Raw genomic sequence first — 57,671 nt, 5'->3', positions numbered from 1 at the left:
TTCGGTGTATAACTCGTTGGCAACGGCGTTCTTGACTTTGCCGGCTGCTAATTGCGCCGAAAGGTAGCTGTATTCATCAGCAAAGGCCTGAATGTAGTCGGCTGTCGGCACAGAAACGTTGCCCTTGCGGTAGTCGTGGGCCACAATGCGGAAGAAACGCTCGAGTAATTGGCGTACTTCGGCAATGTTTTCCGTGTCTTGATGGGCCTCAAGTTCGCTTTCTAGAGCCTTTGTCAAAAGACGGTCCGCCTCTTTTTGGACGTCGTCATTTAAGGCAAGCATGGCTTGGCGCCCATCCTTCCACTGTGCGACTTTGGCCGCTACCTGTGGATTGCGGGCCATGAGTTCTTGCTGATAACGCAAGCGTTGTCCCTTTGTAAAAGTCCGCGTCTTCAAATGCCATGAGAACTCGTGCTTCCAGTGGTGAAGGCGCTGGTTGATGCGGGCAAGGGGATGTCTGGAGTTAGCCGGTGACAAAAGTCCGCGCTGCAAAAAGCGAATGTAGCGTTCGACCGTATCCTGGTCGTAGCCTTGACTAATCAAGTCGTCGAGGTAAGCTTGCAGTTCGTCCGAGACTTTGGTCAGAAGGGTCAGGGAGGCTTGCTCGTCATGACTCTTTGGGTGGCCAATCGTCAATTTTTGGGTCTGTAGGGCCTGGGCAATGGCGGCCTTCGTATCGTGATCATGAATCCGCTGCTCGGTTTTAACGATGGCGGAATCAATCATGTCTGAACGGGTCTGGTTTAACTCTTCTTCGCTAAAGACCTGCTCTTCCTCTTCCAAAAGTCGTGGCAGGATGAGGGCGGCAACAATCAATGAAATTAAGATGACCAAGGTGGCCACGAGTAAGATCTCATTTAAGAAAGGCAGTGGCTTTCCGTGGACGGTCGTCGGCAAGGACATCGCCAGGGCCAAAGTCACCGCACCGTGCACGCCTGCAACGCCAAAAATCTGCGCCCGCTGCAACCGGTCTTTGGTTTGGTGTTGGCCAAAGAAGCCGGTTAAGCGATCTTGTTTTTGCGCAGAGACCCAGAAGAAACGGGCGCCGTACATGGCCAGATAGATCAAGAAGGCCAGGCCGAAGAGCCCAAGCGACTTTTCAAAGCCAAAGTCCCCGATTAACTTGAGAATTTTTGGCAGGGACAGCCCCAAAATAACAAAGACGACACCGTTTAAGAGAGTCGTTAGCGTTTGCCAAATGGTTGCGGATACGACACGGGATTCGGTTGCGATGAGCTGTAGACGGGATTGCTCGTAATTGTGGACAATGCCGGCAGCGACAACGGCTAAAATGCCAGAGACGCCGAAGTGTTCGGCGAGTAAGTAGATGACAAAGGGTGTCAAAATGTTCAGCGGAATCGTGGTGGCCTGAGCTGAGGAAGCATGGAAGGAGAGGTAGAGGCGGAGTGCTACGATGAGCCCGGATGCCAAGGCACCGATAATCAAGCCGCCAAGGGCCACGATGAGGAAGTGGCTAACCCCTTCCACCAGGTTAAAACTACCTTGCTTGTAGACGGAAAGGGCCAGATCCAGCAAGACAATACCAGTGGCGTCGTTGAAAAGGGACTCGAGTTCCAGTGATTGGTTCAAGCCCTTTGGCATCTTGAGACCCGTGGTCATGGACTTAACCGCCACGGCGTCGGTTGGCACGACAATGGCTGCCAAAGCGATGGCCAAAGTCAATGGCCAAGCCGATTGAATCTTGTCGGTAATGAGGGCCACAACGGCGACGACGAAGAGGGCGAGAATAACCGACAGTTGGAAGATGGCGTTAAAGTGTTTCTTCATCGTTGCAAAGGAGATGCCCTGTCCTTCTTGAAACATCAACGGGGCAATGATCAAAAAGAGGAAGAATTCCGGATCGAGGGCAAAGTCTCGAAAGACAGGGATGAAGGTAAAGAGGCCGCCAACCACGATGAGGACCAGGTCTTCTGGTACACGGGGGATGAACGGCTTAATGATATTGGCCGCAATCACGGCAATGAGTAGGAGGGCAATTAAATAAAGTTGGGCCATTTTCTTTCCTTTACAATAGCGAAAACACTGTCTCGTTCCTTCTATTATATGGTGGAATGCAAAAATGTGTCAAAAGTTTCAAAGCAGCTAGCTTTCTTTTGCCAGGATATCTTTTCTTTTTGGGCAACATTCGCTATAATGAATCTAACGTGAGATTTTATCATAATTCTTTAATAAAAAGGTAGGTATATTGATGGCAAGTATTGAACGTCTCTATGATTTTTTCCAACCAGAACACTATGATCTGTTTATCGACGTCTCCCGCGAGGCCAAGTTGATTCAGGGGAAGACAGTCGTTACGGGGACTGCCAAGCGCCAATCAATTGCTTTACACCAGCACGACTTGACGGTTTCTTCTGTCAAAGTCAACGGACAGGCCGTCGACTTTGTCGTCGATGATCCAACGGATCAAATTCGCTTCCAAGTCGAAGAGGCGGGCCAACAAACGATTGAGTTAGCATACGAAGCACCGTTGACGGATAACATGAACGGTATCTATCCTTCCTATTATTTGGTTGATGGGCAAGACAAGCAGGTTGTTTCCACGCAGTTTGAGACTTACTTTGCACGACAGGCCTTTCCAAGTATTGATGAGCCTGAAGCAAAGGCCACGTTCTCCTTGGCTTTGAAGTTTGACGAACAGCCTGGAGAAGTCGCCATTGCCAACATGCCAGAAGAGCGAGTGGTTGATGGCGTGCATTACTTTGAAAAGACGGTGAAGATGTCGACTTATTTGGTGGCCTTTGCCTTTGGGGACTTCCAATCGGTTGAAACGACCAGTCAGTCCGGTATCAAAGTCGGTGTCTATGCCACGAAGGCCCATCCAAAAAAGGATTTGGCCTTTGCCTTGGATATCGCTAAGCGCTCCATTGACTTTTATGAGGACTTTTACCAGACGCCTTATCCACTGGCCCAGTCCTTGCAAGTCGCCTTGCCGGACTTTTCGGCTGGGGCCATGGAAAACTGGGGAATGGTTACCTACCGGGAAGCCTACTTGCTGGTCGATCCCGATAATACGGAACTGGCCATGAAGCAGGTCGTGGCAACCGTGATTGCCCACGAATTGGCGCACCAGTGGTTTGGTGACTTAGTCACGATGAAGTGGTGGGATGAGCTCTGGTTGAACGAGTCCTTCGCCAACATGATGGAATTTGTCGCCATTGACGCCATTGAGCCAGACTGGCACATTTGGGAAAGCTTTAACGCCAATGATGCACAATCCGCCTTTCGTCGCGATGCCATTCCGGGTGTTCAGCCCGTTCACGTGGCCGTTCATCATCCGGAAGAGATTGATGCGCTCTTTGACCCTGCCATCGTCTACGCCAAGGGGGCGCACTTGCTCGTAATGCTTCGTTCCTTGATTGGCGACGATGCCTTGCGGAAGGGATTGAAGGCTTACTTTGATAAGAAGGCCTATGGCAACGCAACGGGGGATGACCTCTGGGCCGCCTTGGGCGACGCCTCTGGCCAAGACGTTGGGGCCATTATGAAGACCTGGTTGGACCAGCCGGGCTACCCTGTCTTGTCTGTTTCCATCGAAGATGGCCGTGTCAAAGTCAGCCAAAAGCCATTTGTCTTAGGCGAAAAGCCAAAAGATGATCATCGACTTTGGCAAGTGCCGTTGAAGGCATCCGTTGCGGGATTGCCTGAATTGTTGACCGACGAAAGCGCCGATTTGGGCGAGTGGTCTGAATTGCAGGCGGCTTCGGATGGTCCCTTCCGTTTGAACGTCGGCAATGCCGGTCACTACATCGTTTCTTACGATGATCAAATTTTGGCCGAACAAGTTCAACAACTTGCCGCCCTTTCAGCCATTGACCAGGCACAGTTCTTGCAAAACGCTTTGTTGTTGGCACAGGCAAACGAGATTGGCTATGCTGATATCCTCCCTGTTTTGCCAGCACTGGCCGATTCCGATTCTGCTCTGGTGCAAGACTTTGTCTACCAAGCCATTGCCGCTGTCAAAGTCTTTGCCTCTGCTGGCTCTGACTTAGAGAAGAATTTGAAGGCCTCCACGCAGCAACTTTCGGCCAAGAGCTTTGCCCGTCTCGGACTGGACAAGAAAGCAACGGATTCAGTGGCTGACGAGTTGGCTCGTCCAACGGTTGTGGCAGCTGCTTTGTACGGACACAATGACGACTTGTTGGCGAAGGCCCATGCGACATTTGTGAAAGCCGGCTCTGCCCAGGCATTGCCAGCCGATGGTCGAACACAAATTTTGAAGAACGAACTGGTCAACTACAACAGCCAGGAGACTTTTGCCGCCCTTTTGTCCGCCTATCAAACAAGTGCCAATGCCTCTTTGAAGCGTGACTTGTCGGCTGCCCTGGCAGCGACACCGAATGCTTTGCAAATCAAGGAGTTAGTGGCTTCCTTCCAAGATCCAGCCGTGATCAAGCCGCAAGACTTGCGAAACTGGTTTGCTGGCGTTTTGGCCAACCCAGTTGGTCAGGACCAGGCTTGGGATTGGTTGAAGACCAACTGGGGATGGTTGGAAGAACGTCTGGGTGGTGATATGGAGTTCTCTTCATACATCACGGTGATTTCTCGCATCTTCAAGAGCCGTGAAAAGCTCGAAGCCTTCCAAGCCTTCTTTGATGATAAGAAAGACCAACCGGGACTTTCCCGCGAAATTGTTGTTGATACGCAAGTCATTGAGAACCGAGTATCCTTGGTGGAAAAGCAGGAAGCTGCTGTTGCCAAGGCCTTGGCAGGATTGACAAAATAACAAAAAAAGAGCGCATCGGATTGCCCCGCCATATTTTGAGGCCACCATGTTGCGCTCTTTTTGATTGGCTGAATCGCCGTATTTGAAAAATTAGTAAGCAGGTAAAAAAAGCTTCCGACAGGAAGCCTTTTTTAATCTTCACCTGGAATGAAGGTGTCGTTTTTAATGAGTGATTGAAAATCGGCGTGGACGTCGGTGAAAAGATCGTCTGGTCCGTTATCAAGCATTTCTCTTGGGAAGAAGAAGCGTTGGTCCAGCGAGGCACGGCCTTTGATGGCACCAACCAAGGTCGAAAGTTCCGAAAGCTCACGGTGACTGCCGTCAGCTAAGACCAGCTCGATTTGTGTCCGGGGCTTCTTAGCGGCGGGCTTGTAATCGTCGTAAGGTAAGTCATAGGCATCGTTTCGCGCTGTGTAGTAGCGTGGATCGAAGCCGGCTTCTTTTACGATTTTTTCCAAGCTGTCGAGATGCGGTGCTGATTGTTCGTTGATTTGGATGGACTTAAGCGGCTTACGTCCCAAGAAGCGTTGGGACAAATCAGCTAAAATCGTATCGTCCGAATCCTGCCAGCCGTTGATTGCCGTCAAGAAGAGGTTGTCATCGAGTCGCAGGTACTCGTGAACGGTCAGATCATGATCTTCCTGGAAGACTGGTGCTAGCAAGGGGCCAACTAATGATTGGGGCTCCTTTCCAGCGGAGAGCAGCTCTTTGACGCGACCAAGTAAGTGCTCCAAGAGGATTTCCATGCCTCGTGAAACGGGGTGGAAGTAAACTTGAAGATACATTTGGTAGCGCGCTACCAGATAGGATTCGACCGCGTGCATACCGCCAATGTTGACGGCGATGCCACGTTGGCATGGTCGCAGCATCCGCAAAATTCGGGAAAGATCGAATTCGCCGTAAGAAGCGCCCGTATAGTAAGCGTCGCGAAGAAGATAATCCATTCGGTCCACGTCGAGTTGCGAGGAGATCAGTTGCACGACTTGGGGGTTGGGATAGGTCTTGGCGATGACCGAGGCGACTTTGTTAGGAAAGTCAGGGCCTTCCTGCAAGAGCACCTGGTGAATTTCGGTGTCGCCCATGATGATTTGCTGGGTCATGGCCTCATGATCCGTGTGGAAAAGGTGTTCGAAGGTGTGTGAAAAAGCACCGTGACCAACGTCGTGTAAAAGGGCAGCAGCCAGGGTGACCATGCGTTCTTCCGGATTCCAAAAACCGTCGCCTGGCGTCTTGCTTGCAAAATACTGGCCAAAGTAATCAGTTACTCGACGGGCGAGCTCATAAGCGCCGGCGCAGTGACCGAAGCGATCGTGTGTGGCACCGTGGAAAATCGTGTTGGCCACACCGAGTTGCTGAACCCGACGAAGACGTTGAAATTCCTTAGTATTAATCAGGTCTAAAATGAGTTGATCTTGAATGTGGATAAAGTCGTGAATGGGGTCACGAAGGACCTTTTCTTGGGCTAGTTTTTCCAAAAGTTTCACCTTTCCCTTCTTCGATATACCTATTATAATAGAAAGCAGCAAAACTTGCGAAAAATGAGGGAAAAGAATGGCAGGACAAACGGTCAACGTGACCTTTGAATCAAAAATTTATCAGGATGCTGGTGATGAAAGCTACCAGATTCAAAGTCAGGGAAAACTCGTTCAAAAGGGTGCGGCCTGGTATTTAACTTATGACGAAAGCTTAGAAGATCAACCAAGGACAAAGGTCCTCGTTAAAATCGAAGAGGGTCGAGTGGCGATTACCCGAACAAATGTTACTAAGACCCGCTTGGTTTTTGAAAAGGGCTTAGTCGATCAGCAACCCTATCAAACGGCCGCCGGTGTGATGCTTTTGGCCACCAACACCAGCAAATTGGTTCAAGCCATCGATGAGAGTGGAGCTGGTAAAATCCTGCTTGACTATGCCCTATCAGCGAATGGCGAAGTTGTTGGCCAATACCAGGTTTCCTTGCATTTTGTCCGATAATTCAGTATTATTAACTAGTTAGAAGTGCGAAAGGATATCCAGCCATGTCACAAATTGAAAACGGTCAACTAAAAGAAGAAATGGCGCTAGTGGAAATCGCCACAGCCATCCTATCAGAACAAAAGAAGGCCATGGCCTTTTCCGATTTGGTTCAAGCCATTGAAAACTTCCTGGGCGTTGACGACGAGAGCTTCCAGTCTCGTTTGTCTCAGTTCTACACGGACTTGAACACGGATGGTTCATTTATTTCCCTTGGAAACAACGAATGGGCTTTACGTGCTTGGTACCCTGTGGATGCCATTGATGAATCAATTCACGAAATTGATGATGAAGAAGAAAAGCCAAAGAAGAAAAAGAAGACGACGAAGAAGGTTAACGTCTTTGCCGATAACGCCAACGATGATGACGTGATCGACTACAACGATGACGATCCCGAAGACGACGACTTTGACGACGTGCCAGAAGAAGAAAAGACTGACGACGATGATGACGCCGATGATGAAGATTCAAAGGATGAATCAATCGACGAACACTTGACGGAGTTGGCTGGATCTGATGATTTGGACGATCTTTCCGATGGTGACGAAGAGAAGTAATTTTTAGTCAAAGTCCCGGAAAAACGCTTGCTTTTTGAGGGGACCTTCGGTAAACTATATAAATGTGTTAAGGCACAGATTGCTTCCGTAACTCAGTTGGTTAGAGTAGGGGATTTTTAATCCCAAGGTCCTCGGTTCGAATCCGAGCGGAAGCACTGATATTTTTATCAGGAGACCTTGGGAGATTTCCAAAAAAGCGTTTGACAGAAATGTCGGACGCTTTTTGTTTTGCTCCCCTAAAAACCAGTCACAATAATTTTTTCATTTTTTTATCATATTTCTATAAAAATGCTTGCAATGAAAGATAGTATCTTATATGATAGACACAACGTAAAGAGGACGAGTAAGTTAGTTTCGGTATACAGCGACGTCATGGTTGGTGAGAATGGCGGTCGGGCTAAGTGAAGACTACCTCTTTTGAAATGACATACGAGTAGCGCGTGAAAGTATGCCCGGTTTGACCAACCGTTACCTCGGTCAGATTAAGGTTACGTGTGTTAACGTAGCAAATTTGGGTGGTACCACGCGCCGGCGTCCCTAGCTTTTTGGCTAGGGGCGCCTTTTTTGTTAACACAAGAAACGATTGAACTGAAATTTAGGAGTGTCTCTTATGGCAGAAAATAATAAAGAATTAAATCGCTCCCTCTCGTCTTTCCAAATGGAAATGATTGCACTGGGCGGTACAATTGGTGTCGGTCTCTTTATGGGGGCTTCTTCAACCATTGCTTGGACCGGTCCATCGGTTATTTTGGCCTACCTGATTTCAGGTTTGGTCTTGTATATTGTGATGCGCGCCTTGGGTGAAATGTTGTATATCGATCCCGAGGTTGGTTCCTTTGCCAACTATGCCAAGCATTATATTCACCCGGCGGCTGGTTATCTAACGGTCTGGGCCAATGTGATTCAGTGGTTGATGGTCGGAATTTCTGAGACCATTGCCGTTGGGGTTTACCTGGAATATTGGTGGCCAGGGATTCCTTCCTGGGTAACCGGTGTGATTGTCTTAGCCACGCTGACGGCTGCTAACCTGGTTACGGTCAAGGCTTATGGCTCGATGGAAGCGTGGTTCTCCTTGATCAAAGTCCTGACGATTGTCTTCATGATTATCCTGGGCTTCTTGGTTATCTTACTTGGTGTGGGAAACCATGGTCATCCCCTTGGCTTTTCAAACCTTTGGTCACACGGTGCCTTCTTTGCCGGTGGTATTAAGGGCTTCATGTTTGCCCTTTCAATCGTGATGACGTCATACCAGGCCATTGAATTGATTGGAATTACCGCAGGTGAAGCCAAGGACCCAAAGGTAGCGATTGTCAAATCAATTAAGTCAATCGTTGCTCGTATCTTGATTTTCTATGTTGGCTCAATCTTCGTCATTATTACGATTTATCCTTGGAACCAGCTAGACCAAGTTGGTTCACCATTCGTTGAGACTTTTGCCCGTGTTGGGATTACGGCTGCTGCCGGAATCATCAACTTCGTCATGATGACGGCGGCGATTTCCGCTTTGAATTCTGGCCTTTTCTCATCATCACGAATGCTTTATACATTGGCGATGAACAAGGAAATTTCACCAAAGTTCTTGAAGTTGTCGAAGCGCCGTGTGCCGGAAGTTGCCGTTTTGGCGATGTCTGCCGGTATCTTGTTGGGTATTGTGTTGAACGCCTTGTTACCATTAATTTGGCATGATTCATCAAAGATCTTTGTCATGGTTTACTCGGCTTCGACTTTGCCAGGAATGGTTCCTTGGTTTGTGATTCTTTGGTCGCAAATTAAGTTCCGCAAGGAACACCCTGAGTATTTGGAGGGGCACCCCTTCAAATTGCCCTTCTCGCCAATTTCGAACTACTTTGCCATGTTCATGTTGATCATTACCCTGGTCTTCATGACAATGAATCCCGACACGCAAGTACCACTCTTGATTGGTTTTTCATTACTTGCCCTGGTTTTGGTTGTTTACTTTATTAAACATCGTAAGGATGCCAAATAATTATAAAAAAGACGTCTTCGGGCGTCTTTTTTGTTTGAAAAGTCTGGTTGAACATGTTATATTGGGTGAGATATGAAAGAATTCACGGGAGGAATCATGACAAAAAAGGACGTACGCCGACAGATTAAGACGGCAGCGAAAGAGAAGTTAGCAAACAATTGGATTTACTTGGTCTTGGTTACCTTGCCGGCAGTGATCTTTAGCTGGATTGGTGATCGCAGTTTCCAATTGATGGATACAGTGGCCTTGATGCACGGGGAGTTCCCTTGGGTTGACGGCCAAAGTTCTTATCTGTCGATTGGTGATGGATCGGCCATGTCCATCCTGGCTTTCTTTGCTTCCACAGCGGCCATGTTTTCATTGCTGAGCTTTTTCCGAAATGGGGAAAAGCAGCCACACCCATTCTTGCAGTCCATTGAAGTTTATAAGACGAAGGGCCTGTTCTTAGGAACGATTGGGATTGCCATTTTGCAGTTCATTTGGATTTTCTTATGGACATGGCTTCTGATCATTCCTGGAATCATCAAGAGCTTTTCATACTCTCAGGCGCTTTATGTTTATAAGGACGCCAAGGAGAGTGGCGAAAGCATTCGTTTCCGTGATGCCATCACCCGTTCACGTCAATTGATGGATGGACACAAATGGGAGTACTTTGTCTTGCAGTTGTCCTTCCTTGGTTGGTTGATCTTGGCCAACCTCGTGTTGGGACTTGGGATGATTATCTTGCTGCCATATATGTACCTGACATTTGCCGGTTTCTATGACTATTTGAAGAAGGACTTGGCTGAAAAGGCATCGACGAGCGCCGAATAAGCAAAAAAGAGCACTGCCAAGGCAGTGCTCTTTTTATGTCCATTTTTGAGGATTCGTTTGGTAGCGTTGGCCTGCAGTGGTGAGCGCACCTTGGTTAAGGATTCGCGTGTTGTTCACCGTACTCGTTTTTCCCTTCAGCTTTAATTCAACAGAAGGGGCGAAGGTTCGGTCACCGGCAAAGGCGGTAATCACAAATTGGCTTTGCTTTTTCACCTTAGAAGGGACAACGAGATAGGCATAAGTAAAACGATTGGTCTTGCGTTTGGCATTGGAGCCAAGGACCAAGCCCGTTTTGTTCAGCTTTTGGTAGGAACCCTTGAGGCCGTTGGTTGAAACATAGCCGAGTAAGTAATTTTGGTTTAAAAACTGCTTGTTCGAAGAGGCCAGCGACTTGCCTTGGAAGCAAGTAAAGAGGTACCACTTGCCCTCGTATTTGAAGAGGTTAGGCCGCTCGGTGATATCGTTGGCGGCGGAGGAAACCATGAGGGGTTGGTCGACTTTTTTAACGGTGAAATCGTGATTTAATTTCAGTAAGCCAATGGCGGAATTGGCCGTGCCAACCGCACTTTTGAGGCTCACGTTGCTCGTCTGGCTGATGGTGTCTGCGGTTGACTGATCGATTGCAGCGCGATCCTTTTTAAAGAAGGCGAGGGAACCGAAATTGGCCGGGTTTTGAAGCGTTTGGGCTGGTCGACTCGTCGTGTTACCTTCAAAGACCAGGTAGTAATGCCCGTGATCGACAACAAAATGTGGATCACGCATGGCAAAAGAATCGGTCTTTTGGTTGGTCAGCTGGCTTTTTCTTTGATAAATTTTGCCATCACCGGTAAAGAGCGTTTTATGGTCGCTTGCCATTTGGTGGTTGATTGTCAGGCCAGATGCCCAATTCTGACCGTCTTTTGGCTGAATGCTGACTGAAGCGGTTGTCAGGGCTTGTGCTTGGCCGTATTCGGTCATCGCGCCCGTGTAGAACAGTCGAATGTGGTCATCTTCTGACTGCATCTGCACGGCGGAACCAGACCATTCGTTATTTAGGCGTGATAACCATAGGTCGGGTGACTGGGCCCCTTCTGTGAAAGTGTTAAAGAGGGGACCAAGATAGAGCCAAGAATCGAGCCCCTGGTTCTTGCTATTGGCCTTTTGAGCGAGAAGGACCATCTTGACGCCCTTTTTATCCCGCCGCTTATCGATTGCCGAAAGGGCGATGGTCAAGTGGTAGCCGTGGTAGTCAGCTAGATAACCGTTTTGATCCGTCACTGGCCAGGAGTCCCAAAGAACGACTTGGTGACGGTGGCCATCTTGATCCGTGACTTTGGCAGAGGGGATGGTTTGGCCCAATTGATTGGCATCGAAATCCGCCATTTGGTAGCGGGGGCTTTTCATCTGCTGTTGTAGCTGATGAAGATTGGCCCTAGTGAAGTGGACGGCTGATGAATTGGCCGTTTTTCCAGCCTTATCGAGCGTTCCCTGCTGAATGCCTAAGATAATGGCGATGGCGAACAGCGGGCCGAAGAGAAAGAGGGGGAAGAATTTTTGGATGCTTTTCAAATAAGAAGCAAACATGTGCAGGTACACTTTCGATTAATTTAGAATACTTATATTATAGCAAAGCGTTTCGTTAAGAAAAGTCGTGAACTTTCCCAAGGTTGACTAATCAAAGTCAATCCGAACTGACAGCCGGCATTTTCGACGCCTCTTGGCATGCCGACCCTTGGCATTGGAAGGGTTGAAAATTGGTCTAGAGAAATCATCAGACATTCGCTGAGGAACGCTTGACATCATTAGGGGCAATCAGTAATATATATTAGGGCTCACATTTAATGTGAAGACGTTTATAGCTCCCAAGCATTGCTTGGGAGTTTTTCTATTTTATAAATGACGGTTGACCGAAACCCATCGGGATGAGATCGTAAGCAAGGCAGCACTACAGGAGGCAGTATGGCTAAGAAACAAACCAAGTACATCTTCGTGACCGGTGGGGTGGTTTCCTCACTTGGTAAGGGAATTGTGGCGGCATCTTTGGGACGCTTGTTGAAGAACCGCGGACTGAAGTTGGCCATCCAAAAGCTGGATCCATACATCAACGTTGACCCAGGAACGATGTCACCCTACCAACACGGGGAAACATACGTAACGGGTGATGGTTTGGAAACGGATTTGGACATGGGACACTATGAGCGTTTCATGGACATCAATACCAACATGTACTCAAACGTGACGACGGGACGCATCTATTCCGAAGTTTTGGCAAAGGAACGTCGTGGGGATTACAACGGGGCAACCGTACAAGTGATTCCTCACATCACGAACGCCATCAAGGATAAGATTGTCAAAGCCGGCGAATCAACGGATGCCGATGTGGTCATCGTCGAAGTTGGTGGAACGGTTGGTGATATCGAATCATTGCCATTTATCGAAGCCTTGCGTCAGATGAAGTCAGACTTTGGTAACGAAAATGTCTTCTACATTCACACGTCGCTGATTGTTTACCTCCGGGCGGCTGGTGAAGCAAAGACGAAGCCAACCCAGCACTCCGTGACGCAGTTGCGTTCATTGGGTATTCAACCCGACATGCTGGTTTTGCGTACTGAAAAGCCATTGACAGAAGGCTTGATTGATAAGTTGGCAACCTTTACCGACGTCGATCCAAAGGCCGTTGTTGAATCACGAGACGTGGAAACGTTGTACGAAATTCCATTGAACTTGCAAGCTCAACACATGGATGACGTGGTCTTGGATAAGTTGCAAGTGAAGGCACCTGAGGCTGATATGACTGAATGGGCTGCGATGGTTGAACGCATCAAGCACCCAAAGAAGACAATCAACGTTGCGGTTGTTGGAAAGTATACCGACTTGCCAGATGCCTACATTTCCGTTAACGAATCATTGAAGCACGGTGGTTACAGCGAAAACGCCGATGTGCACATCGACCACATTAAGTCTGAAACGGTGACGGCTGAAAACGTTGCTGACAAGCTAAAGAACTATGACGGTATCATGGTGCCTGGTGGCTTTGGCCCTCGTGGAACGGAAGGAAAGATCCAAGCCATCAAGTATGCCCGTGAAAACAATATTCCATTCTTGGGCGTTTGTTTGGGTATGCAGTTGGCCTCCGTTGAATTTGCCCGTGATGTTTTGGGATACAAGGACGCCAACTCCATCGAGTTGAACCCTGAAACCAAGCATCCCGTGATTTCATTGATGAACGAGCAAAACGAAGTGACCGACCTCGGTGGTACACAACGTCTTGGCTTCTACCCAACTTGCTTGTTGGAAGGAACAAAGACGGCTGCCGCCTACGGTAACAAAGAAGAAGTTGAGGAACGTCACCGTCACCGTTACGAATTTAACACGGCTTACCGGAAGCAATTCGAAGAAAACGGCATGCTCTTCTCGGCTACTTCACCTGATAACAAGTTGATGGAAGTCATCGAATATCCAAAGAACGACTTTTTCATTGCCGCTCAGTATCACCCAGAATTCATCTCTCGTCCAAACAAGCCGGAAGGTTTGTACCACAGCTTTATCAAGGCTGCGATTGCACAAGACGAAAAGAAGTAATCAGGGTATTTTGAATAAAATTGTCTAATAAAGACCGCTGTTTTGGCGGTCTTTTTGCTACTAAAAAGGATATAATGGACCTATGTTAGCGAAGACTTCAAAACATATCGAGGATAAATTAACGCTTTTGCCAAGTGAGCCGGGTTCCTACCAGATGAAGGATTACACCGGTAAAATCATCTACGTTGGGAAGGCCAAGAACCTGAAGAACCGGGTGCGCTCCTATTTCAAGCAGGATCACGATGGAAAGACAGCCGAACTGGTGTCAAACATCGTCGACTTTGACTTTATCGTGACGAACTCGGACAAGGAAGCCTTCCTGCTCGAAAACGAGCTGATTAAAAAGTACAAGCCTTACTACAACATCCGGCTGAAGTACGGAACCGGCTATCCCTATATCAAGATTACCCAGGAACGAAACCCACGGCTGGCCCTGGTCTCGGAGGTGAAAAAGGACGGCGCCTTTTACTTTGGGCCTTATCCAAACGTTTATGCTGCCCAGGAGACGCTGCATTTCTTGGAAAAGAACTACCCGCTGCGTCGTTGTAAGGGTCGTCAGGGTCGCCCATGCCTTTATTATTCGATGGGACAGTGCCTGGGGGCCTGCTTTAAAACCGTGCCGATGGCTGAATACGATGCACAGGTCGATCGAATCAAACGTTTTCTTTCGGGCGATACCAAAGTCGTTAAGAAACGATTGGCAAAAGAAATGGCAACGGCCGCTGACAACATGGAATTTGAGCGTGCGGCTGATTTGCGCGATCAACTAAAGTACATTGATGAAACCGTGGAGAGTCAGCGGATGCTCTCCAAGGATTCGACACCGCGAGACCTCTTTAATTTCTACATGGATAAGGGGTGGATGACGGTTTCCGTCTTCTTCTTACGGCAGGCGCGCTTGATTCGTCAGTCGAAGCAGACTTTTGCCGTTGTGTCCGATGGGGTCGATGAATTAACGACCTATATTCAGCAGTTCTACCTGCAAAAAAACATTCAAAAGCCAAAAGAGGTGCTCGTTCCCGACGTCGTGGATACCAACTTGCTTGCGGAAGCTTTGGATTTACCCGTTCGAACGCCGGTGCGTGGTGAGAAAAAAGATTTGCTTGATCTGGCCGAAAAGAACGCTCGAATCTCCTTGGAAGAGAAATTCCGCTTGATGGAATTAAACGAGCAAAAGACGACGCAGGCCATGAAAGAAGTGACGGACGCACTCGGCATTTCAATGGGCCATCGAATCGAAGCTTTCGATCACTCGCATACCCAGGGGGATGAGATTGTATCGGCCATGGTCGTCTTTGAAGACGGGCGGCCTAACAAGGACCTCTACCGGAAGTATAAAATTCGCTCGACCAGTCATGCTGACGAGTGGCTGGAAACGCAGGAAGTGATTCGCCGTCGCTACTCAAGACTTTTAAAGGAGCATGAGGAGCTGCCGGACCTCATCTTGATGGATGGTGGCATTGCTCAGTTGCATGCGGCAAAAGAAGTGCTGGAAGACGAACTCGGCTTGGACATCCCAATTGCCGGCATGGTCAAAAACGATAAGCACAAGACCGCGGACTTGATTTCTGGTAAGACGGAAGAAGTAGTCTTCTTGGATCACCATTCACAGGGCTTTTTCCTCGTCCAGCGAATTCAAGATGAAGTGCACCGCTTTGTCATTACCTTCCACCGTAAATCACGGTCGAAAAAGTCGCTGGCCTCCCGTCTGGACGCCATTTCAGGTGTGGGACCAAAGACCAGGCAAAAGTTGCTGACCAATTTTGGTTCCTTATCCAAAATTGAAGCCGCTTCGCCAGAAGAATTACAAGCACTTGGCCTTTCACAAAAGACAGCCCAGTTAGTGCACTGGTCCTTGTCACAGTCGAAGGTGGAAAAATAACAAGATAAAGAGCCAGCAAGCAGCAGTTTGCTGGCTTTTTTAGTGGCCGAAAATTAGTGGCCGAAAATAAGACGGATTTTTCAAAGTAACCAGCGGGATTTCTAATGTATTTCCTGACTGCGCCAATCGACTTTTTCATTCCAGTAAAAAAGCGTATAATTATTTTTATATCAGCCTTTTAGTGCTAGGAAAGCAGACCGTTCTATGATAAACTTAAATGTCTGTAGCACGATTGGATAAAAAGGAGAGAGACCGGTTCATGGCATTTGTTGATCAAGCACAAGTAGAATTAAAAGCCGGCAAGGGTGGCGATGGTATCGTCTCCTTCCGTCATGAAAAGTTCGTCGCCATGGGCGGTCCCTTTGGTGGGGATGGGGGCCATGGTGGCTCCATCATTTTGAAGGTGGATGAAGGTCTGCGGACCTTGATGGACTTTCGTTATAACCGCCACTTCAAGGCCCAGTCTGGTGGAAAAGGTGGTACCAAGGGAATGACCGGCGCTTCGGCCGAAGACCGCGTCATCAAAGTCCCACAGGGAACCATCATCACCGACGTCGATACGGGGGAAGTCCTTGGCGACATGGTGCACGAGGGGCAAACATTGATCGTTGCCCGCGGTGGCCGTGGTGGCCGTGGTAACATCCACTTTGCCACCCCAGCGAACCCTGCACCTGAATTATCCGAAAACGGTGAGCCGGGCCAAGTCCGCAACATTAAGTTGGAACTGCGTGTTCTGGCTGATGTTGGCTTGGTTGGCTTTCCATCAGCCGGTAAGTCCACTTTGCTTTCCGTTGTTTCCAACGCCAAGCCAAAGATTGCCGCCTATCACTTTACAACGATTGATCCAAACATCGGCATGGTTCGTCTAAAAGACGACCGTGACTTTGTCATGGCGGATTTGCCTGGGTTGATTGAAGGTGCTTCCGAAGGCGTTGGCCTTGGTTTCCAATTCTTGCGACACGTTGAACGAACACGGGTGATTTTGCACTTAGTTGACATGTCTGGTATTGAAGGACAGGATCCTTACACGCAATACCGTAAGATCTTGACCGAGTTGGAACAGTACGACCCAACGATTTTGGAACGACCACAAATTGTTGTGGCGACAAAGATGGATATGCCAGATTCTGAAGAGAATTACCAGCACTTTGTCGAACAGGTCAAGGCAGACTCAGGTCTCAAAGTCGCTCCTGAAATCATGGCCATCTCGGCTGTGACCCATCAAGGTGTCGATGACTTGTTGCGGGCAACCGCGGATATGCTTGACCGAGCACCGGTTCCTGAAGCCTACAAGGTCGAAGAGGAAACGGAAGGTGAAGCAAAGCTTTACAAGTATGAAGAAAAGCAAGTGAATCTATCCGTTGATTGGGATGCCGAATTGGATTGCTGGATGGTTTCAGGTCCTGAAGTTGAAAAGTTGGCCGCTATGACCAACTTGCAGCGTGAGGCAACCGTGATGCGCTTTGCTCGTCAGATGCGCCACATGGGTGTTGATGATAAGCTCCGTGAGGCTGGTGCCAAGGACGGCGACGACGTCCGGATTAACAACACAAACTTTGTCTTTGAATATTCTGATTAAGAAAAAACCTGGGCGACCAGGTTTTTTTATTGGAAAAGTCGCTTCGGCCTTTTTATGACGACGGCCTCGACTGTTATAATAAAGAAAAGTAAACAGCGGATATTGCCGTGGAGAATGACATGATCTTACCCGAACTTGAACAAGAATTTAACAAGCATTTTGACTCGAAAACGCCGATACAAGAAGCGCTCTTTGAACCGCTGGCAGATGGCCAATCGCTCTTTGGCCTAGCGCCAACGGGCTCTGGAAAAACCTTGGCCTTTGCCCTACCATTGCTCTCACGACTTGATTTGAAAAAAAAGAGTCACCAACTCTTGATTTTGGCGCCGTCGCAGGAGTTGGGGGCGCAGTTAGCGCAGGAGATTCGCCCCTATGCTGCCTTAATTGGTGTCAAAGTCGCCGCTTTGATTGGTGGTGCCAATGGGAAACGACAGGCCGATAAGCTGAAGAAGGAAAAGCCAGCCGTTGTGGTTGGGACACTCGGCCGAATCCAGACGATGATTGATGGAAATGCCTTGAAAACAAAGGACTTTTCAATGTTGGTCGTCGATGAGGCCGACGCGACTTTGACGGAGGAACATGCTAGCGAATTAGAAAAATTGGCGGAAAGCCTGCCTAATTTGCAACAAGTCTCTCTCTTCTCCGCCACATCCGGTGTCGATTTAGCCTGGGTTGAACGCCTCTTCGGGCAGTCGGTGAAGCCGGTATCCGTTGGCCAGCGTTCGCCAGAAACGATTGGCCACACCTACTTGCACGTTGATGGTCGTGCCAACCACAAAGTCTTGATTGAACTTGCCCGCCGACACGTGCAGGCACTGGTCTTCTTTAATTCCATCAATGCCTTGGTGGCTGCTCAAGCAGCCCTGCGCCACGAACACGCCTCGGTCATGTCGGTTGGAAACAATGAAAAGTCACACCTGAAGCGTGCTGATGCCTTGAAGGCTTTCAAAAAGGGTGACTTAGACTTGCTCTTGGCCACTGATGTTGCTGGTCGTGGCCTCGACATTACCGGGCTCCCACTGGTCGTCAACGCCCAAGTGCCACGTAACCTGACAACCTACCTTCACCGCTCGGGCCGTACTGGTCGTGCTGGTGAAAAGGGGCAGGTTTTGACCCTTGGAAACGACCACGACATCCGCTTGTTGAAGCAGTACTTGCCAGAGGACTTGCCACTTGAAAAGTTTTCTTGGGGCTCTGTTGCCGATAAAAAAACCAACAAGCCCGTTGTATCCACCCAGGGGAAAACGCCGGCTGTTGATGATGATTCAGATCGTCCTCAGGCAGTCAGCGTCGCATCTACCCGTCGGCGGAGGGATGACAAAAAGCCCTCTTCTGTTAAGAAGCCGGGGCAGGGCTTTGCTGCTCGAAAGGCAGCAGCTAAGAAGCAAGAAGACCCGAAGGCTTTGAAAAAAGTCAAACAGAAGCACCAAGCACGTAAAAAGAAGAACAAAGGAAAGCCAAAGTGGGCGACGAAGCACGATCAATGATTGGCTAGACCGTTGTTTTTTATGAAGAATGAAAGGCCCTTTGAAAGAAGGGGCCTTTTTTTGATGCTTTCTTTTAAATTTTTGATCGATTGATGTTTTTTATGAAGTATTTACGTATCAATTAGTGTAAAGAAAAAATTAAAAAGGAAAAAAGTTATGCCCCTGTGTAATCATAGCGATTACCTCATTGACTGATGATTTTTCGGTATATATAATATGCATATACTTTAGTTGAGTTGATGACAATCAAGCCAGAAAAGTTAGAAAAGATCGTTTTACAACAAGGGTTCAAACGTGTGAAAACCAAAGGTCGTGGGAGTCACCGGCGCTATCAACATGCGGATGGGCGTACAACGGAGATTCCATTTCATGGCCATGGCGCAGAGATTAGTAAGGGGACCGAGCGTGCAGTCATGAAGGACATTGGCTTAGTCTAATTTGTATTCAATTGTGGAGAAAGAAAATGGATCAAAATAAAACCATTATGTATCCCGTGATTATGACGGAATACAAGGACGAGGATGGCCGTGTTGTGACGGTATATTCGCCTAATATTCCTGGCATGCATACAGAGGGAAAAGATTTTAACGAGGCAGCCTATTGGGCGGTCGATGCTATCGCAACAATGTTAGATGGCAAAAAAGAGTATCCGGAAGTGATGGACGCCGGTGCTTGGGAGTTGCAGGACAATGAACGGATTGCCTATATTCCTGTTAATATGGCACACTGGTACCGAGAAAATATGTCGCAAACCGTTCGACGGTCAGTAACTGTTCCAAAGTACCTCAACGTGTTGGCTAATGAAGAAAAAATTAATGTGTCACAAGTGCTATCTGAAGCGCTGGCGCAACGTTTGGGATTTTAAAGTTCAACAAAAAAGCAGTTGGAAATCATATCGATTTCCAACTGCTTTTTTAATGTTGTTTTATTTAGGCCTTTTTGTGACTGCCAGTCATGAAATAGAATGGCACCGCAATCACGAGGGCACCCAGTCCCCAGAGTAAGTTTGTCAGCGAAACGTGGCTGAGCAGCCAAAGTGAGGCGAGTAGCGCAAGAACTGGGATGACGGGACCGCCGGGTAAGCGGAAGGCGCCTTGGTCTTGCTTCATCGTCTTACGGAAGACCAAAACGGCAATGATTGTCGGAATGAATTGCGCAAAACGGGAAACGGCTGAAATCTGAGCCAAGACAGCGAAGGAACCGGAGCAGGCCACAATCATGGAGATGGTTGATGACGTGATGATGGCGGCGTAAGGCGCGTTTTTCTTGTTTTTCTTGGTGAGGTACTTTGGCATCATCTTGTTTTCAGCAAGGGCCAAACCGGACCGTGGTGAAACGAAGGAGGAGGCCAGACAGATACCACCAATTGAAACAATGGTTCCAAAGGAAATCAAGTTGGCACCGAAGTTACCGGCAACGGCCTGCATGGTATCCTTCAGCGGCACGGTGGAGCTGGCGAGTCGGCCACCAAGCACGCCAATCGAAGTGACCATGACCAAGATGTAGACGACTACAACGGTTCCAAGGGAAATTAAGAGAGCCTTGGGCAGGTTTTTTTGGACGTTCTCCATTTCTCCTGCGGTAATGACCACACGTTCGAAGCCGGAGAAAATGTAGAAAAGGGTGATGGCGGCTGTGGCAAAGTTTGGTACCGTCGTCAGCTGCTTCACAAAGAAGGGATCGAAGTGCGTGGGCTTAATGAAGAAAAGCCCGGCCAAAATGACGAGAAAGATGGGGACTAGCTTCCCAACGGTGACGATGTTTTGCATGACCGTTGCCAGGTGAACGCCCGAGGTGTTCAAGGCCATCAGTGCCAAATACAAAGAAAGGATAATGACGACTTTTGCAGTCGGGTTAGCCAAGTTCGGAAAAATGCCGCCAAGGGCCGTTGCAAAAGCCGTGTACATGGTTCCTTCGGCAATGATCCAGATGGCCCAGGTGACAAAGCCGACCTCGTAGCCGACGAAGCGGCCAAAGGCCTCGCGGGCATAAACATAGGCGCCACCGGATTCTTTAAAGTAGGAAGCACACTCGGCAAAGCACATGGCGATGAAGAAGGCCAGGCAGCCATCAAAGAGCAAAACCAGAATGCTGGCAGGGCCGAAGAGCTTCATGCCAGTCGAGGGCAATAAAAAGATGCCGGATCCAATGATGGCGTTAATGCCAAATAGGATGAGGCTGATAAAGCCCATTTTTTGTGTGCGCTGACTGACCTTGCCCATGAACGAATGCCTACTTTCTAAAATGACGGAACAGTTAAGAAACTGCCGTTAAAACTGCTTTTCTAATGATAATTTAATTAATCAGGACTGTCAATGAATGGGCGACGCCTTAAGCGGATTTTAAGGGCCTGTCTTGCCGGTTCTGCTTTCATCCATTGACCTGTTTTTATGAAAGCCTCGCTTGAATCAAGGGGCGCTGTCTTGAATTGTGGTAAAATTAAGCTTTAGGAAATCATTATTGATAAAGGAAAGTAAGCTTTTTTTGACCGCTTTATTTTTCTTGTTCATGCTAGCAATGATGGAGGAAAAGCCATGCCAGAACTACCGGAAGTGGAAACGGTCCGCCGCGGATTGACGAATTTGGTGAAAGGGGCCAAGATTGAAAAAGTCGACGTCCCTTATCCCAAAGTCGTTACGTCAGATTTGACAGACTTTAAAAAGGAATTGGTTGGAACGGTGATTGAAAAAATCGATCGTCGAGGCAAGTATTTGCTTTTCCGCCTGTCCAATCAAGCAACCATTGTGTCACACCTTCGGATGGAGGGACAGTACTCCGTTGAACCAGAAGGGGCGAATTACCATAAGCATACCGAAGTCGCCTTTCATTTGGCAGATGATCGGCAGCTTTTTTATAATGATACCCGTCGCTTTGGCCGCATGACTTTAGTCAAGACGGGGAGCGAGATGCAAGACGTTTCCGGCTTGAAGAATTTAGGTCCCGAACCAACCGAAGAAGACCTTCATCTCGACTATATGAAAAAGATCTTTGGGAAGAGTCATCGCGTGGTCAAGAGCTTTTTGCTCGACCAGTCCAACATCGCGGGTTTGGGTAATATCTATGCGGACGAGGTTCTTTGGATGTCGCGGATTCATCCCGAAACGACGACGGATAAGCTCTCGACTCGCAAACTTGGCGAATTACGTCGAAACATTATTAAAGAAATTGATCGGGCAACTGCCCATCACGGGACAACGGTTCATTCATTCTCCAATATTTATGGGGAAACGGGCCATTTTCAAAATGAACTGCAGGTCTATGGCCGTGCGAAGTTGCCCTGCCTTCGTTGTGGCACAACCTTGAAAAAGATCAAGGTCGGGCAACGGGGAACGACTTTTTGCCCGAAGTGCCAAATCAAAAAATAAGTAAGCATTGAAAGCATTATGTCAAAATTTGTAGCCATCTCTCGTCGTCGCGTCAAATTGACGGCTAAGAAACAATTAAAAGAACAGTATAAGAAGAGTTTGAAGGCAACCTGGCCGCTCATTGTGCTTCAGATGGTAAAGGCCCTCCTGCTTTGGGGAATGGTCTATCTCACATGGGCCGGCTATGTGTTCCTGCCTTCGGATGCAACGAGTGACTGGTATTTGACGCGGACTTTTTTCTCGGCTTTGTTCCTCTTACTGACCTGGTCTTGCAAATGGGCCATCGTCGATTTTTTCCAGAAGCCAACGAAGAATTTTGGCTACCGATCCGCTTTTCAAGCCTTTGCGCCAAAGCGTTTCCTGGAAGCCTTCTTATTGGTCTTCGTTCAACGAATTCAGTTGTTCTTCTGGTCCTTTTTGGGCCTGCCCGCTCTCGTCAAAGTCTTCTCCTACTCTCAGACCTATTACGCCTATAAAATGGATCTGCTTTTTGACCGAAAGCAGGCATCGTTAACGGATTACGTAACGATTTCGCGACGGGTGATGACGGGTCGCAAACGAGAACTTTTCCTCTTGGAATTGTCCTTTATCGGCTGGCAGAGGCTCGCGCTGTTAACTGGCGGATTGGCCTACTTTTTTGTTACCCCTTATTTGAATACATGCCGAGTGGTTTATTCCACTCAGGTTTTTGCACAAGCGATTGAAGGAGCTGGATCATGAAAGTGATAGCGATTACGGGCGGTATTGCCTCAGGAAAATCAGCAGTAACCGATCAAATTCGACAGGCGGGTTACCGGGTCGTTGACGCTGATCTATTGGCTCGCCAAGTTGTCGAACCGGGCACCCACACGCTCGAAGAAATCAAGGAGGCCTTTGGGCAAGAAATCGTTCAAAACGGTGTCTTAGACCGGAAGGCTCTCGGCGAAAAAGTCTTTGCTAACCCGGCTCTTTTGAAAGAACTAACCAAGATTACTAGCCCCGAAATTCAATCAGCTATTCGTGACCAGCTGGCCTTTTTCAAAATGAAGGAAGAACCGATTGTCTTTTGTGCCATTCCGCTCTTTTTTGAACAGCACTATGAAAAGACCGGTTGGTTCGATCAGGTGCTCGTGGTTTCAGCCAGTGAACGTGAACAGTTGGAACGGCTCATGGCCCGGGATCACTTGGATGAATGGGCGGCCCAGTCTCGAATTAAGTCTCAGATGCCGGTACAAGAAAAGATAGCAAAGGCCGATGTTGTGATTGAAAACAACGGGACAGCGGAAGAGTTGGCCCAAAAGGTACAAGATTACCTCAAGCACTTGGAGGTGGCCTAATGGAAAAGCGCATCGACGAGAATTTTCAAGCGGCCGCTTCTTTGGTCATTGATCAAGTTGAAAAAATCGAACCGGCGGACCTTAGTCGCCTTTTTAACCTCTACCTACCATTTTTGGGGCCGAAGGGTGTTGCCCTCTACCAGTTCTTAGTGGCCGAAAAGGCGGCAGCCTCTGAGCAAAAAACGACTTTTTCGAACCATTATTTGTTGTTGGATACCCTGTCTATGTCAGCGCCGGACTTTGTTCGTGCGCGCCGTGCCCTGGAGGGCGTTGGCCTTTTAAGACACTACCAAAGCGAAGTGGACGGGCGGCAAGCCGTTCGTTATTTGATTCAAAAGCCCTTGAATGCAGCTGACTTTTTTAAAGAAGACCTGCTCTCGGGCTTGCTTTTCCACTATGTTGGTGAGGCTCGTTACCAGGTGCTTGCCAAACGCTTTGCAAGTCCAGCCTTACATCCACTACCAAATGAGCGTGATCACTCCGCGACTTTTCTATCGGTTTTTGATTTACCGGACACGACGCAAAAGCCGAAGACGGCCGTTCAGTCGAAGAAGCCGAACCCCCTGCCTTCCGGCTTTGACCAAGTGAGCTTCGATTTTGAGGGGATGGTCGCGCTGGTTCATGGCTCAACCCCTGAGAAAATCGAAAAGGCTCGACAGTTGATCCTGACTGAGCAGGTGTTGTACGGTTTGAATGAGGCCCAAATGGCCACGGCGGTGACCCGCTCCATTAACTTGGATGATCACGAGCTAAACAAGGGGACTTTCTTAGCCTATCTGGCTCAGACTTGGTCAGCGAAGCAGCAAAAAAATCAGCTGGTTGATCAGCCAGCGGAAGCAAATTCATCGGCAACAACCAATGCGTCTGGGGCTGCTAACGCTCAGAAGACAAGCAGCCAGAAGACGGGGAACCGGGCATTGGACGCACTTTACCAAGCGGCCAATAACTTGTCACCAGTTGATTTCATTGGTCAAATTAAAGAGCAAAACCACGGCTACGTCACTAATAGTGAGCGACGCCTGTTGAAGGATTTGCTCGATCAGCGAATCTTGCCCGTTCCGGCGATTAATTTGTTGACCTATCAGGTTTTGGTTAATATGGATCAGGCGGATTTGAAACGTAACCTGGTTGATGCCATCGCCAATTCTTGGGCAAAGGCCGGCGTGCAATCAGCAGAAGATGCGGTTGCTGCCATCAAAGCGCATCAGCAGCGTGGCCAACAGGCTAGTTCATCGAAATCGGCCAACTGGCAGCGCCGTTCGAACAAGCAGGAACCGGCTCTGACCTCAAACGAGGCGGCGAGCCAGCAATCCGTTGATTCGGATGCTGTCAAGAAGACCCTTGATTTGATGAAGAACTACAAGACAAAGGATTAAATATGCAAGATTTAGCAAACGTCCTGAAAGATTTCCAAAAACGTTATCCAAAACTTGGCCATTCACAGGCTGCTGAAGCCTTTGAGGCCATTCAAGCGGATGATGAGGTCAAAGACTTCTTTTCAGAAAACCAAGAAATCCTCAAGCCAGACGCGCTCGTTGTGTCCATTACGGATCTCTTCGAATTTGTGCGCGAGAAAAAGCGGGAGCAGTTGGGAAAGCCAGCCTTGTACCCTGGTTATCGACCACGCTTGGTTGTTGAAAAAGGCTATCCACACGTTGCCTATGAACCAACCGAAGCCACGAAGAAGACCCTGCGTCAGGCGGCATTGTTGCGATCGATTGCGGTGCCAAAGTCCGTGGCCAAGGCTGACTTGAATCAAATTGTCGCCGAAGTGGCAGACGATGAAGGGCGGGCCCCTGCGGTGGCTGCCGTGGTGGCGACTTTTTCAGCCCTTGTCAGTCAAAAAGAGCAGGTGGGGGAGCGTGAGTTCGTTCCTGGTGTCTACCTGTCGGGTGACTTTGGCGTGGGCAAGACCTATCTGATGGGGGCCTTCGCCAATGCCCTGGCCTACAATGGCATTGGTGTGATGATGGTCCACTGGTCAACGATGATTGAACGCTTGAAGGGGTCTTTTGGCAACAATGGCGATCAGTCACTTTTGACCTTGGTTGATGATGCTAAAAAAGCTCCAGTGCTCATTTTAGATGACCTTGGCGCCGATACCCTGTCTTCCTGGTCACGTGATTCCGTTTTGGCCGTGATTTTGGAATACCGGATGCAACACGAGTTGACGACTTGCTTTACGTCCAACTTTGATTTGCAGTCCCTGGAAAAGTACTTGGCCCAAACGCGTGATGGTCAGGAACCTGGTAAGGCCGCTCGATTGATGCAGCGTGTCCGTTACTTGGCCAAACCAGTGGCGATGGCCGGTGAGAACCGCCGGTTGAATCGCTAAAGAATAAACTCTCATAAAGAAGAAGGCGTTTGAATGAAAGCAAGTTGGCAAAAAATGCTCTTTTTAGCAGCCGTGACGATTTTCGGCTTTTTGATTGGGCGCTTTGATAGTTTTTGCTATCAACAGCCAGTCGGTCAGGTAACGGCGGTCCGGCAACTGTCGGTTGAAAGCGAAACGGATGAGCACGGCAATCAAGATCGTACATTGAATCAGCGCTTGACGGTGCGCCTATTGAACCGCGGACAGCGCACGGTCAAGGTGGATAACAACTTGACGGTTTCGCAGGCTGAAAGTGATCAATACCGCGTCGGCGATCAAATCCTCATGAAAAAAGTCAGCGGCGATTATCAGATTGGTATGCCCAAACGTGATTCCTTGCTGTTTGCGCTGCTTGGCTTATTGCTGTCTGGCCTTTACCTGTCGATGAGCCGGCGCAAGTTTTCCTTTTTGATGTTGGCGGTTTTGATCAATGCCCTGCTGTTTTTGGCAACGATTCTTTGGGATGCGTCGGTACGTTCCCTGCCAGTATTACCAGTCTTTGCCATATTGGCGGTGCTGCTATCCGCCATTGCCCTCCGCCTGGTTTTGGGCCGTGGCTGGCAGGCAGTGATTACTTGGCTGGCCACTTGCTTAGCAACGCTTTTTGCCTTAGTCGCCATGGCGATTGTCATCGCACTAACCGGGGCAACGGGTGTTCACTTTGAGACCATGTCTTACGTGACCCAAGTGCCACAGCCAATCTTTTATGCGCAAGCGGTGATTGGCGTGTTAGGGGCCGTCATGGACGAATCGGGCGATATTGTGGCGGGACTCTTCGGCCTTCACCGAGAAAAGGCTGATCGGCCATTTTCAGATTATTGGCAGGGCGGTTTGTCCATCGGGCGTGAGATTCTCGGTACTTTGACGAACGTTTTGTTCATGATTTTCATTGCCGAGACGATTCCAATGGTGATCTTGATGCTTCGAAACGGGAACAATTGGGGCTACATTCTTGATCAAACGATGAATCTGGGGATTCTCCAAACCGTCGTTTCGGCCTTGGGTATCGTCTGGTCCGTTCCTGTTACGGCCTTTTTGACCGCTAGCCTGTTAACTAGAAAAGGGAGGGCAAAGTCATGAATGCGATTGTTGTATTAATTGTGATTCTCTTTCTGTCACTGCTCGCTGTTGCGGGTAAACAGGGGATGTTGACTTTCTTCGGCCTTTTCTTGAACTGTTTGTTGATTTTTCTGCTGATTACCTTGGTCAATTGGGGATTTGCTCCCATGGTTGTCTTACCGATTATGGCCATTTTGATTTTGTCGGTGGCGATTTATTTATCAGCCGGACGGCCAAGAGTGTTGGCGATCACCTGGCAGACGGCCGTTCTTGTTTTGTTTTTGATTTTGTTCTTGGCTTATCTGGCCCAGCATCTCGGACATTTGCAAGGCTACACGCTGGAAAATTCCGATGAGTTGGAAGGCCTGTCGCTTGCAGTGGGCATCGACTTTTCCAATTTGGCCATCATTGTGATGGTGATTTCTGCCTTAGGAGCGATTGCCGAAGCTGCCATGGCTGTGACGGCCGACCTTTTCGAAGTTGTGGAGCGGACACCCACCATTACGCAACAAAGCCTTCACAATCAAGGCCAAGTGATTGGTTCACAGATTCTTGGAACGGCGATTAACACCTTGTTCTTTGGCATGCTTGGGGCTAATATTCCACTCCTCGTTTGGTTCTTCCGCCTCCATTACTCGGCTGCGGAATTCATGAATGCCAAGTTGCTCCTCTTTGAATTGGTGACCATGTTGTTGGGGATGATTGGCATCCTTTGTGCAATTAAGTTGGCGATTTTTATGGTGGAACACGCATTTGAAAAAGAAGGAAGGGATATTTTAAATGAATCAGACCTTTAATTTGATTGAAGAAATCACACGAAACGATGGTAGCGTCTACTATGAGATCGGCAATGTGACGGAAAATTCACGAGCCGAGTACGCGGCGAATCACGGCTTCATTAAGGAAGTTCGAATTTTAAAGATGAATGTTCCCCGTTCGTCCCACTTGTTAAAAGTCGAGGATTACCTGAACAAGACTTACGAGCAATTGCCCATTGAAACGGATCACTTTGATGAATGGGTCAAGCCCGAAGAAATTCAAAAGGCGATGCAACAAGTTCTTTTGGACAACAAGTTGGGTTAAGCTTGAAAAAGCCGCCCGTTTTCTTTATAATCATAAGCGTTGTTTAACGCTTGATGGTGGTATAGCCAAGCGGTAAGGCATGGGTCTGCAACACCCTGATCACCGGTTCGATTCCGGTTACCACCTTATTCCCCGTTATCTAGGAACGCCTAGATAGCGGGCTTTTTCTTTTGATTGATTGGGGTGACAGGTTTTTGGTGCTTTTTAGTTACCTTCAGTGTTACCCCCGTTTTTAAACTTAGGGCCACAAAAAGGCCCAAAGAAAAAAGCCCTTTTATAAAAGGGCTCCCTTGATTCTCGTCTGTTAGCGGTGCATCGTGACAACCAGCGTGATGATGGCCAGTAGGATCGTGATGTTCCAGGCCCATTGCTGCCGATTATTTCGTTCGATGCGCGCAATTAGTGATTGGTTTTGTGCGTGAAAACGGCGATCGATATTCTTTTCTATGTCAAGGAACTGTTTATCACGCACGGCAAATTTCTCATCGATGAGATCGAGTCGATCGTCGATTCGGTCGAGGCGATTGTTGATTCTGCCAAACTGGAGATCAACTTGAGCAAATTGATGATCAATCTGCTCAAAATGTTGGTTAACATCGGTTTTGAATTCCTGGAATTCCTGGCGTGTGACCCAGTCGGGCTTGTGCGAAGGGAATTGCTCGTTTTGCTTGGTCATGGCATGGCCACCTTTCTTAAATGACTTGCTAATGAATAGCACGAAATTGAAATGGTTATTGCTTCTTCTTTCTATTTTACTCGAATGCCCTTTGTTTAACTGCCTTCATTCCAAAGAGATATAATAGCTATAAACTGCTTTGCCAATGTTATGTTTGAAATTACACAAAATCAATCATAAAACCGGCTTTTTATAAAATACACCTGCTTAAAATAAGGACTTTCACAAAATAGTAAGTGAGCAAATTGTCAAAATTACTCTGGAATATGTAACAAATATGTTATAATAAATTTAATTATTCAAGCGAATAATGGAATAGGAGATACAATTCATGGGAATGCGTGTTGATAATTATGTCCATCCGGAAGAAAAGAAGGTCGTCGACGAAAAGCGAATCAAGATGCTGAAGCTCTTTTCAAAAGTCGCTACAGCCACTTGTATCTTGATGTATGTGTCATACATCCCACAAATCATCGCCAACTTCTCTGGTAACCCAGTTAACCCTGTCCAACCTGCCGTTGCGATGATTAACGCCACGCTTTGGACTGGCTACGGTTGGTTGAAGACTTATAAGGATTGGCCAATTATTATTTCAAACCTGCCGGGAATATTCTTCGGCTTGTTGACCATCATTACGATCTACATTCACTAAAATGATTTTTCAGTTAAAGGCAGCGCGAAGGCGCTGCTTTTTTTGTGCGGATAAGGCCGGTCGTCCGTTTCTTTTCCAGGTTGCTGGTGGTAAAATAATGCTTATCAAAAGAAGGAAGGAGCGCGTCAATGGCAATTGCTTTATCGGATAAAGTCTCGGTTTTAAGCGGCGTTGGACCAAAGCGAGAAGAAGCTTTGCAAGGACTCGGTATCTTTACCATTGATGACCTGCTTTCTTATTATCCTTATCGATATGATGATTTAGGGGAACGGCTGCCATCGGAAACACTTGATGGAGAAAAAGTCACGTTTAAAGGCGTGATTTCTACGCCGGCCGTGGTTCGACGTTTTGGTAAACGGTCGCAAACGGTCACTGGTCTCTTAGTTGACCGGGAAAATGTCCGCGTGACTTTTTTTAACCAATTCTGGATTGCAAAGAATTTAGAAGTCGGACAAGAAGTTGCGGTCTATGGCACCTATAACGCAGCCAAAGCCGCTTTGACGGCCATTAAGCTGGTGCCGGCTTCAGTGGATGGATTAGCACCGATTTATCCGGTTTCAAAGGCAATCAAGGCCAAAACGATTGCCGAATTAGTCGAACAAGCCTGGGGCCAACTGCGTGGTCAATTGCCAAACCTCGTGCCGGCTGACTTGCGGGAAAAGTACCGGTTATTAGATAAAAATGACCAGGTCGAATATTCCCACTTTCCAAAGGACAAAGTCGAATCGAAGGCAGGCCGCCGTTCGGCTGCCTTTGAGGAATTCTTCCTCTTTCAACTGCGCCTGCAGCTTGTCAAACAAGCCGATCAATCCTTTCTTGGAGAGGCACTGGCCTATGATAAGAAACAAGTTCGCGCCTTCGTTGATGCGCTGCCTTTTCAATTAACGGCGGCCCAGAATCGAGTGGTGGCTGAAATCTTAGCGGACCAACAGGCCCCCCAGCACATGAACCGACTTTTGCAGGGGGATGTTGGCTCGGGTAAAACAGTGGTGGCTGCTATTGCGATGTATGCGGCCGTGACGGCTGGTGCACAAGCAGCCATCATGGCGCCAACCGAAATTTTGGCTCAGCAGCACGCCAAGGGTCTGGCAAAACTTTTTGACTCGGCGGGCATTCCGTTGCGGGTGGAGTTGCTAACCTCAGGTCTGAAGGCTGGCCAAAGGCGTCAGATCCTTGAGGACCTGGAATCAGGCGAAATCGATATCGTGGTGGGCACCCACGCCTTAGTACAAGACGGGGTTCACTTTCACCACCTCGGTTTGGCTGTCATTGATGAGCAGCACCGTTTTGGCGTTAAGCAGCGGGCAAAGTTACGTGAGGGTGGCGTGAATCCCGACATTTTGGCGATGACCGCCACACCCATTCCTAGAACCCTAGCGATTACAGCTTATGGTGAAATGGAAGTGTCCATCATTGATGAGTTGCCGGCTGGACGAAAGCCCATTGTGACCAAGCAACTGTCGAATCGGCAATACGATCAGGCGCTGGCCCTTTTAAAGAGTGAGCTGGCAAAAGGGGCACAGGCCTATGTCGTGACCCCCTTAATTGAAGAATCCGAAAGTCTCGATGTCCAAAACGTGACGGCGGTTTACCAGGATTTGCAAGAAGCCTTGCCGGATTACACCGTGGGCCTTTTGCATGGCCGACTGCCAAAAGAAGATAAGGACACGCTGATGGCCGGTTTTTCGGACAACGACATTCAAGTGCTGGTTTCAACCACGGTGGTCGAGGTCGGTGTGGATGTGCCCAACGCCTCGGTTATGTTAATATTAGATGCTGATCGTTTTGGCCTCGCACAGTTACATCAGCTACGTGGCCGTGTGGGGCGTGGTGACCGGCAGTCGTATACTATCTTGTTGGCTGATCCAAAAAACGATTATGGGAAAGAACGTCTGGCGGCTTTGGTTGAGACAACGGATGGCTTTGAATTGGCGCAAAGAGATTTGGAACTGCGTGGCTCTGGTGACATTCTGGGAACGAAGCAGTCCGGCATGCCCGATTTCAAAGTCGGTGATCCCGTTAAGGATTTAACCATGCTGACGATTGCACAAGAAGAGGCGCTGAAACTTGTACGAACGGCCCACTGGGATGAACAGGAAGAAAACCAAGCCTTGGTGGCCCACCTGTCTGAAACCATGGCGGCCTTTCGACACTTCGATTAAAAGAAAAAAGAAACAAAAACGGTAAGGAGATTTGTTGTGATTAAGATTGCGATTGATGCGATGGGTGGCGACTTTGCCCCGGATGAAATTGTGAAGGGTGTTGAAATCGCTCGTGATCGTTATGAAGGGCTGGAATTCTTGCTCTTTGGAACGGAAGAAAAAGTGAAGCCGCTGATTCAAAAGATGGACCGAATTAAGCTTATCGGAACGAGCGAAGAGATCGAAATGGGCGAAGAACCCGTTAAGGCAATGAAGAATAAGCCAGATTCTTCCATGGTTCGTGCAGCTAATGCGGTGAAGGATGGCGAGGCGGATGCCTTTTTCTCTGCCGGAAATACTGGGGCTATTTTGGCTTCTGCCATCTTTATTGTTGGTCGTATTCGTGGTGTGGAACGCCCTGCCTTGGCAACGGCTTTCCCAAGTTTTGGTGGCCAGCATGATGAATTCGTGTTCATGGATCTTGGTGCCAATGCTGAAAACAAGCCTTCCCACCTTTATCAGTATGGTATTTTGGGCAGCTTTTATGCCGAAACGGTGATGGGCATTGATCATCCCCGTGTTCGTCTCCTCAATAACGGTGGCGAAGAAGACAAGGGGGATGAGGTTCACAAGGCTGCTCACCAATTGATGAAGGGAAGCGATGCCTTTGATTTCCGAGGCAACGTTGAAGCCCGTGAAATCATGGAAGGAACGGCCGATGTTGTCGTAGCGGATGGCTTTTCTGGTAACGCAACCTTGAAGGCGATTGAAGGAACGGCTTTGACGATGATGGGGCAATTAAAGGATTCCATCAAGGGCGCCGGAATTCGTGGTATGTTGGGCGCTTTGTTGTTAAAGCCGGCATTGAAGAGCTTAAAGCACAAGATGGACTTCCAAGAAAACGGTGGGGCCGTTGTGCTTGGTGTGAAAGCACCGGTGGTGAAGACCCACGGATCGGCAAAGGCCAAAGCCGTTGCGAACTCAATGGGACAAATTGAACGAATGGTTCAAGAAAACCTCGTTGGTAAGACGGCCGACTTTATTAAAGAGAACGCCGAAAAGATGAAAGTGAAAAAGAACGTAAAATAAATGCCGCAAGACCTTGAATTTGTGGTAGTATTAGTTCGATTTGATTTAGCTTGAGGAGAGAACAATGGCCTTATCGAAAGAGCAGATTTATGCGAAACTCGAAGACGAAGTAGCGAAACGCTTCAACGTCTCCAAGGACAAAATTCAAGGCGACCATGACTTCGTCAAGGAGATTGGGGCCGACTCAATCGACGTGGTCGAACTCGTCGTCGAGGTGGAAGATGAATTCGACCTTGAAATCCCAGATGAGGATTTGAACGAGTTAACCACGTTGAACAAAGTCACGGACTATATTTATGCGCGCCAAGGTAAGTGATTTTTTCGGACGGTCGAAGAAGAAAGCGGTCCGCAAAAAAGCCACCTTTGAACAAACAATCGGGATGCCTGAACAAGTCGCTTTACAAGAGCGAGTTGAGCAGGTGTCCCTTTCTTCCTTTGGTCAGCCCTTTCGACATGTCGCTGTTTTTAACAGTCGCTTACAAACGACGGGTGGTCGTTATCATTTATCGGACCACCATTTGGATTTTAATCCGAAGATGGCCAAACGAGCCGATTTCGACGCCGTGATCAAACATGAACTTTGCCACTATCATTTGCATTTGGCAGGCCGCGGTTATCGGCACAGGGACCAGGACTTTAAACGGCTTTTACAGCAGGTGGGTGGCAGTCGTTACGCGCCGGATGTTGGTGCGCGACGGACGGTTCAGCGAAAGTACCACTATCTTTGTGAAAATGGGCATAGCATCGACCGGGTCCGCCCGGTTGATGTGCAGCGTTATCGTTGTGCTCGCTGTCGGGGACGACTTTATCCAAGGTAGGAAACGAGAGAAGTGAGAGAAGAAATGGCTTATACGGGATTGAAGATACTTTGGGCTTTTTTGAATCTGTTGATTTATCCAGCCCTGTTCGTTTGGGCCTTACATATTGATTTGAGTGTGATGCGAACACTGATTGCGGTATCGGCATTCTTTATCGTGTCGAACGCCTGCTTTTTGTGGATTATCTATCAGCAGTATAAAAAACAAGAAGACGTTTCAGAAAATTACGAAGAAAGCCGGTTTTCTTAAGGCTGTGAGGGACTCGATCATTTGCGGTTGGGCCTTTTTTTTGCTATGATAAATGGCGAATTAAGCGCTTTCAAAGAGGTTGAAAAATGGGCGAAGAAAAAAAGAACGCCACAATTTATGATGTTGCCGCCGCCGTGGGGGTTTCCTTGGCCACGGTTTCTCGTGTGGTCAACGCCTCACAAAACGTTCGCCCCGCCACCCGTGACAAAGTCCTCGCCGCCATTTCGGATTTGGGCTATCGGCCAAACGCGGTTGCCCGTGGCTTGGCTTCCAAGAAGACAACGACGGTTGGTGTGGTCATGCCAGACATGACCAATCTCTTCTATTCGGAATTAACCCGAGGAATTGATGATGTTGCCAACATGTACCAGTATGATGTCTTGTTGACAAACACGGATGATGACCCCAAGCGGGCGTTGACGGCGGTTCGCAACCTTGCTGACAAGCAGATTGATGGCTTGCTTTTCATGGGTAGTCAGCTGTCCGATGAAGTCTTACGGGCCATCCAAGCGACTGGCGTACCGGTCGTACTGGCAGGATCTGTCGACCAAGGCCGGGTCTTACCATCTGTCAACATTGATTATCGGGCGGCTTTTTGTGAGGTGACGGCGGACTTTTTGAAGGCTGGAAACGAACGGATTGCTCTGATATTGGGTTCCACGGATCGGGCCATTGATCAAGATTACCGTCGGGCTGGTTACGTCCAAGCACTTGAGGATGCAAAGCAGCCGGTTGATGAAGGCTTGATTTTTGCTGGTGCTCGTTCTTATCAGGATGGCAAGGACTTGGCTGAAGCAATTGATCAAACAGGGGCGAGCGCCGTTGTTGCCTACGACGATGAAGTCGCCCTGGGAATCTTGAATGGCTTGCAGGACATGGGAAAGCGTGTGCCAGAGGACGTGTCAATCGTATCGGCCAATAACACGACGTTTACCATGGTGGCACGACCTGAAATTTCCTCTATTGATCAACCAAAGTATGATATTGGCGCGGTCGCCATGCGCCTGTTAACCAAATTAATGGACAAGGAAAAGCTGGATGAAGCACAAGTGCTTTTGCCTTATACCATGGTTAAACGACAATCAACAAAGTAAGAACGAGGGAAGATTGGATTCTTCCCTTTTTGTTTAGAATGAAAACAAACTAGTTGCCTTTTGGGGCCGGGTCTTTTAAACTAATAAAAAGAACCATTTGGGGAGGGAAGTACCTTGAAAAACATTCGCTCGTTATCGCCATTTTCGCTGGTGTTACTCTTTATCTCGTTTACGATGTCCATTTCGCAATCGACGATGACAACCGCTTATCCAATTTTGATGAAGCAGTTTGGGATTGATGCCGCCGCCGTTCAGTGGGTGACGTCCGGCTTTATGGTGGCCATGACTTTGGTTATGCCACTGTCACCATGGCTCTTGGATAATCTACACTTGAAGAAGTTGTTGAATCTCATTGTGGCGACTTTTCTAGTGGGGACGGCCATTGCCATGGTCACACCAAACTTTTTGGGTGTGATTGTTGGCCGTTTGCTGGAAGGTGTCGCGGTTGGGGCGCTTTTCCCAACCTACCAGGCAGTGATTATGGAAAATACGCCAAAGGAGAAGCGTGGCGTTGCGATGGGGGCCGTTGGCTTAGTTATGTCTTCGGCTTTGGCAGTCGGACCGATTGTCTCTGGCATCGTGTTGCAATTCGGTACTTGGCGTGCGCTTTTTGCCTTTTTCTTCATCGTTTTGCTGGCTTTGATTATTTTCATGCAAGGGCAAATTCAAAATACTCACGAGTTAAATAAGCGGGACTTCGATTTCTTGTCAGCCTTCTTGTTAATTGGTTTCGCGGGTGTTTTGTACACGGTTTCTATTTTGCCAAGTAAGGGCTGGTCGTTGACCCTGGTGGCGACTTTGGTCGTCTCTATCGCCTTGCTTGTTTTCTTTGTGATTCGGCAACTGCGTCAGGATAACCCCTTCTTAGATCTCCGCGTCTTTGAGCACCGCGGCTACTTGCCCGCCATGTTGTTGACGGGAATGTCTTATTCCGGGCTGATTACAGCAACGGTGATTATGCCGCTTTACTTCCAAAAAGTCTTTGGCCTCGCACCGCTTTGGTCGGGCCTTCTCATGATTCCAGGGGCCGTCTTCTTGTCTTGGTTGAACCCCAAGTCCGGTCGACTCCTTGGCCAAATTGGCTTGCGTCCGCTTGTCTTAATCGGTTCAACGATGATGGTGGCGGGCTATGCCATGTTGGCCTTCTTTGGAACAAAATGGCTGTTCTTGGCCATCCTAGGGGCAATGTTACTTGAAGGTGGGAATGCCTTTATCATGATGCCGGCTGTTACGGCGGCATCAAACGCGTTGCCAAAACACTTGATTTCGCATGGAACGGCGATCATTACAACGATGCGCCAGTTAATTGGTGCGCTGTCGATTCTGATTGCAGGAATTTTAATTGGCTTCTTCCACAAGAACAACAGCTATGGCCTGTCCTTGAATCTAACGGCGGCCTGGTTTATCTTGATTCCGCTATCGGGTTATCTCCTAGCTAGTCGAATCAAGGTGGAAAAGTAAGAAAAAGTCGGTCTTTGACCGACTTTTTTACTAGCTTTTGTTTTTTTAATCACGTAAAATAGACAGGATAATAAAATTTTGGCACACAGCATGCATGGCAACTGGAGGCTATTTTGGCAAAGAAACCGTTTTTAATTGGAATTACTGGTGGTTCTGGTTCTGGGAAAACCACTGTTTCGAAGGCGCTGATTACGCGGTTAGCGGACAATAATCCGATTTTATTGCAGCAGGATGTCTACTATAAGGATCAGTCAGACAAGCCGATGGAAGAACGGATGAAGACAAACTACGATCATCCAGACTCCATCGAAACGGATCGTTTCGTGGCAGACCTTGAAAAGCTGATTCAAAAGCAGGCAATCGATACGCCGGTTTACGATTATGCTGAACACACACGATCAAGTAAGACGACCCATGTGGAACCGGGCGATGTGATCATTGTCGACGGTGTCTTGCTTTTCAACGATGCCCGTGTGCGTGATTTGATGGATTTAAAAGTCTATGTGGATACGGATGATGACATTCGCTTTATTCGTCGTTTGCAACGCGATACCCATGAACGTGGCCGAACGGTTGAAGGGGTGATTGAACAATATACCGCTACCGTTAAGCCCATGCACAATCAATTTGTTGAGCCAACGAAACGTTACGCTGACATCATCGTTCCAGAGGGTGGTGGCAACTATGTGGCCATCGACATGTTGATGAATCAAGCCATTGCCATGGTGAAAAAAGAAGAATGATTTTTACAAGGGATGACCGACTTGGGTCATCTCTTTTTTTCTGCCCATGAGGCTGGCGAGAAAAGGGTCAAAATGAAAAAGTCGGACAGGATTGATCCTGTCCGACTGGGTAGATGGTGGGAATTACTGTCGCCTAGTTCCCTCAATGACATCACGCATGGTGTCGACAACCGACTGGGTTGCTTTGGGCAGCTTTGATCCAGTCAACGTGAAGAGTGTATCGACAATGGTGAGTTGGGCAATGAGTGAAGACATTGATTCGGAACGATAATTGACTTCATCGGCGAGCGATAGGAGCACGATGTCGGCCATTTGCGCCAAGGGGGAATCCGCAAAGGAAGTGATGGCGATGAAGGGGACTTGATGCTCCTTTAATTTTTGTGCTAAGAAAAGGGTGTCGTCGTTTCGACCGGAGTGCGAAATCACAACGGCGGTATCTTGTGGCGTTAGCTTAACGGCCTGCATCAGTTGAATGTCGTAATCCGGATGAGAAATGACATCGATTGGCGTACGCAAGAACTTGTGATAAGCATTGAAGGCGACAATCGAGGAACCACCGATGCCAAAAAAGCCGATCCGCTTCGCAGAGATTAACCAGGAAAGCGCCTTTTCGAGGGACTCAGCCGTTAAGGCATCGGCCGTCATCGTAAGGGCGTTTTGCGCACCAGAGAAGACTTTTTGACGGATGGCTTCCGTGTTATCATCATCGAGAATTTCACCAAAAAGATCGAGTGGTGGCTTACTTTGCTGATAGGAGGCAAGGACCACTGAAAAGTCGCGGTAGGATGAAAAACCAATTTTTTTCACGAAGCGTGAAATCGACGAGGTGGAGACAGTCGTCTTTTCAGCCATCGACTGAATGGTATCTTGAGCGGCCTGATCGATGTTTTGTGTGATGTAGTCAACCAGCTTTTGTTCCGTTTGGTTGTAGGTATTGGGCTCTTTGCCAAGTTGGGCAAAGATGACACGAGATTTACTTTCTTTCATATTAAACGTCCTTTATCTTTTTTTACTATACCGGAGATGAAAGTTATTTTCAATTAACGCTTGTGTTCTGAAAAAGATTTTCATATAATAGGACATGTAGTAAAAAAATGAAATATTAAAAAGAGGTAATACACATGAAGTTTGCCATGATTGGTCTTGGAAAGATGGGTCTTAACTTGGTTAAGAACGCTGTCGACAACGGCCACGAAGTTGTTGCGTTTGACTTGAACAAGGACTTTGTCGCAGAAGCAGATGCTTACTCAGACAAGGTTGAAGGTGTGAACTCATTGGATGACATGCTTTCAAAGTTGCCATCACCAAAGGTTGTTTGGGTAATGGTTCCTGCTGGAAAGCCAACGAACTCAACGATCGATACGTTGATCGAAAAGATGGACAAGGGCGACATCATCATTGATGGTGGAAACTCAAACTACAAGGACAACCTTGAACAAAACAAGCGCACGACTGCTGCTGGTATTAACTTGTTTGATGCCGGTACGTCTGGTGGAATGTCAGGTGCCCGTAACGGTGGTAACTTCATGATCGGTGGCGACAACGAAGCCGCATGGAAGGAAATCGAACCATTGTTCGAATCAATCGCCCAAAAGGACGGTTACTTGTACACTGGTCGTTTGGGATCAGGTCACTACTTGAAGATGGTCCACAACGGTATCGAATACGGTATGATGCAAGCCATCGCCGAAGGTTTCGAAGTTTTGGAAGCCTCACAATTCGATTACGATTACGAAGCAGTTGCTAAGCTTTGGAACAACGGTTCCGTTGTTCGTTCATGGTTGATGGAATTGATCGAAGAACAATTTGCTAACGATCCTAAGTTGTCAAAGATTTCAGGCGTTATGCACTCATCTGGTGAAGGTAAGTGGACCGTCGAAGAATCACTTGACTTGGAAGTTCCTGCACCAGTTATCTACTTGTCACTTGCTATGCGTTACCGTTCATTGCAAGAAGACACGTTTACTGGAAAGGTTGTTTCTGCTTTGCGTAACGGCTTCGGTGGCCACGCAATGGATTCAGCTAAGTAAGCTTCAAATAACCATTTTGAAAGCTCCCCACCGAGGGGGCTTTTTGTTTGCAAGGTAAAGTAAGCGGTAACAATACTGTGTCTTTCTTTGCGATTTTGTATAGTAACTAACCAAAAATGGAGACGTGACATGGACTACATGATTGGAATCGACCTGGGGACGACGTCCACCAAGGCCGTCTTATTCGATGACCAAAACCAAGTCGTTGCACAGGCTAATTACGGTTACCCCCTTTACCGGGATACCACCGATATGGCTGAAGAAGATTTGGATGAAATTTTCGTGGCCTTCACGAATGCGCTGGGTGCGGTTGTCCGTAAGGCTGAATTGGGAAAGGGAAACGCCATTAAGGCCGTTTCCTTCTCATCAGCCATGCACTCATTGATTGCCTTCGATAAGGACTGGCATCCTTTGACCCGAGTGATTACTTGGGCGGATACTCGTGCCGTGAATTACACGGAAGAATTGAAGTCAACTGGTTTGGGAATGGAAATCTATCAAAAGACCGGAACACCTATTCACCCAATGGCACCCTTATCAAAGTTGCTTTGGTTGAAGAATGATCAACCAGATATTTATAAGAACGCCGCTCACTATTTGGGAATTAAGGAATATCTCTTCCACCGTTTGTTTGGTGCAAACAAGATGGATATTTCGATTGCCTCTGGAACGGGACTTTTTAACATCTTCGAACTTGATTGGGACAAGCAGGCCCTTGAAGTGACTGGTGTGACAAAGGATCAGTTGCCAGAAACGGTGTCGCCTTATGAATACGAAACAGGCATGAACAAGGAATTGGCAGCCGTTTTGGGCTTGCCAGAAGACGTTCCCTTTGTTTATGGCGCCGGGGATGGCCCTCTGTCAAACCTTGGTGTTGACGCGGTCCAACCAGGGGTTGCGGCAATTACGATTGGTACTTCGGGTGCCATCCGTGTTGTTTCAGATAAGCCAGTTATTGATCCAAAGGGTCGTACCTTCACTTATGCACTGGACAAGGATCACTGGGTTGTCGGTGGTCCGGTCAACAACGGAGGGGATGTCTTCCGTTGGGCAAAGGACAACTTGTTCGATGCTGAAAAGTCGACGGCGGCCTTGCTTGGACAAGATGCTTACGACTTGATGACTGAAATTGCTTCAAAGATTCCGGCTGGTTCGGATGGTTTGCTTTTCCACCCATACTTGGGTGGAGAACGTGCCCCAATTTGGGATGCCAACGCTCGTGGTTCATTCTTTGGTTTGAACCACTCGCACACGCGTGCCAACATGCTCCGTGCCGTTCTTGAAGGGATTACCTTCAACGTTTACATGGTGTCACTTGCACTGGAAGAAGTGGTTGGCTCTCTCAAGTCAATTCAAGCTACCGGTGGCTTTGCCCGCTCACCACTTTGGCGTCAGATGTTTGCCGACATCTTTGAACAGCCCGTCACGGTGCCACAAGCCTTTGAATCAGGGGCTTTGGCAGCTGTTGTGGTTGCGCAAAAGGCACTTGGACAAATCGATGATCTTTATGAGATCTCAAAGTACATTGGTAAGTCCAATACTTATCAACCAGAACCTGAAAACTTTGAGGCTTATCGTGAATTAGCCCCAATCTTTATCCGTCTGTCACGTCAGTTACAGACGGAATACGACAACATTGCCGCTTTCCAGCGTAAGCATGCGCGACCGGCAGAAAAAAAGTAAGGAGTAGGGCTTTGCCCTAACAAATACGATGGAATTTATCATGTTAATCCTATCCATTTTGCTTTTGTTGCTTTTAATCACCAAATTCAAATTGAACACGTTCGTTTCTTTGGTCATTACGGCCGTTGCATTGGCACTTCTTTTGGGTATGAACCCTTCAAAGATTCCTGATGCTGTCCTAGGTAACCAAGGAATGGGAAACATCCTTGGTTCAAACGCCGTTATCTTCATCTTTGGTGGGATGATTGGTCGTTTGGTTGCCGATGCTGGTGGTTCTTACCGAATCGCTAAAACGCTGATCGCCTGGTTTGGCTTGAAGCGTTTGCAGTGGGCGGTTTTGCTCGCTTCATTCATTATCGGAATCTCAATGATTTTCGGTGTTGGAATGGTTCTTTTGATCCCAATCGTCTTTGCGGTTGCCATCGAAGCTGGTGTGCCATTGCTTTACTTGGGTGTTTCAATGACAGCAGCCTTGTCATCAGCCCAAGGATTCTTACCACCACAACCTGCGCCAACAGCTGTTGCCTCACAATTGAACGCCAACATTGGCTTGATGTTGTTGGTTGGTCTCTTCGTTTCCGTGATTACGGCCGTTGTTGCCGGACCAATCTTTACGAAGTTGGCCCAAAAGTACGCGCCAGATGCCTTCAAGTTCAAGGAACACATTGAAGCCGTTGGGGATGTGAAAGAATACGATTTGGATAAGACGCCTTCCTTTGGCTTGTCCGTCTTGACTTCTGTCTTCCCATTGGTCTTCATGATCATTGCCACGATTTATAAGTTGGTTGTCACGGGTGGTAAGACACCAAAGAACCCGGATGCGGTATACCAAGTGATTGATTTCTTGGCTAACCCAGCCATTGCCATGACGATTTCATTGGTCTTGGCAATCTTTACCATGGGTCTGATGCAAAAGCGTGATATGAAGACGGTCGGTGCTTCCTTAAATGAAGGAATGAATGCCGTTTCTGGTATCTTGTTGATTGTTGGTGGTGGTGGCGCCCTGCGTGGTGTCTTGGTTACTTCTGGTATGTCAGCTAAGATTGCTGATTTGTTCCAGTCATCGGGTTCGATGTCACCAATTGCCATCGTCCTCTTTGCATGGGCTGTGGCCTCATTGCTTCGAATCGCGGTTGGTTCAGCAACGGTTGCTGGAATTACGGCCGTTGGGGTTGTCAATGGTATTTTGGCAGCCAACCCGCACGGTGATCTCTTGCTCGTCTTGGTTGCCTTGGCAATCGGTGCGGGATCATTGATTGCTTCACACGTCAACGATGCTGGTTTCTGGATTTTCAAGGAATTCTTTGACTTGACGGTTAAGCAGACTTTCCAGATTTGGACAGTTTTGGAAACGGTCATTTCTTTGACCGGTTTGGCCATTATTTTGATTTTAACGGCGGTCTTAGTATAAGATCCAAAACCACCGGTAAGACGGTGGTTTTTTGCTAGAATAAAATTCCTTTTTGCATTTTTGACACATTCTGGTAAAATAGTGACCATCGGATGACCGAACATGAGTGGTCACTTTGAAAAATGAGATGAAAGGTTATTATGAAATCTAATAAAATTGGTTTATTGCAGCTGGTTCTGCTGGGTCTTGGTTCATTAATCGGATCCGGTTGGCTTTTTGGTTCTTGGGAGGCCACCCGAGTGGCGGGGCCAGCGGCGATTATTTCTTGGATCGTCGGTGCCATTGTCATCGGTGTGATTGCTTATACCTACGTTGAATTGGGAACAATGTTTCCACAGTCTGGGGGAATGTCAAAGTTCGCTCAGTACACCCACGGTTCCTTGCTTGGCTTTATTGCCTCATGGGCCAACTGGGTGTCATTGATTACCTTAATTCCGATTGAGGCGGTGGCAGCCGTTCAATACATGGCCACTTGGCCATGGTCTTGGGCGAACTGGACGCACCACTTCTTGGAAAACAATCAAATCACAACCCCAGGGTTGCTGGTTGTCTTCGGCTTTATCATTATCTTTACGCTCTTGAACTATTGGTCAGTGTCACTTTTGACAAGGTTCACGTCCTTTATTTCCTTCTTTAAGTTGGGTGTGCCATTGTTGACGATTGTGATGTTGACCATTGCGTCATTCCATCCATCAAACTATGGAACAAACATGCACGACTTTATGCCTTACGGAACGGCGCCAATCTTTGCCGCAACGACCGTTTCAGGTATTATCTTCTCGTTCAACGCTTTCCAGACCATCATTAACTTTGGTTCTGAAGTGAAGAACCCAACCAAGGATATCTCTCGTGGAATCGTGATTTCCTTGAGTATTGCGGCCTTGCTTTACATCTTGATTCAATCAACCTTCATTACGGCGATTGAACCATCTGAAATTGCAAAGTACGGTTGGCACGGTATCGATTTCCAGTCACCATTTGCTGATTTGGCGATCTTGGTTGGCTTGAATTGGTTATCTATTTTGCTTTATACCGATGCCTTTATTTCGCCATTTGGAACGGGTGTTTCCTTTGCGGCCTCAACTGGTCGTGTCTTGGCTGCGATGGCTTCTGATAAGCACATCCCGCAATTCATTGGAAAGATTAACGAAAAGTACGGCATTCCTCGTATGGCCATGGTGACGGATGCGGTTTTGTCCATGATTATGGTTTCGCTCTTCCGTTCATGGGGAACGTTGGCCGCCGTTATTTCGACGGCTACCCTGATTGCTTACTTGACTGGACCGGTGACGGTGATGTCCCTTCGCGAGATGGCGCCTGAATTTACCCGTCCATTCAAGTCAAAGTCGATGAAGTGGATGGCGCCTTTGGCCTTCGTTTTGGCTTCATTGGCAACTTACTGGGCAATGTGGCCAACCACGATTGAAGTCATTATGATTATCATCTTGGGCTTGCCATTCTACTTCTACTACGAATGGCGTCAAGGCTTTGCCTGGTCACGTTTGAAGAAGCAGTTGCAAGGATCTTCTTGGTTGCTCTTCTACCTAATCGCCTTGTCAATTGAATCATACATCGGTTCAACTGAATTTAACGGTGTTGGTTGGATTCACTATCCATGGGACTTCTTGATGGTTGCCATTGTCGCATTGGCCTTCTATGCTTGGGGAAAGGGATCACACTTGATCACGAAGTACTTTAAGCGGGCAAAGAAAGTCAACGATACGGTTGATTACGAAGAACCAGCTGAAAACGCTGAATAATATGAGTGAGTCAAAAGTCAGACCAATTTGGTCTGACTTTTTTATGTTGAAAACGCTGGAAAACGCCTTTGTTAATTGACAAGAGGTGGTCCTGCTGGTAGAGTAAATGCTAGTTTGATTAAAAGAGTATGAGGCAGAATATGACTGAAAAAAAGCAGGGAAAATGGTTTGGAAAGGCTGATCCATCAGCATTCGAACAATCGGACCAACATTTGAAAAAGACCCTTGGTGTCAAAGAAATGCTGGCACTTGGTGTCGGAACGATCGTCGGAGCTGCCATCTTTACCTTACCGGGAATTGTGGCCGCCACGCACGCGGGTGCAGCGGTTACGATTTCCTTTATTTTGGCTGCCATTGTTTCTGGTTTGACGGCCTTTGCCTACGCTGAGTTCGCTTCTGTTTTGCCATTTGCCGGTTCGGCTTATTCTTGGGTCTCTGTCGTCTTTGGTAAAGTCTTTGGCTGGATTGCGGGATGGGCGTTGTTGGCCGAATATTTCATCGCCGTTGCCTTTGTCGCCTCTGGTTGGTCAGCTAACATGAAGCTCTTCCTGTCTTCGTTTGGTTGGTCCCTACCCAAGGCCTTGGCTAATCCATTTTCAGCTGGTAATGGTGGGGTGATTGACCTTTTTGCTCTGCTAGCCGTGTTGATTGTTGCCACCCTGCTTTACCGGGGAACGAACAATACTGCCAAAGTCGAAAATACCCTGGTCGTGTTGAAGGTTGGCGTGATCGTCCTCTTTATCATTGTTGGGGCGACCGCCATTCACCCAAGCAACTACGCGCACTTTGTTCCGACCCATGTGCCCGGAACCGACTTTGGTGGTTGGCAGGGAATTGCAGCCGGCGCTTCACAAATCTTTTTGGCCTACATTGGTTTTGATTCAATCGCGGCCAACTCAGCCGAGGCAAAGAATCCTCAAAAGACGATGCCACGGGGAATTATTGGTTCTCTGATTATTGCTACGGCACTCTTTGTCACGGTTTCCCTTGTCCTGGTCGGCATGTTCCACTACACCAAGTACGCGAATAATGCAGCACCGGCTGCCTGGGCCTTGCTTGCCTCTGGTCATTCAGTGACGTCACACATTCTGTCTGTTGTTGCCTTGGCTGGTATGTTTACTGGGTTGATTGGTATGATGATGGCTGGCTCACGATTGCTCTACGCCTTCGGCCGAGATGGCCTATTACCAGGCTTTCTCGGTGGTGTTTCGAAAAAGGGGCAGCCCAATAACGCCTTGATTGCCCTGTCTGTTATCGCGGTTTTGGTTGGTTCGGTCTTCTCCTTCACGGAGTTAGCCGGTTTAATGTCAGCCGGTACCTTGATTGCCTTCATTATGGTGTCACTTGGCATTTACGCCCTGCGACGTCGTGAGGGGAAGGACTTGCCAGTGCCTTCCTTCAAAATGCCACTATATCCAATTTTGCCAGCATTGGCGGCAATCGGGGCGGCTTATATCTACTACACCTTGGATCACCAAGCACAACTCTATTCAGTTGCTTGGTTTGTTCTTGGCCTCTTGGTCTATGCCTTTTATGGTGTTAAACACTCAAAGTAATGTTCTTTCAAAAGTCGATCACTGAATCGACTTTTTTATTTTTCCGATCTGCTATGAATGGGGCGCATATGCTATAATAAAGCTAACGAATGGTCATGCGACTATGGCATTGCTTTCTAGCGAGACTCCGGTTGGTGAGAGGGGTTAAGCAAACCATGCTCGTGCTCCCATTTCCAAGCCCGAAAGGGCGCTTTCCTGGCGTTACAAGGTTTGAGGTAAGACTTTAACAGTCATTACAAACAGCGGTGGTACCACGGTCACGCGTTCGCTCTTTGTGATGGCTTTTTCTATTGTATTAAAGGAGTTGGCTATGAAAGAATTATCATCAGCAGAAATCCGACAAATGTTTTTGGATTTCTTTGCATCAAAAGACCACTTGGTCGTTCCATCAAAATCATTGATTCCTGAAAACGATCCCTCGCTTTTGTGGATTAACTCGGGTGTTGCCACGTTGAAGAAGTACTTTGATGGTTCCGTTGTCCCACCAAAGCCACGTTTGACCAACGCACAAAAGGCCATTCGAACAAACGATATCGAAAACGTGGGAAAGACGGCCCGTCACCACACGCTTTTTGAAATGATGGGAAACTTCTCGATTGGTGACTACTTTAAAGAAGAAGTGATTCCTTGGGCTTGGGAGTTGTTGACGTCGCCTGAGTGGTATGGCTTGGATAAGGAAAAGCTTTACGTGACGGTTTATCCAAAGGACCAGGAGTCAAAGAAAATTTGGGAAGAAAAGACCGATTTGCCCGACGGTCACATTTACGAAGTCGAAGATAACTTCTGGGATATTGGTGAGGGTCCTTCAGGTCCTGACTCCGAAATCTTTTACGACCGTGGCGAAGCCTTTGCTGATTTGCCTGCAAACGATCCGGAAATGTATCCAGGTGGTGAAAACGAACGTTACCTTGAAATCTGGAACATCGTCTTTTCACAATTTAACCACTTACCAGGTTTGACGGATAACAGTACTTATCCAGAATTACCACATAAAAACATTGATACGGGGATGGGCCTCGAACGACTGGTTTCGGTCTTTCAAAACGGACGGACGAACTTCGATACGGATCTCTTCTTACCAATTATCCGAGCAACGGAGCCACTGACTGCTGGCAAAGTCTATGACACGACAAAGGATACAGAAGACAACGTTTCCTTCAAAGTCATTGCTGACCACATCCGTGCGGTCGCCTTTGCCATCTCAGACGGGGCCAAGCCCTCAAACGAAGGACGGGGCTATGTCATTCGCCGTTTGTTGCGCCGGGCGGTTTTGCACGGCCAAAAGCTTGGTATTCAGGAAAACTTCTTGGCTAAGATTGTGCCTTCAATGGTTGGAACACTCGATGCCTTCTACCCAGAATTAAAGGAAAAGCAAGGCTTGATTGAATCGATCATGACAGCCGAGGAAAAGCGCTTTAACAAGACGTTAAAGTCCGGCTTAACTATGTTTGACCAATTCGTGGCCGATGCTAAAAAGGCTGGTAAAAAGGAAATCTCTGGTGCCGATGCCTTTAAGTTGTCGGATACTTATGGCTTCCCAGTCGAATTGACTGCTGAACAGGCCGAAGAAGTGGGCATGACGGTTGATATGGCTGGTTTCCAAGAGGCGCTCCAAGAGCAAAAGGATCGCGCACGAGCAGCCCGTGGAAAAGAACATGCCATGGGTGTTCAAAATGCCGCATTGACTGATTTGACGGTGGATTCAACCTACGTTGGTTGGTCAAAGACAGCCGTTAACGGTGCCAAAGTCGTGGCCATCATTGCTCACGATGAGAGCGGCGTGGCTGTTTCAACGGACGCTGCCAAGGCAGGGACGACGGCTTGGTTGGTTTTCGATCAAACACCGTTCTATGCCGAAATGGGTGGCCAGGTTGCCGACTTTGGTACGGTTAAAGACGAAAACGATACGATTATCGCTGAAGTCCGTGACGTCCAATCGGGTCCAAATGGGCAAAACATTCATGAAGTCACGTTGACAGAAGATATTACCGTTGGCCAGGTCGTCGATTTGGCGGTTGATATGGAACGCCATCATGCGGTTTCCTTGAACCACACGGCAACCCACTTGTTGGATCAAGCCTTGCGCAATGTGATTGGTGGGGATGTTCATCAAGCGGGGTCACTGGTTGAACCAGAGTACTTGCGTTTCGACTTTAACCATGATGGGCCGGTTGATCAGGCAACCTTAAACAAGATTCAAGACGAAGTGAACTTGCAAATTCAAAAGAACTTGCCAATTACTTGGCAGGAAATGTCCTTGGATGAAGCGAAGAAGTTGGGCGCAGTGGCCGTCTTTGATGACAAGTACGGCGACACGGTTCGAATCGTGTCAATTGGTGATTACAACCAAGAGTTCGACGGTGGAACACACGCCCAGTCGACGGCGGAATTGAACCTCTTTAAGATCACGTCAGAAGCGGGTGTTGCAGCCGGCGTTCGACGGATTGAGGCCAAGACCGCATTGCCGGCTTTGACGGATTACCAAGCAGAGGAACAGACACTTCAGCACATCGCCAAGAATCTCAAGGTACCGAACCTTTTGGCTGTTTCAGACCGCGTGAACGATTTGTCAGATGAGCTGAAAGAAGCAAAGAATCAGTTAGCCACGTTGCAAGCGCAATTGGCTGCGGCACAAGCAGCTGATTTGTTGCAGAATGCCGAAGCAATTAACGGCTTGTCCGTTGTGGCTGCTCAGGTAACGGTTGAAAATGCCAATGGGCTCCGTCAAATGGCCGATGCTTGGCGTGACAAAGGCGCCTCAGACGTGTTGGTCTTGGCAGCTGCCATTGGTGAAAAAGTCAATCTGTTGGTTGCAGCGAATAAGACGGCCAACGGCAAGGGCATCAAGGCCGGTGACGTTGTGAAAGCCATTGCCCCAATCGTTGGTGGTGGCGGTGGTGGCCGTCCTGATTTGGCCCAGGCGGGTGGAAAAGACCAGGATCAGATTCCGGCCGCTTTGCAAAAGGCCAAGGAATTGCTTGCCCAAGCCTAAGGTCCTTTGCTTGTTTCGACTTGACTCTTTTTGGGTCTAGACCGTCAGGGACTTTTTGACGGATTTCATTATCTTGCATATGGAATCGTGTTAAACTAGAGACAAAGAAAAACAATTAAGATTTGATAAAGAAAGGAGTGTGTACGATGAGCGTAAGTGATCAAACCGCTATTTTCGACTTCGGTCAGCAGGAGCCAAAGGATATTCACGAGACGATGCAGTTGGTGTATGACGCCTTGGAAGAAAAGGGTTATAACCCCATTAACCAAATCGTCGGTTACCTCATGTCTGGTGATCCTGCCTATATTCCGCGCTTGCACGATGCAAGAAACTTAATTAAGCGGCACGAACGTGACGAAATAATCGAAGAACTCGTGCACGCCTATTTGAAAAAGTAATGCGGATACTTGGATTAGATGTAGGTTCCAAAACGGTTGGTGTGGCGGTTTCCGATCCCATGGGTTGGACGGCTCAAGGTGTTGAAATCATCCGAATTAACGAGGATGAAAAGATTTTTGGCCTTGATCGACTCGGTGAATTAATCGAAAAAACCGGCGCCAAAGCCGTTGTTTTGGGCTTGCCAAAAAACATGAATAACTCAGAAGGACCTCGTGCGGAAGCATCACGGGCCTATGCCAAAATGGTGGAAGAACGGTTCGGCTTGCCGACCGACTTTCAAGATGAACGATTAACGACGGTTCAAGCGGAACGGATGTTGATTGAAGAGGCGGATGTCTCAAGAAAAAAGCGTAAGAAAGTGATCGATAAGATTGCGGCTGAATTCATCTTGCAGAATTACTTGGATGCCAATGGTAAACTGACAAAGAACTAAGAATTAAAGGAAGAGCAAATGGCAAAAGAAAACCCCGAAATTGATAAGATTACCCTGGTGGATGATAACGGTGACGAGGCTTTGTACGAAGTCCTCTTTACCTTCCATTCCGAAGAATTTGATAAGTCCTACATTCTTTTGGTACCAGATGGTGTTGAAGAAGATGAACAGGTTGATGTACAGGCCTACATCTTTAACCCTGAAGAAGATGGCGAAGCAAAAGATGGCGATTTGTTGCCAATCGAAGACGACGCCGAATGGGCCATGGTTGAAGAAGTGTTGAACACCTTCTTGGATGATGATGCTAACTTTGAATAAAAAAAGGCACACGTCGGTGTGCCTTTTTTTGAGCACTTTTTTGGGTAGCTTTTCTGACTGGTTGATTGGAAAGAGTCGAAAGAACTTGACATTCCAATTCAGAGGACTACCCTAGAGAGAAGAGGAAAGGAAGAAAGAACTCATGAAAAAGCTTTCGTTAAGTAAATTAAATCCAAAAAAGATGTCCAAGAAAAGTAAGTGGTGGACGGGCATCATTGTTCTCGTTGTGATCGTATTGGCTGCTGCCGGCTTTGGCTATAAGGCCTACGAAGATCAAAACAGCATGTCGGGTGTTTATTCCTATAAGGATGGTGGAACGGCCATTAAGTTCACCAAGTCAACCTATACGCTTTACAGCACGTCAAATACGAGTCAAAAGTTAACGGGTAAGTATTACTTGGAGGACAATGTCCTGGTGTTGCTTTATGATAAGAATTCCGATTCAGCCAAAGAGGGTGGCATCCGCGGTGTTGCCTTCCAAGTTGCGGATAATAAGAAGAGCATTAACGTCCAAGGTTCGACCTATAAGAAATAAGATTTCCTTTTGAAAAGTCCGGTTTACCGGGCTTTTTTCTTTCTACAGGGGTCTTTCTTGGTGTCTTGTTCAAAAAAGTTGTATACTTTTAAATTAGAAAGTCCAAGAAAGGAGAGGGAGCCATGGCCAAAAGAAGACAGCGAAAGTGGTTAAAAATACCCCGTGGTAAAAAAGAGCGGCGCCGCTACTTCATCGCCTTACTGGCTCTCTTGACTTTGGTGGGGGCCGCTGCTTTCTTAACACCGCAATTCTTGGCCGAACGTCAGGAAGCACAGGTCGAGGATCAGCGGTCAAAGCAGTTAAAGTCCTGGGCGCCCTATGCCCAACAACTGCAACGGCAATATGGCGTTTTTGCCTCGATTTCGCTTGCCCAAGCGGCTTTGGAGTCGGACTTTGGCCAGTCGGCGCTGGCGGTTCAAGCCCATAACCTCTATGGAGTCAAGGCCTCGGCTGGGCAGTCGTCGGTTACCTTGCCAACCAAAGAGTATCAGGATGGTTCTTGGGTCACAGTGGATGCCGCTTTTGTTTCCTATCCTACTTGGCAGGCTTCCATGCTGGCCCATGCACAGTTGTTAAAACAGGGGACCTCTTGGAATCCAACGCAATACGCCCATGTCTTGTCGGCTCAAACCTATCAGGACGCCGCTAAAGGGTTAATGACGGATGGGTATGCAACGGATCCGGATTATGCGACGAAGCTTGTTCAGGTCATTGAAAAATATCACTTACACCGCTTTGACTTAGCAAATTAATGACTGGTAAAAGGCTCAGAATTCTGGGCTTTTTTTCTTGCTTTTGACTTGTTGACTGGGTGAGACGAGCAGGAGAAAAAGGGCAGATTATGCTAAAATATAGGAAGCAAGAATACACTTTTTAGGATGGCATCATGACGGTTGAAGAACTTACTAAGGGAATGAACGACAAGCAGGCCGAAGCGGTTCGTACGACGGAGGGACCGCTTTTAATTATGGCTGGGGCCGGCTCTGGAAAGACGCGTGTTCTGACACACCGTGTCGCCCATTTAATTGAAGATTTAGATGTTCGGCCATGGCGGATTTTGGCCATTACCTTTACCAATAAGGCAGCCCGAGAAATGCGGGAACGAATCGCTAAATTGGTTGATCCTGAACAGGCGCAAATGATTTGGGTTTCGACTTTTCACGCCCTGGCCGTTCGTATTTTGCGTCGGGATGGCGAACAAATCGGTTTGGGTAAGAACTTTACCATTTTGGATTCGTCGGCCCAAAAGACCTTGGTCAAGCGAGTGGTTAACGAGTTGAACCTGGACTCGAACCAGTATGATCCACGGACGATTCTGGGTACGATTTCAAACGCTAAAAACGAGCTGTTGACAGCAAAGGACTATGCAGAGCAGGCTGGTAATTACTACGAAGAGCGCGTGGCAGAAGTGTATCGGGCCTATCAAAAAGCGCTTCGTCAGGCACAGTCCGTCGACTTTGACGATTTGATTATGCTGACAATCGAGCTCTTTGAAAAGGTGCCAGAAGTACTAACGCGTTACCAGGAACAGTTCCGCTATTTGCACGTTGATGAGTATCAGGATACCAACGACGCGCAATACAGGATTGTCAACATGTTGGCCAAAGGATCAAAGAACCTGGCCGTTGTTGGGGATGCCGATCAGTCGATTTATGGTTGGCGTGGGGCGAACATGCAAAACATTTTGAACTTTGAAAAGGATTGGCCAGAAGCTAAGTCCGTTTTCTTGGAACAAAATTATCGTTCGACTCAACATATTTTGGATGCCGCCAACGATGTGATTAATCACAATAACGAGCGCGTGCCAAAAAAGCTTTGGACGGAAAACGGCGCTGGGGAAAAGATTACCTATTACCGAGCACAGTCTGCACAAGACGAAGCCTATTACGTCCTTGGCAAGATTCAAAAGGGCCAGCGCGAACAGAAACAGTCCCTGTCGGACTTTGCCATTCTTTACCGGACAAACGCCCAATCCCGTGCGATGGAAGAAGCCTTGGTGAAGGCCAACATTCCTTATACGATCGTGGGTGGGCACAAGTTCTACGACCGCAAGGAAATCCTGGATATTATGGCCTACCTTTCCTTGGTGGCCAATCCCGCCGACAATGCGGCTTTGGAACGAATCATTAACGTGCCAAAGCGTGCCATTGGCCAAACGACCATTGACCGTTTGTTTGCCTTTGCCGATTCGATTAACCTGCCAATGCTTGCAGCAATTGATCAAATCGAAATGGCGCCGGATATCCGGCCAGCCGCCGCTTCCAAGTTGTTGGCCTTTGCTGAGATGGTGAATAACTTCCGCCAGCAAGCCGAATTTCTCGATGTTTCCGAATTGACGGACCTGATTTTAGATCAATCGGGTTATCGAAAAGAACTTCAGCAAAAATCTGATCCGGAGTCACAGTCCCGTTTGGAAAACCTTGATGAATTTATTTCGGTGACCAAGGAATTTGAAGCGAAGTACGATCAAGACGCTGAAGACGCGATTAACCCACTGACGGATTTCTTAGGATCAACGGCGCTGATGGCCGACTTGGATAACGTGGAAGAGGATTCGGGTCAGGTGACGCTGATGACTTTGCATGCTGCTAAGGGATTGGAATTTAACACGGTCTTCTTGATTGGATTAGAGGAAGGCCTCTTCCCACTCGGCCGCGCAGCACAAGACGAGGATCTCTTGGAAGAAGAGCGGCGCTTAGCCTACGTTGGGATTACCCGTGCGGAGCAAAAGCTGTATTTGACCAATGCCTTTTCCCGAATGCTTTACGGAAAGACCCAGGCCAACCAGCCATCACGTTTTATTGATGAAATTTCCGACGATCTAATTGAGAAGGCCTATCCAGCTGGTTCGTCAGCAACCCAGCCTGGCCTGTCTTCCAAGTTCTTACGGGCCACGTCAACGACTTATAATGGCCGTCCCGTTCATGCTTCCGCTGTTCAAAAGTCCGAAAGCAAGACGACCGGTGCTGAAGGTGTGTCTTGGCAGGCTGGTGATAAGGTGCAGCATAAGAAGTGGGGAATCGGAACGGTTGTCGCCGTCACCGGAACCGCCGAGGATCAAGAGCTCAAAGTCGCCTTTCCAGAGGATGGGATTAAGCAATTGTTGGCCGCCTTTGCACCAATTAAAAAGGCCGATTAAGCCGTCCTTGCACCATTTATTTTTAACAAAAGAACCTTGCTTTGTTGGCACTACTTGACCTGTTCAACTTGAATAGGTTTTGTCCATCTAGGCTTGGTTCGTACATAGCACTTTTCAGGAATGAGAGGAAGTTATCATGGCAGAGCCAAAAGAGATAAAGCAATTAACAACAGAGGAAGCCAAGCAAGAGATTCAGACTTTGCAGGACCGCTTGACTGATTATGGGATTGCCTACTACGAAAAGGATGCCCCCCTTGTCGAAGACCATGTCTACGATGCGCAGTACGCTCGTTTGCAAGCTTTGGAACAAGCCTTTCCCCAGTTTATTAGCCAGGATTCGCCAACGCAAAACGTTGGTGGGGCTCAGACCAAGTCCGGCTTACCAAAAGTGCAGCACCCGGTTCCCATGCTGTCCTTGGGGGATGTTTTCTCCCTCGACGAATTGCAGGAGTGGGAAGACCGCACAAAAAAAGCCCTTGGTTTTCAGCCAAAGTATAACTTGGAACTAAAAATTGATGGTTTGGCGATTAACCTCAAATACGAGCAGGGGAAGTTAGTCCAGGCCTCCACGCGTGGTAATGGTCTAGTTGGCGAAGATGTGACGGCCAATGTCAATACCATCGATGATGTGCCCAAGACTTTGAACGAGCCGGTGACGGTTGAGGTGCGTGGTGAAATTTACATGCCCAAGGCCTCTTTTGCTAAGTTGAACGAAGAACGCGAAGCAGAGGGGCAAGAACCCTTTGCCAACCCACGAAACGCCGCTGCAGGCTCCTTGCGCCAGCTGGATGCACGGGAAACGAAGAAGCGGAAGTTATCAGCCTTTATTTACTACACGGCAGAACCTGATCAGATTGCCGTGACCACACAAGATGGCCTTCTGGAACGCTTTCGGGCCTTAGGATTGCCAACGAACCCCGATAATCGGGTCATTAGTCAAATGTCTGATATCAAGCCCTATTTGGAAGAGTACACGGCAAAGCGTGACAGCCTTCCCTACGGGATTGACGGTGTCGTCGTTAAGGTGAATAACTTTGATGACCAGGTTGACCTTGGCAATACGGTCAAAGTCCCACGCTGGGCCATTGCCTACAAGTTCCCACCTGAAGAGGAAGAGACGGTTGTCCGTGATATTGAATGGACGGTCGGTCGAACGGGCGCTGTCACGCCAACGGCCGCGATGGATCCTGTTTTGTTGGCGGGAACAACTGTGCAGCGGGCGTCCTTACACAATCCGGACTATCTTAAAATGAAGGATGTCCGCGTTGGGGATACGGTTACCCTGCACAAAGCCGGTGATATTATTCCAGAAATTGGGCAAGTGATTCTAGCAAAGCGTCCAAAGGATGCAAAGCCCTATGCCATTCCGACGACCTGTCCAGCCTGTGGCGCTGATTTGGTCCACGTGGAAGGTGAAGTGGTTTTGCGTTGTATGAATCCAGCCTGTCCGGCACAAATTGCTGAAGGCCTGACGCATTTTGCCTCACGAAACGCCATGAACATCGATGGTTTGGGTCCCCAAATCGTGGCACAGTTGCTGGAAAAAGAGTTGGTGAAGGATGTGGCGTCAATCTACTCCTTGCAACGTGAGCAGCTCTTGACTTTGGATAAGTTCAAGGAAAAGTCCGCGGACAACTTGTTGGCAGCAATCGCTGCTTCGAAGGAAAATTCCGCTGATCGTTTGCTCTTTGGATTGGGCGTCCGTTTAGTTGGTGCCAAGGCGGCCAAGACGATTTTGCAGTCTTTGGGTGATCTCGGCCATGTTGCCAGCGCTTCCGTTGATGATATTGTGTCGATTGATGGCGTCGGGCTGGCGATTGCCGATTCTTTGGTTAAATACTTCCAAGAACCCGAGGCACAGGCCCTCATTGCCGAACTTTCACAAGCTGGCGTGAACATGGCTTATCTGTCTGACCAGGGACCAATTGATGAAAATTCATTTTTCTATGGTAAAAAGATCGTTTTGACTGGTAAACTAGAGGTAAGTTCGCGCAGTGAAATAGCGGCCTGGCTGGAAGGCCACGGTGCGTCAGTTACGGGCTCGGTTTCAAAGAAAACCGATTTGGTGATTGCTGGAAGCGATGCTGGTTCAAAGCTACAAAAAGCCGAGGATCTGGGTGTGACGGTTTGGAATGAACAGGAATTCCTATCCGCCCAACAAAACGAGCAGGCCTAATGCCTGCTTTTGTAAAGAGGACGATTCATGCTTAAACGTATATCATTAAGGACCTGGCTCTTCATTGCAGGTGGGGCCATCATTGTACTGGTGCTTTTCTTTTTGTTTTTAAACCGGGCAACCCTGTCGCCTTCTGTTTCAAAAAGTAAGGGCGTTCAATTGACCCAAAACGGTGCCGGACAGTATCAGACGGTGATTAAGGACGGTCATTACCTGACGTCAGCCGCCCGTGGATTGACGGCAACCTCCCAGGGGAATGCAGTTGATACGAAGGACTTTGAGTCTGGACTGTTGAACTTGGCCAAGACACATTTTAAGACGGGACGGTATATCTTCCAAGAAGGTCAGTACCTCTCTTCTGATACGGTTAGTGGGCTGTTGGCCCGTCAAACCGATTCGAATTTGACCGCTTTGAACCCTAAGGATAACGGGAAAACCGATTCGTCACGTAATCCAATCTACGTTCAGAGTTTGACCGAACAAGACTTTATGACAAAAGATGGTTCGAACCTGAAGCTGGCCGGTATGGTTGTTGGTGTGGCGATGAACACGCAAGACACCTACCAGAAGGAACAGTACGGTGCCAATTACTACCAGTCGATTTCGGATGCGGATCGCATTGCCTATGGTAAGAAAATTGCACCGAAGTTGATTAAACAAATTCGTGCTCAAACAGGTGTTGCCAAGAACATTCCAATTGTCATTGCCATGTATGCCAATGCTTCGGAAGATTCGCTTGGCGGCGGTTCCTTCTATTCAGAAGCAACTTCCAAGTCCGGTACGAACATTTCGGCCTGGACTGACATTAATGACAAAACCGTTGTTTTCCCTAAGGAAAGCTCGGATAGCTCATCTGTTGGTACGGACGAAAACACTGGCTTTACCAATTTTAAGAATGACATTGCCAACTTCTTCCCAAACATTGCTGGTGCAACGGCCATTGGTCACTTCACCAATTCAAAGTTGACATCGATGAAGGTGACCGTGACGACGCAGTTCTATTCTCAAACAGAGATTGAAGCCTTTGCCAACTACGTTAGCTCGGCTGCTGTGAAGTTCTTGCCTTCCTCAGCGCCTGTCCAAATCACCATTAAGACGGCAAATGAAACGCAGGCAATTCTTGTCCGCAAGTCCGATGATAAATCCTATACCACAACAATTATGTAATTCTTAAAAAGGACACCCGAGTGAGGGTGTCTTTTTTAATCTAATCATTCTTATATATTTCTAAATAAAAGATAACATGTGATTAAATTTACGTTTTTATTTAGAATGGTACTATTGTAACGTTTATATGAAATAAATGTTACGAGAAAACTACATTTTCGACATCAGAAAGCCATTTATCAGTAACCAATTCTTTTGATTAACCCGTTAAGATATTAAAGGATTAATTGAACGAAATGAACCAGATAAAAGGGGCAAGATGATGGCAGAATCTTTTACAAAAAAACAATTTGCGAAACTAACTTTGTTAGCATTGGCGATTTTGTCGGGTTCGACATTTTTAAATACAACAGTGACGATGTCGTTAGTAGGGGGCGGAGTGTCGGTTTCGGCTGATACGTCAGCTACCACGACAGTGGATTATAATAGTAAAGCTGCTGAAGTCATGTCTAAATACAATGATACACACGAAGATGTTGCTCAAATCGATGATGTCAAATTCGATGATCCCGAATCGGCCGTTGTTGGTAAGTGGGTGAATTTGACCACAGTAACTGGCGTGGCAAAGGATGGTAACCAGTCCGTTGATTACAAGGTTAACAACGTATTCGTTCGTAAGGATCAGTCAACGGGTCAATTGATTTCAGCTTATATCGGTGGTAAAACCAGCATTACCTTAACTTCACGAGGATCGAATAACTCGATTTGGGTTGAAGTAGGGGATGGCACGACTTTTAAGAAAATCAAAGAAATTTCAACGGCATCAGCCATTTCACAACCAACGGGTAACTATGTTAATCAATCCGATAAAGATAATTATAATAACCAGCAAGCTCGTATTGCTTCTGGCGAATTAGTCTTTGCTCACACGCAAGACACACCACAAACGTTTGTATTGCCCGATACTTTCTCACAGACTGACTCTGTTTTACGTGTTGCCTATATTTCAAATAACGCAGGCGGAAAAGCTACGGGTGGCACAGCTGTCTACCCAACGCCAAAAATTCAGTTGCGTACGGCCCCAGCGGTTCAGCAAGAAATTTCCGACGCCCTGAAGCAAGGTGCCGAATCAAGGCAAGCCAAGCTTGATGGTACTAAGAAATTGGAAGATTATCGAACGAAATTAAAGAATAGTGTCGATAAAGACAATACACTGGGAAAAGGTGACAAAGACACAAAAAAAGCTAATATTGATTCGATTATTAACCAGGCCGAAAAGGACATTGCTGAGAAGGATAATGCTAAAGATGTTAACGATTTTGTGGAGTCTGCTCGTATGCTGATAAAATGGACAGATTTTATGCATCGTCCACTGTATAATTATCTCAAGAC

Annotated in this window: 49 protein-coding genes and 2 tRNA genes (1 of these 51 running past the window's edge); 45 read left to right on the top strand and 6 right to left on the bottom strand. The window is 47.8% G+C overall.

Going from position 1 to position 57,671, the window contains the following annotated elements; translation table 11 throughout:
• Positions 1-2,016, bottom strand: the 5' portion of a protein-coding gene (locus tag G6R30_RS05730; protein ID WP_213822432.1) for a cation:proton antiporter. It extends 57 nt beyond the left edge of the window; 2,016 of the gene's 2,073 nt are visible here — the first part of the coding sequence; it begins with the start codon at positions 2,014-2,016; the stop codon falls past the left edge of the window.
• A gap of 193 nt (positions 2,017-2,209) precedes the next feature.
• On the opposite strand from G6R30_RS05730, the gene G6R30_RS05725 reads away from it, so the two are divergent.
• Positions 2,210-4,744 carry a M1 family metallopeptidase gene (locus G6R30_RS05725; RefSeq protein WP_213822429.1) on the top strand — a complete coding sequence of 845 codons (2,535 nt, stop codon included), beginning with the start codon at positions 2,210-2,212 and terminating at the stop codon, positions 4,742-4,744.
• A 131-nt stretch (positions 4,745-4,875) separates the two neighbouring features.
• On the opposite strand, the gene G6R30_RS05720 is transcribed toward G6R30_RS05725, so the two are convergent.
• Complete coding sequence (locus G6R30_RS05720; RefSeq protein ID WP_213822426.1) at positions 4,876-6,228, bottom strand: HD domain-containing protein; 1,353 nt, start codon at positions 6,226-6,228, stop codon at positions 4,876-4,878.
• A gap of 67 nt (positions 6,229-6,295) precedes the next feature.
• Here G6R30_RS05720 and G6R30_RS05715 point away from each other — a divergent pair, with 67 nt between their 5' ends.
• The 5 genes from G6R30_RS05715 (at position 6,296) to G6R30_RS05695 (ending at position 10,111) form a co-directional block, all read left to right on the top strand.
• Entirely contained in the window at positions 6,296-6,715 is a 420-nt protein-coding gene (locus G6R30_RS05715; protein ID WP_213822424.1) for a YwiB family protein, read from the top strand.
• A 44-nt stretch (positions 6,716-6,759) separates the two neighbouring features.
• Entirely contained in the window at positions 6,760-7,311 is a 552-nt protein-coding gene (rpoE, locus tag G6R30_RS05710) for a DNA-directed RNA polymerase subunit delta (RefSeq protein ID WP_213822421.1), read from the top strand.
• Positions 7,312-7,392: 81 nt separating this feature from the next.
• Positions 7,393-7,466 (top strand) — tRNA-Lys (locus tag G6R30_RS05705).
• Between the two features lie 455 nt (positions 7,467-7,921).
• Positions 7,922-9,298 carry an amino acid permease gene (locus G6R30_RS05700; protein ID WP_213822419.1) on the top strand — a complete coding sequence of 459 codons (1,377 nt, stop codon included), beginning with the start codon at positions 7,922-7,924 and terminating at the stop codon, positions 9,296-9,298.
• 96 nt (positions 9,299-9,394) lie between these two features.
• Complete coding sequence (locus G6R30_RS05695) at positions 9,395-10,111, top strand: DUF975 family protein (protein WP_238476811.1); 717 nt, start codon at positions 9,395-9,397, stop codon at positions 10,109-10,111.
• Positions 10,112-10,144: 33 nt separating this feature from the next.
• Here G6R30_RS05695 and G6R30_RS05690 read toward each other — a convergent pair whose 3' ends face one another.
• Positions 10,145-11,674, bottom strand: coding sequence for a glycoside hydrolase family 68 protein (locus tag G6R30_RS05690; RefSeq protein ID WP_213822417.1), 1,530 nt, complete (start codon positions 11,672-11,674; stop codon positions 10,145-10,147).
• Positions 11,675-12,049: 375 nt separating this feature from the next.
• Between G6R30_RS05690 and G6R30_RS05685 the strand changes: the two genes are divergently transcribed.
• The 6 genes from G6R30_RS05685 to G6R30_RS05660 all read left to right on the top strand — a co-directional run bounded on the left by G6R30_RS05685 (position 12,050) and on the right by G6R30_RS05660 (position 19,485).
• Positions 12,050-13,672 (top strand): CTP synthase, encoded by a 1,623-nt coding sequence (locus tag G6R30_RS05685; RefSeq protein WP_213822415.1) that lies wholly within the window; start codon positions 12,050-12,052, stop codon positions 13,670-13,672.
• A gap of 82 nt (positions 13,673-13,754) precedes the next feature.
• On the top strand, positions 13,755-15,554 hold the full coding sequence (gene uvrC, locus G6R30_RS05680; RefSeq protein ID WP_213822413.1) for an excinuclease ABC subunit UvrC: 1,800 nt from the start codon (positions 13,755-13,757) through the stop codon (positions 15,552-15,554).
• A 259-nt stretch (positions 15,555-15,813) separates the two neighbouring features.
• Complete coding sequence (obgE, locus tag G6R30_RS05675) at positions 15,814-17,133, top strand: GTPase ObgE (protein ID WP_213822411.1); 1,320 nt, start codon at positions 15,814-15,816, stop codon at positions 17,131-17,133.
• Positions 17,134-17,252: 119 nt separating this feature from the next.
• Positions 17,253-18,620, top strand: a complete 1,368-nt coding sequence (locus tag G6R30_RS05670) for a DEAD/DEAH box helicase (protein WP_213822409.1) — start codon at positions 17,253-17,255, stop codon at positions 18,618-18,620.
• A 239-nt stretch (positions 18,621-18,859) separates the two neighbouring features.
• Complete coding sequence (locus G6R30_RS05665; RefSeq protein WP_213822406.1) at positions 18,860-19,057, top strand: type II toxin-antitoxin system HicA family toxin; 198 nt, start codon at positions 18,860-18,862, stop codon at positions 19,055-19,057.
• Between the two features lie 26 nt (positions 19,058-19,083).
• Positions 19,084-19,485 (top strand): type II toxin-antitoxin system HicB family antitoxin, encoded by a 402-nt coding sequence (locus G6R30_RS05660; protein WP_238476810.1) that lies wholly within the window; start codon positions 19,084-19,086, stop codon positions 19,483-19,485.
• A 64-nt stretch (positions 19,486-19,549) separates the two neighbouring features.
• On the opposite strand, the gene G6R30_RS05655 is transcribed toward G6R30_RS05660, so the two are convergent.
• Entirely contained in the window at positions 19,550-20,842 is a 1,293-nt protein-coding gene (locus G6R30_RS05655) for an APC family permease (protein ID WP_213822403.1), read from the bottom strand.
• Between the two features lie 312 nt (positions 20,843-21,154).
• On the opposite strand from G6R30_RS05655, the gene mutM reads away from it, so the two are divergent.
• From mutM to G6R30_RS05610, 9 genes are all read left to right on the top strand, one after another.
• Entirely contained in the window at positions 21,155-21,985 is an 831-nt protein-coding gene (gene mutM / locus G6R30_RS05650) for a bifunctional DNA-formamidopyrimidine glycosylase/DNA-(apurinic or apyrimidinic site) lyase (RefSeq protein ID WP_213822400.1), read from the top strand.
• An 18-nt stretch (positions 21,986-22,003) separates the two neighbouring features.
• Positions 22,004-22,705: a DUF975 family protein gene (locus G6R30_RS05645; protein ID WP_213822398.1), complete on the top strand. Its 702-nt coding sequence runs from the start codon at positions 22,004-22,006 to the stop codon at positions 22,703-22,705.
• Positions 22,702-23,301 carry a dephospho-CoA kinase gene (coaE, locus tag G6R30_RS05640; protein ID WP_213822396.1) on the top strand — a complete coding sequence of 200 codons (600 nt, stop codon included), beginning with the start codon at positions 22,702-22,704 and terminating at the stop codon, positions 23,299-23,301. The genes G6R30_RS05645 and coaE overlap by 4 nt, the downstream gene beginning before the upstream one ends.
• Positions 23,301-24,677 (top strand): DnaD domain protein, encoded by a 1,377-nt coding sequence (locus G6R30_RS05635; RefSeq protein WP_213822394.1) that lies wholly within the window; start codon positions 23,301-23,303, stop codon positions 24,675-24,677. The genes coaE and G6R30_RS05635 overlap by 1 nt, the downstream gene beginning before the upstream one ends.
• Before the next feature lie 2 nt (positions 24,678-24,679).
• Positions 24,680-25,636, top strand: coding sequence for a primosomal protein DnaI (gene dnaI, locus G6R30_RS05630; RefSeq protein WP_213822392.1), 957 nt, complete (start codon positions 24,680-24,682; stop codon positions 25,634-25,636).
• Between the two features lie 33 nt (positions 25,637-25,669).
• Positions 25,670-26,755: a YibE/F family protein gene (locus G6R30_RS05625; RefSeq protein ID WP_213822389.1), complete on the top strand. Its 1,086-nt coding sequence runs from the start codon at positions 25,670-25,672 to the stop codon at positions 26,753-26,755.
• Positions 26,752-27,531 carry a YibE/F family protein gene (locus G6R30_RS05620; protein ID WP_213822386.1) on the top strand — a complete coding sequence of 260 codons (780 nt, stop codon included), beginning with the start codon at positions 26,752-26,754 and terminating at the stop codon, positions 27,529-27,531. The genes G6R30_RS05625 and G6R30_RS05620 overlap by 4 nt, the downstream gene beginning before the upstream one ends.
• The gene (locus G6R30_RS05615) at positions 27,515-27,817 is read left to right on the top strand and encodes a hypothetical protein (RefSeq protein WP_213822383.1); all 303 of its coding nucleotides are present in this window, start codon (positions 27,515-27,517) and stop codon (positions 27,815-27,817) included. Before G6R30_RS05620 ends, G6R30_RS05615 begins: the two co-directional genes overlap by 17 nt.
• A 55-nt stretch (positions 27,818-27,872) precedes the next feature.
• Positions 27,873-27,943: transfer RNA gene (locus G6R30_RS05610), tRNA-Cys, on the top strand.
• Positions 27,944-28,121: 178 nt separating this feature from the next.
• Here G6R30_RS05610 and G6R30_RS05605 read toward each other — a convergent pair.
• Positions 28,122-28,493: a hypothetical protein gene (locus tag G6R30_RS05605; RefSeq protein ID WP_213822378.1), complete on the bottom strand. Its 372-nt coding sequence runs from the start codon at positions 28,491-28,493 to the stop codon at positions 28,122-28,124.
• Positions 28,494-28,830: 337 nt separating this feature from the next.
• Here G6R30_RS05605 and G6R30_RS05600 point away from each other — a divergent pair, with 337 nt between their 5' ends.
• The 9 genes from G6R30_RS05600 to udk all read left to right on the top strand — a co-directional run bounded on the left by G6R30_RS05600 (position 28,831) and on the right by udk (position 36,740).
• Positions 28,831-29,145, top strand: a complete 315-nt coding sequence (locus G6R30_RS05600; protein ID WP_213822561.1) for a SemiSWEET family transporter — start codon at positions 28,831-28,833, stop codon at positions 29,143-29,145.
• A 128-nt stretch (positions 29,146-29,273) separates the two neighbouring features.
• Positions 29,274-31,307 carry an ATP-dependent DNA helicase RecG gene (gene recG / locus G6R30_RS05595; RefSeq protein WP_213822376.1) on the top strand — a complete coding sequence of 678 codons (2,034 nt, stop codon included), beginning with the start codon at positions 29,274-29,276 and terminating at the stop codon, positions 31,305-31,307.
• Between the two features lie 39 nt (positions 31,308-31,346).
• Positions 31,347-32,375: a phosphate acyltransferase PlsX gene (plsX, locus tag G6R30_RS05590; RefSeq protein WP_213822559.1), complete on the top strand. Its 1,029-nt coding sequence runs from the start codon at positions 31,347-31,349 to the stop codon at positions 32,373-32,375.
• Positions 32,376-32,439: 64 nt separating this feature from the next.
• A complete protein-coding gene (acpP, locus tag G6R30_RS05585; RefSeq protein WP_213822373.1) occupies positions 32,440-32,691 on the top strand; it encodes an acyl carrier protein in 252 nt (83 codons plus the stop codon).
• 64 nt (positions 32,692-32,755) lie between these two features.
• On the top strand, positions 32,756-33,193 hold the full coding sequence (locus G6R30_RS05580; protein WP_213822557.1) for a SprT family protein: 438 nt from the start codon (positions 32,756-32,758) through the stop codon (positions 33,191-33,193).
• Positions 33,194-33,217: 24 nt separating this feature from the next.
• On the top strand, positions 33,218-33,442 hold the full coding sequence (locus tag G6R30_RS05575) for a hypothetical protein (protein ID WP_213822371.1): 225 nt from the start codon (positions 33,218-33,220) through the stop codon (positions 33,440-33,442).
• An 86-nt stretch (positions 33,443-33,528) separates the two neighbouring features.
• On the top strand, positions 33,529-34,536 hold the full coding sequence (locus G6R30_RS05570) for a substrate-binding domain-containing protein (RefSeq protein ID WP_213822367.1): 1,008 nt from the start codon (positions 33,529-33,531) through the stop codon (positions 34,534-34,536).
• A gap of 114 nt (positions 34,537-34,650) precedes the next feature.
• The gene (locus G6R30_RS05565) at positions 34,651-35,997 is read left to right on the top strand and encodes an MFS transporter (protein WP_213822364.1); all 1,347 of its coding nucleotides are present in this window, start codon (positions 34,651-34,653) and stop codon (positions 35,995-35,997) included.
• Between the two features lie 113 nt (positions 35,998-36,110).
• Positions 36,111-36,740 carry a uridine kinase gene (udk, locus tag G6R30_RS05560; RefSeq protein WP_213822361.1) on the top strand — a complete coding sequence of 210 codons (630 nt, stop codon included), beginning with the start codon at positions 36,111-36,113 and terminating at the stop codon, positions 36,738-36,740.
• A 123-nt stretch (positions 36,741-36,863) separates the two neighbouring features.
• On the opposite strand, the gene G6R30_RS05555 is transcribed toward udk, so the two are convergent.
• Complete coding sequence (locus G6R30_RS05555) at positions 36,864-37,727, bottom strand: MurR/RpiR family transcriptional regulator (RefSeq protein ID WP_213822358.1); 864 nt, start codon at positions 37,725-37,727, stop codon at positions 36,864-36,866.
• Positions 37,728-37,861: 134 nt separating this feature from the next.
• Between G6R30_RS05555 and gnd the strand changes: the two genes are divergently transcribed.
• From gnd to G6R30_RS05480, 15 genes are all read left to right on the top strand, one after another.
• Positions 37,862-38,770 carry a phosphogluconate dehydrogenase (NAD(+)-dependent, decarboxylating) gene (gene gnd, locus G6R30_RS05550; protein ID WP_213822356.1) on the top strand — a complete coding sequence of 303 codons (909 nt, stop codon included), beginning with the start codon at positions 37,862-37,864 and terminating at the stop codon, positions 38,768-38,770.
• A gap of 129 nt (positions 38,771-38,899) precedes the next feature.
• Complete coding sequence (gntK, locus tag G6R30_RS05545) at positions 38,900-40,453, top strand: gluconokinase (RefSeq protein WP_213822354.1); 1,554 nt, start codon at positions 38,900-38,902, stop codon at positions 40,451-40,453.
• Positions 40,454-40,481: 28 nt separating this feature from the next.
• A complete protein-coding gene (locus tag G6R30_RS05540; protein WP_213822353.1) occupies positions 40,482-41,864 on the top strand; it encodes a gluconate:H+ symporter in 1,383 nt (460 codons plus the stop codon).
• A gap of 140 nt (positions 41,865-42,004) precedes the next feature.
• On the top strand, positions 42,005-43,624 hold the full coding sequence (locus G6R30_RS05535) for an APC family permease (protein WP_213822351.1): 1,620 nt from the start codon (positions 42,005-42,007) through the stop codon (positions 43,622-43,624).
• Between the two features lie 140 nt (positions 43,625-43,764).
• A complete protein-coding gene (locus tag G6R30_RS05530; RefSeq protein WP_213822349.1) occupies positions 43,765-45,180 on the top strand; it encodes an APC family permease in 1,416 nt (471 codons plus the stop codon).
• A gap of 310 nt (positions 45,181-45,490) precedes the next feature.
• Positions 45,491-48,172, top strand: coding sequence for an alanine--tRNA ligase (alaS, locus tag G6R30_RS05525; RefSeq protein ID WP_213822347.1), 2,682 nt, complete (start codon positions 45,491-45,493; stop codon positions 48,170-48,172).
• Positions 48,173-48,318: 146 nt separating this feature from the next.
• Positions 48,319-48,570, top strand: coding sequence for an IreB family regulatory phosphoprotein (locus G6R30_RS05520; RefSeq protein WP_213822345.1), 252 nt, complete (start codon positions 48,319-48,321; stop codon positions 48,568-48,570).
• The gene (gene ruvX / locus G6R30_RS05515; protein WP_213822343.1) at positions 48,570-49,004 is read left to right on the top strand and encodes a Holliday junction resolvase RuvX; all 435 of its coding nucleotides are present in this window, start codon (positions 48,570-48,572) and stop codon (positions 49,002-49,004) included. Before G6R30_RS05520 ends, ruvX begins: the two co-directional genes overlap by 1 nt.
• Before the next feature lie 18 nt (positions 49,005-49,022).
• Positions 49,023-49,322: a DUF1292 domain-containing protein gene (locus G6R30_RS05510; RefSeq protein ID WP_213822340.1), complete on the top strand. Its 300-nt coding sequence runs from the start codon at positions 49,023-49,025 to the stop codon at positions 49,320-49,322.
• A gap of 142 nt (positions 49,323-49,464) precedes the next feature.
• Complete coding sequence (locus G6R30_RS05505; protein ID WP_213822337.1) at positions 49,465-49,857, top strand: hypothetical protein; 393 nt, start codon at positions 49,465-49,467, stop codon at positions 49,855-49,857.
• Between the two features lie 122 nt (positions 49,858-49,979).
• The gene (locus tag G6R30_RS05500) at positions 49,980-50,609 is read left to right on the top strand and encodes a glycoside hydrolase family 73 protein (protein ID WP_213822332.1); all 630 of its coding nucleotides are present in this window, start codon (positions 49,980-49,982) and stop codon (positions 50,607-50,609) included.
• Positions 50,610-50,743: 134 nt separating this feature from the next.
• Positions 50,744-52,996 (top strand): DNA helicase PcrA, encoded by a 2,253-nt coding sequence (gene pcrA, locus G6R30_RS05495; RefSeq protein WP_213822331.1) that lies wholly within the window; start codon positions 50,744-50,746, stop codon positions 52,994-52,996.
• Positions 52,997-53,132: 136 nt separating this feature from the next.
• Positions 53,133-55,172 carry an NAD-dependent DNA ligase LigA gene (ligA, locus tag G6R30_RS05490; protein ID WP_213822328.1) on the top strand — a complete coding sequence of 680 codons (2,040 nt, stop codon included), beginning with the start codon at positions 53,133-53,135 and terminating at the stop codon, positions 55,170-55,172.
• Positions 55,173-55,199: 27 nt separating this feature from the next.
• Entirely contained in the window at positions 55,200-56,339 is a 1,140-nt protein-coding gene (locus tag G6R30_RS05485) for a CamS family sex pheromone protein (RefSeq protein WP_213822325.1), read from the top strand.
• Positions 56,340-56,601: 262 nt separating this feature from the next.
• The coding region (locus G6R30_RS05480) for a hypothetical protein (protein ID WP_213822323.1) at positions 56,602-57,671 on the top strand (1,070 nt) is incomplete at its 3' end.

The sequence above is a fragment of the Fructobacillus parabroussonetiae genome (assembly GCF_018437265.1).
Taxonomy (GTDB): Bacteria; Bacillota; Bacilli; order Lactobacillales; family Lactobacillaceae; genus Fructobacillus; species Fructobacillus parabroussonetiae.
This window is presented reverse-complemented; position numbering and strand designations above follow the sequence as displayed.

Excerpts from the sequence above, each read along its gene's own strand:
- G6R30_RS05615 (WP_213822383.1), top strand. The coding sequence starts at position 27,515 with ATGAATCAGACCTTTAATTTGATTGAAGAAATCACACGAAACGATGGT.
- G6R30_RS05570 (WP_213822367.1), top strand. The coding sequence starts at position 33,529 with ATGGGCGAAGAAAAAAAGAACGCCACAATTTATGATGTTGCCGCCGCC.
- G6R30_RS05520 (WP_213822345.1), top strand. The coding sequence starts at position 48,319 with ATGAGCGTAAGTGATCAAACCGCTATTTTCGACTTCGGTCAGCAGGAG.
- G6R30_RS05635 (WP_213822394.1), top strand. The coding sequence starts at position 23,301 with ATGGAAAAGCGCATCGACGAGAATTTTCAAGCGGCCGCTTCTTTGGTC.
- acpP (WP_213822373.1), top strand. The coding sequence starts at position 32,440 with ATGGCCTTATCGAAAGAGCAGATTTATGCGAAACTCGAAGACGAAGTA.
- dnaI (WP_213822392.1), top strand. The coding sequence starts at position 24,680 with ATGCAAGATTTAGCAAACGTCCTGAAAGATTTCCAAAAACGTTATCCA.
- G6R30_RS05695 (WP_238476811.1), top strand. The coding sequence starts at position 9,395 with ATGACAAAAAAGGACGTACGCCGACAGATTAAGACGGCAGCGAAAGAG.
- ligA (WP_213822328.1), top strand. The coding sequence starts at position 53,133 with ATGGCAGAGCCAAAAGAGATAAAGCAATTAACAACAGAGGAAGCCAAG.
- G6R30_RS05535 (WP_213822351.1), top strand. The coding sequence starts at position 42,005 with ATGAAATCTAATAAAATTGGTTTATTGCAGCTGGTTCTGCTGGGTCTT.
- G6R30_RS05540 (WP_213822353.1), top strand. The coding sequence starts at position 40,482 with ATGGAATTTATCATGTTAATCCTATCCATTTTGCTTTTGTTGCTTTTA.
- G6R30_RS05670 (WP_213822409.1), top strand. The coding sequence starts at position 17,253 with ATGATCTTACCCGAACTTGAACAAGAATTTAACAAGCATTTTGACTCG.
- alaS (WP_213822347.1), top strand. The coding sequence starts at position 45,491 with ATGAAAGAATTATCATCAGCAGAAATCCGACAAATGTTTTTGGATTTC.
- G6R30_RS05660 (WP_238476810.1), top strand. The coding sequence starts at position 19,084 with ATGGATCAAAATAAAACCATTATGTATCCCGTGATTATGACGGAATAC.
- recG (WP_213822376.1), top strand. The coding sequence starts at position 29,274 with ATGGCAATTGCTTTATCGGATAAAGTCTCGGTTTTAAGCGGCGTTGGA.
- G6R30_RS05555 (WP_213822358.1), bottom strand. The coding sequence starts at position 37,727 with ATGAAAGAAAGTAAATCTCGTGTCATCTTTGCCCAACTTGGCAAAGAG.
- obgE (WP_213822411.1), top strand. The coding sequence starts at position 15,814 with ATGGCATTTGTTGATCAAGCACAAGTAGAATTAAAAGCCGGCAAGGGT.
- G6R30_RS05665 (WP_213822406.1), top strand. The coding sequence starts at position 18,860 with ATGACAATCAAGCCAGAAAAGTTAGAAAAGATCGTTTTACAACAAGGG.
- gnd (WP_213822356.1), top strand. The coding sequence starts at position 37,862 with ATGAAGTTTGCCATGATTGGTCTTGGAAAGATGGGTCTTAACTTGGTT.
- uvrC (WP_213822413.1), top strand. The coding sequence starts at position 13,755 with ATGTTAGCGAAGACTTCAAAACATATCGAGGATAAATTAACGCTTTTG.
- G6R30_RS05625 (WP_213822389.1), top strand. The coding sequence starts at position 25,670 with ATGAAAGCAAGTTGGCAAAAAATGCTCTTTTTAGCAGCCGTGACGATT.
- G6R30_RS05510 (WP_213822340.1), top strand. The coding sequence starts at position 49,023 with ATGGCAAAAGAAAACCCCGAAATTGATAAGATTACCCTGGTGGATGAT.
- G6R30_RS05690 (WP_213822417.1), bottom strand. The coding sequence starts at position 11,674 with ATGTTTGCTTCTTATTTGAAAAGCATCCAAAAATTCTTCCCCCTCTTT.
- G6R30_RS05500 (WP_213822332.1), top strand. The coding sequence starts at position 49,980 with ATGGCCAAAAGAAGACAGCGAAAGTGGTTAAAAATACCCCGTGGTAAA.
- mutM (WP_213822400.1), top strand. The coding sequence starts at position 21,155 with ATGCCAGAACTACCGGAAGTGGAAACGGTCCGCCGCGGATTGACGAAT.
- G6R30_RS05605 (WP_213822378.1), bottom strand. The coding sequence starts at position 28,493 with ATGACCAAGCAAAACGAGCAATTCCCTTCGCACAAGCCCGACTGGGTC.
- gntK (WP_213822354.1), top strand. The coding sequence starts at position 38,900 with ATGGACTACATGATTGGAATCGACCTGGGGACGACGTCCACCAAGGCC.
- G6R30_RS05655 (WP_213822403.1), bottom strand. The coding sequence starts at position 20,842 with ATGGGCAAGGTCAGTCAGCGCACACAAAAAATGGGCTTTATCAGCCTC.
- G6R30_RS05530 (WP_213822349.1), top strand. The coding sequence starts at position 43,765 with ATGACTGAAAAAAAGCAGGGAAAATGGTTTGGAAAGGCTGATCCATCA.
- G6R30_RS05725 (WP_213822429.1), top strand. The coding sequence starts at position 2,210 with ATGGCAAGTATTGAACGTCTCTATGATTTTTTCCAACCAGAACACTAT.
- coaE (WP_213822396.1), top strand. The coding sequence starts at position 22,702 with ATGAAAGTGATAGCGATTACGGGCGGTATTGCCTCAGGAAAATCAGCA.
- G6R30_RS05505 (WP_213822337.1), top strand. The coding sequence starts at position 49,465 with ATGAAAAAGCTTTCGTTAAGTAAATTAAATCCAAAAAAGATGTCCAAG.
- ruvX (WP_213822343.1), top strand. The coding sequence starts at position 48,570 with ATGCGGATACTTGGATTAGATGTAGGTTCCAAAACGGTTGGTGTGGCG.
- rpoE (WP_213822421.1), top strand. The coding sequence starts at position 6,760 with ATGTCACAAATTGAAAACGGTCAACTAAAAGAAGAAATGGCGCTAGTG.
- G6R30_RS05700 (WP_213822419.1), top strand. The coding sequence starts at position 7,922 with ATGGCAGAAAATAATAAAGAATTAAATCGCTCCCTCTCGTCTTTCCAA.
- G6R30_RS05600 (WP_213822561.1), top strand. The coding sequence starts at position 28,831 with ATGCGTGTTGATAATTATGTCCATCCGGAAGAAAAGAAGGTCGTCGAC.
- G6R30_RS05620 (WP_213822386.1), top strand. The coding sequence starts at position 26,752 with ATGAATGCGATTGTTGTATTAATTGTGATTCTCTTTCTGTCACTGCTC.
- G6R30_RS05485 (WP_213822325.1), top strand. The coding sequence starts at position 55,200 with ATGCTTAAACGTATATCATTAAGGACCTGGCTCTTCATTGCAGGTGGG.
- G6R30_RS05575 (WP_213822371.1), top strand. The coding sequence starts at position 33,218 with ATGGCTTATACGGGATTGAAGATACTTTGGGCTTTTTTGAATCTGTTG.
- G6R30_RS05715 (WP_213822424.1), top strand. The coding sequence starts at position 6,296 with ATGGCAGGACAAACGGTCAACGTGACCTTTGAATCAAAAATTTATCAG.
- G6R30_RS05580 (WP_213822557.1), top strand. The coding sequence starts at position 32,756 with ATGCCTGAACAAGTCGCTTTACAAGAGCGAGTTGAGCAGGTGTCCCTT.
- G6R30_RS05685 (WP_213822415.1), top strand. The coding sequence starts at position 12,050 with ATGGCTAAGAAACAAACCAAGTACATCTTCGTGACCGGTGGGGTGGTT.
- pcrA (WP_213822331.1), top strand. The coding sequence starts at position 50,744 with ATGACGGTTGAAGAACTTACTAAGGGAATGAACGACAAGCAGGCCGAA.
- G6R30_RS05645 (WP_213822398.1), top strand. The coding sequence starts at position 22,004 with ATGTCAAAATTTGTAGCCATCTCTCGTCGTCGCGTCAAATTGACGGCT.